Annotated in this window: 44 protein-coding genes and 2 pseudogenes (2 of these 46 running past the window's edge); 33 read left to right on the top strand and 13 right to left on the bottom strand. The window is 61.5% G+C overall.

What is annotated here, in order from left to right; all coding sequences use genetic code 11:
• Together JV551A3_RS17250 and JV551A3_RS17240 are read left to right on the top strand one after the other, a co-directional pair.
• On the top strand, positions 1 to 2,193 hold the 3' portion of the coding sequence (locus JV551A3_RS17250) for an efflux RND transporter permease subunit (RefSeq protein WP_133973343.1). The gene continues 1,125 nt to the left of window position 1, outside the view; the window shows 2,193 of its 3,318 coding nt (coding positions 1,126-3,318); its start codon lies off the left edge, out of view; the stop codon is at positions 2,191 to 2,193.
• A gap of 338 nt (positions 2,194 to 2,531) precedes the next feature.
• Positions 2,532 to 5,084, top strand: a complete 2,553-nt coding sequence (locus JV551A3_RS17240; protein ID WP_133973339.1) for a bifunctional diguanylate cyclase/phosphodiesterase — start codon at positions 2,532 to 2,534, stop codon at positions 5,082 to 5,084.
• An 18-nt stretch (positions 5,085 to 5,102) separates the two neighbouring features.
• Here JV551A3_RS17240 and JV551A3_RS17235 read toward each other — a convergent pair whose 3' ends face one another.
• Entirely contained in the window at positions 5,103 to 6,017 is a 915-nt protein-coding gene (locus JV551A3_RS17235; protein WP_133973337.1) for a LysR family transcriptional regulator, read from the bottom strand.
• A gap of 199 nt (positions 6,018 to 6,216) precedes the next feature.
• Here JV551A3_RS17235 and JV551A3_RS17230 point away from each other — a divergent pair, with 199 nt between their 5' ends.
• The 8 genes from JV551A3_RS17230 to JV551A3_RS17200 all read left to right on the top strand — a co-directional run bounded on the left by JV551A3_RS17230 (position 6,217) and on the right by JV551A3_RS17200 (position 14,286).
• A complete protein-coding gene (locus JV551A3_RS17230; protein WP_133973335.1) occupies positions 6,217 to 7,185 on the top strand; it encodes an ABC transporter substrate-binding protein in 969 nt (322 codons plus the stop codon).
• 75 nt (positions 7,186 to 7,260) lie between these two features.
• On the top strand, positions 7,261 to 8,112 hold the full coding sequence (locus tag JV551A3_RS17225; RefSeq protein WP_133973333.1) for an ABC transporter permease: 852 nt from the start codon (positions 7,261 to 7,263) through the stop codon (positions 8,110 to 8,112).
• Complete coding sequence (locus JV551A3_RS17220; protein WP_133973331.1) at positions 8,109 to 8,942, top strand: quaternary amine ABC transporter ATP-binding protein; 834 nt, start codon at positions 8,109 to 8,111, stop codon at positions 8,940 to 8,942. Before JV551A3_RS17225 ends, JV551A3_RS17220 begins: the two co-directional genes overlap by 4 nt.
• Positions 8,943 to 8,954: 12 nt before the next feature.
• Positions 8,955 to 10,478 (top strand): histidine ammonia-lyase, encoded by a 1,524-nt coding sequence (gene hutH / locus JV551A3_RS17215; RefSeq protein WP_133973329.1) that lies wholly within the window; start codon positions 8,955 to 8,957, stop codon positions 10,476 to 10,478.
• 161 nt (positions 10,479 to 10,639) lie between these two features.
• The gene (locus tag JV551A3_RS17210) at positions 10,640 to 12,160 is read left to right on the top strand and encodes an FAD-dependent monooxygenase (protein ID WP_133973327.1); all 1,521 of its coding nucleotides are present in this window, start codon (positions 10,640 to 10,642) and stop codon (positions 12,158 to 12,160) included.
• A gap of 198 nt (positions 12,161 to 12,358) precedes the next feature.
• Positions 12,359 to 12,517 carry a hypothetical protein gene (locus tag JV551A3_RS30700; protein ID WP_166674271.1) on the top strand — a complete coding sequence of 53 codons (159 nt, stop codon included), beginning with the start codon at positions 12,359 to 12,361 and terminating at the stop codon, positions 12,515 to 12,517.
• 16 nt (positions 12,518 to 12,533) lie between these two features.
• On the top strand, positions 12,534 to 12,758 hold the full coding sequence (locus JV551A3_RS17205) for a DUF2188 domain-containing protein (RefSeq protein ID WP_133973325.1): 225 nt from the start codon (positions 12,534 to 12,536) through the stop codon (positions 12,756 to 12,758).
• A 175-nt stretch (positions 12,759 to 12,933) separates the two neighbouring features.
• Positions 12,934 to 14,286 carry a cation:proton antiporter gene (locus JV551A3_RS17200; protein ID WP_133973532.1) on the top strand — a complete coding sequence of 451 codons (1,353 nt, stop codon included), beginning with the start codon at positions 12,934 to 12,936 and terminating at the stop codon, positions 14,284 to 14,286.
• 79 nt (positions 14,287 to 14,365) lie between these two features.
• Here JV551A3_RS17200 and JV551A3_RS17195 read toward each other — a convergent pair.
• The 4 genes and pseudogenes from JV551A3_RS17195 to JV551A3_RS17180 form a co-directional block, all read right to left on the bottom strand.
• A pseudogene (locus JV551A3_RS17195) lies at positions 14,366 to 14,560 on the bottom strand (con-10 family general stress protein); the annotation flags it as partial.
• 224 nt (positions 14,561 to 14,784) lie between these two features.
• Positions 14,785 to 16,110 (bottom strand): SDR family oxidoreductase, encoded by a 1,326-nt coding sequence (locus JV551A3_RS17190; RefSeq protein WP_133973323.1) that lies wholly within the window; start codon positions 16,108 to 16,110, stop codon positions 14,785 to 14,787.
• 260 nt (positions 16,111 to 16,370) lie between these two features.
• A complete protein-coding gene (locus JV551A3_RS17185; protein ID WP_133973321.1) occupies positions 16,371 to 16,754 on the bottom strand; it encodes a MerR family transcriptional regulator in 384 nt (127 codons plus the stop codon).
• Between the two features lie 164 nt (positions 16,755 to 16,918).
• Positions 16,919 to 17,497: an NAD(P)H-dependent oxidoreductase gene (locus tag JV551A3_RS17180; protein ID WP_133973319.1), complete on the bottom strand. Its 579-nt coding sequence runs from the start codon at positions 17,495 to 17,497 to the stop codon at positions 16,919 to 16,921.
• Positions 17,498 to 17,647: 150 nt separating this feature from the next.
• Between JV551A3_RS17180 and JV551A3_RS17175 the strand changes: the two genes are divergently transcribed.
• The 6 genes from JV551A3_RS17175 to JV551A3_RS17150 all read left to right on the top strand — a co-directional run bounded on the left by JV551A3_RS17175 (position 17,648) and on the right by JV551A3_RS17150 (position 23,766).
• Positions 17,648 to 18,154: a sigma-70 family RNA polymerase sigma factor gene (locus JV551A3_RS17175; RefSeq protein WP_133973317.1), complete on the top strand. Its 507-nt coding sequence runs from the start codon at positions 17,648 to 17,650 to the stop codon at positions 18,152 to 18,154.
• Positions 18,151 to 19,113 (top strand): FecR domain-containing protein, encoded by a 963-nt coding sequence (locus JV551A3_RS17170; RefSeq protein ID WP_133973315.1) that lies wholly within the window; start codon positions 18,151 to 18,153, stop codon positions 19,111 to 19,113. Before JV551A3_RS17175 ends, JV551A3_RS17170 begins: the two co-directional genes overlap by 4 nt.
• 80 nt (positions 19,114 to 19,193) lie before the next feature.
• Positions 19,194 to 21,611 carry a TonB-dependent siderophore receptor gene (locus tag JV551A3_RS17165; RefSeq protein WP_235874591.1) on the top strand — a complete coding sequence of 806 codons (2,418 nt, stop codon included), beginning with the start codon at positions 19,194 to 19,196 and terminating at the stop codon, positions 21,609 to 21,611.
• Positions 21,612 to 21,642: 31 nt separating this feature from the next.
• Positions 21,643 to 21,951 (top strand): hypothetical protein, encoded by a 309-nt coding sequence (locus JV551A3_RS17160; protein ID WP_133973313.1) that lies wholly within the window; start codon positions 21,643 to 21,645, stop codon positions 21,949 to 21,951.
• Positions 21,951 to 23,498, top strand: coding sequence for a PepSY-associated TM helix domain-containing protein (locus JV551A3_RS17155; protein WP_133973311.1), 1,548 nt, complete (start codon positions 21,951 to 21,953; stop codon positions 23,496 to 23,498). Before JV551A3_RS17160 ends, JV551A3_RS17155 begins: the two co-directional genes overlap by 1 nt.
• Positions 23,491 to 23,766, top strand: coding sequence for a hypothetical protein (locus tag JV551A3_RS17150; protein WP_133973309.1), 276 nt, complete (start codon positions 23,491 to 23,493; stop codon positions 23,764 to 23,766). Before JV551A3_RS17155 ends, JV551A3_RS17150 begins: the two co-directional genes overlap by 8 nt.
• A 221-nt stretch (positions 23,767 to 23,987) precedes the next feature.
• Here the strand turns inward: JV551A3_RS17150 and JV551A3_RS17145 are convergent, their stop codons facing one another.
• The 3 genes and pseudogenes from JV551A3_RS17145 to JV551A3_RS31425 form a co-directional block, all read right to left on the bottom strand.
• Positions 23,988 to 24,449 carry a type II toxin-antitoxin system YhaV family toxin gene (locus JV551A3_RS17145; RefSeq protein WP_133973307.1) on the bottom strand — a complete coding sequence of 154 codons (462 nt, stop codon included), beginning with the start codon at positions 24,447 to 24,449 and terminating at the stop codon, positions 23,988 to 23,990.
• The gene (locus JV551A3_RS17140; protein WP_133973305.1) at positions 24,449 to 24,766 is read right to left on the bottom strand and encodes a type II toxin-antitoxin system PrlF family antitoxin; all 318 of its coding nucleotides are present in this window, start codon (positions 24,764 to 24,766) and stop codon (positions 24,449 to 24,451) included. The genes JV551A3_RS17145 and JV551A3_RS17140 overlap by 1 nt, the downstream gene beginning before the upstream one ends.
• 142 nt (positions 24,767 to 24,908) lie before the next feature.
• A pseudogene (locus JV551A3_RS31425) lies at positions 24,909 to 25,013 on the bottom strand (IS5/IS1182 family transposase); the annotation flags it as partial.
• A gap of 108 nt (positions 25,014 to 25,121) precedes the next feature.
• Here JV551A3_RS31425 and JV551A3_RS17130 point away from each other — a divergent pair.
• Complete coding sequence (locus tag JV551A3_RS17130) at positions 25,122 to 26,594, top strand: DUF262 domain-containing protein (protein ID WP_133973301.1); 1,473 nt, start codon at positions 25,122 to 25,124, stop codon at positions 26,592 to 26,594.
• Positions 26,591 to 28,552 (top strand): DUF262 domain-containing protein, encoded by a 1,962-nt coding sequence (locus JV551A3_RS17125; RefSeq protein ID WP_133973299.1) that lies wholly within the window; start codon positions 26,591 to 26,593, stop codon positions 28,550 to 28,552. Before JV551A3_RS17130 ends, JV551A3_RS17125 begins: the two co-directional genes overlap by 4 nt.
• Positions 28,553 to 29,140: 588 nt before the next feature.
• Here JV551A3_RS17125 and JV551A3_RS17120 read toward each other — a convergent pair.
• Positions 29,141 to 31,735, bottom strand: a complete 2,595-nt coding sequence (locus JV551A3_RS17120) for an AAA family ATPase (protein WP_133973297.1) — start codon at positions 31,733 to 31,735, stop codon at positions 29,141 to 29,143.
• A gap of 524 nt (positions 31,736 to 32,259) precedes the next feature.
• Here JV551A3_RS17120 and JV551A3_RS17115 point away from each other — a divergent pair.
• Positions 32,260 to 33,381, top strand: a complete 1,122-nt coding sequence (locus JV551A3_RS17115) for a hypothetical protein (protein ID WP_133973295.1) — start codon at positions 32,260 to 32,262, stop codon at positions 33,379 to 33,381.
• 10 nt (positions 33,382 to 33,391) lie between these two features.
• Here the strand turns inward: JV551A3_RS17115 and JV551A3_RS17110 are convergent, their stop codons facing one another.
• Entirely contained in the window at positions 33,392 to 34,306 is a 915-nt protein-coding gene (locus tag JV551A3_RS17110) for a LysR family transcriptional regulator (RefSeq protein WP_133973293.1), read from the bottom strand.
• Between the two features lie 206 nt (positions 34,307 to 34,512).
• Between JV551A3_RS17110 and JV551A3_RS17105 the strand changes: the two genes are divergently transcribed.
• The 3 genes from JV551A3_RS17105 (at position 34,513) to JV551A3_RS17095 (ending at position 38,786) form a co-directional block, all read left to right on the top strand.
• Entirely contained in the window at positions 34,513 to 35,535 is a 1,023-nt protein-coding gene (locus tag JV551A3_RS17105) for a zinc-dependent alcohol dehydrogenase family protein (RefSeq protein ID WP_133973291.1), read from the top strand.
• 510 nt (positions 35,536 to 36,045) lie between these two features.
• Complete coding sequence (locus tag JV551A3_RS17100) at positions 36,046 to 37,431, top strand: hypothetical protein (RefSeq protein WP_133973289.1); 1,386 nt, start codon at positions 36,046 to 36,048, stop codon at positions 37,429 to 37,431.
• Positions 37,431 to 38,786, top strand: coding sequence for an aminotransferase class I/II-fold pyridoxal phosphate-dependent enzyme (locus JV551A3_RS17095; protein WP_133973287.1), 1,356 nt, complete (start codon positions 37,431 to 37,433; stop codon positions 38,784 to 38,786). Before JV551A3_RS17100 ends, JV551A3_RS17095 begins: the two co-directional genes overlap by 1 nt.
• A 365-nt stretch (positions 38,787 to 39,151) precedes the next feature.
• Here the strand turns inward: JV551A3_RS17095 and JV551A3_RS17090 are convergent, their stop codons facing one another.
• Both JV551A3_RS17090 and JV551A3_RS17085 read right to left on the bottom strand, forming a co-directional pair.
• On the bottom strand, positions 39,152 to 40,462 hold the full coding sequence (locus tag JV551A3_RS17090; protein WP_133973285.1) for an MFS transporter: 1,311 nt from the start codon (positions 40,460 to 40,462) through the stop codon (positions 39,152 to 39,154).
• Between the two features lie 65 nt (positions 40,463 to 40,527).
• The gene (locus tag JV551A3_RS17085) at positions 40,528 to 41,841 is read right to left on the bottom strand and encodes an L-fuconate dehydratase (RefSeq protein WP_133973283.1); all 1,314 of its coding nucleotides are present in this window, start codon (positions 41,839 to 41,841) and stop codon (positions 40,528 to 40,530) included.
• Between the two features lie 101 nt (positions 41,842 to 41,942).
• On the opposite strand from JV551A3_RS17085, the gene JV551A3_RS17080 reads away from it, so the two are divergent.
• The 8 genes from JV551A3_RS17080 to JV551A3_RS17045 all read left to right on the top strand — a co-directional run bounded on the left by JV551A3_RS17080 (position 41,943) and on the right by JV551A3_RS17045 (position 53,605).
• Positions 41,943 to 42,890 (top strand): LysR family transcriptional regulator, encoded by a 948-nt coding sequence (locus JV551A3_RS17080; RefSeq protein ID WP_133973281.1) that lies wholly within the window; start codon positions 41,943 to 41,945, stop codon positions 42,888 to 42,890.
• A 33-nt stretch (positions 42,891 to 42,923) separates the two neighbouring features.
• Complete coding sequence (locus JV551A3_RS17075; protein ID WP_133973279.1) at positions 42,924 to 43,877, top strand: LysR family transcriptional regulator; 954 nt, start codon at positions 42,924 to 42,926, stop codon at positions 43,875 to 43,877.
• 315 nt (positions 43,878 to 44,192) lie between these two features.
• A complete protein-coding gene (locus JV551A3_RS17070; protein WP_133973269.1) occupies positions 44,193 to 45,734 on the top strand; it encodes a UxaA family hydrolase in 1,542 nt (513 codons plus the stop codon).
• Between the two features lie 34 nt (positions 45,735 to 45,768).
• Positions 45,769 to 46,827, top strand: coding sequence for an Ldh family oxidoreductase (locus JV551A3_RS17065; protein WP_133973267.1), 1,059 nt, complete (start codon positions 45,769 to 45,771; stop codon positions 46,825 to 46,827).
• Between the two features lie 20 nt (positions 46,828 to 46,847).
• Positions 46,848 to 48,065 (top strand): fumarylacetoacetate hydrolase family protein, encoded by a 1,218-nt coding sequence (locus tag JV551A3_RS17060; RefSeq protein ID WP_133973265.1) that lies wholly within the window; start codon positions 46,848 to 46,850, stop codon positions 48,063 to 48,065.
• Positions 48,066 to 48,163: 98 nt separating this feature from the next.
• On the top strand, positions 48,164 to 49,471 hold the full coding sequence (locus JV551A3_RS17055) for an MFS transporter (RefSeq protein ID WP_166674270.1): 1,308 nt from the start codon (positions 48,164 to 48,166) through the stop codon (positions 49,469 to 49,471).
• Between the two features lie 226 nt (positions 49,472 to 49,697).
• Positions 49,698 to 51,347 (top strand): VRR-NUC domain-containing protein, encoded by a 1,650-nt coding sequence (locus JV551A3_RS17050; RefSeq protein ID WP_133973261.1) that lies wholly within the window; start codon positions 49,698 to 49,700, stop codon positions 51,345 to 51,347.
• A complete protein-coding gene (locus JV551A3_RS17045) occupies positions 51,344 to 53,605 on the top strand; it encodes an ATP-dependent DNA helicase (RefSeq protein WP_133973259.1) in 2,262 nt (753 codons plus the stop codon). The genes JV551A3_RS17050 and JV551A3_RS17045 overlap by 4 nt, the downstream gene beginning before the upstream one ends.
• 173 nt (positions 53,606 to 53,778) lie before the next feature.
• Here the strand turns inward: JV551A3_RS17045 and JV551A3_RS17040 are convergent, their stop codons facing one another.
• A complete protein-coding gene (locus tag JV551A3_RS17040; protein ID WP_133973257.1) occupies positions 53,779 to 54,960 on the bottom strand; it encodes an NnrS family protein in 1,182 nt (393 codons plus the stop codon).
• 214 nt (positions 54,961 to 55,174) lie between these two features.
• Here JV551A3_RS17040 and JV551A3_RS17035 point away from each other — a divergent pair, with 214 nt between their 5' ends.
• The 3 genes from JV551A3_RS17035 to JV551A3_RS17025 form a co-directional block, all read left to right on the top strand.
• Positions 55,175 to 56,089, top strand: a complete 915-nt coding sequence (locus JV551A3_RS17035; RefSeq protein ID WP_087500663.1) for a site-specific integrase — start codon at positions 55,175 to 55,177, stop codon at positions 56,087 to 56,089.
• Positions 56,090 to 56,799: 710 nt separating this feature from the next.
• Positions 56,800 to 57,633: an urease accessory protein UreD gene (locus JV551A3_RS17030; protein WP_133973253.1), complete on the top strand. Its 834-nt coding sequence runs from the start codon at positions 56,800 to 56,802 to the stop codon at positions 57,631 to 57,633.
• Between the two features lie 9 nt (positions 57,634 to 57,642).
• On the top strand, positions 57,643 to 57,671 hold the start of the coding sequence (locus JV551A3_RS17025; RefSeq protein WP_133973251.1) for an urease subunit gamma. 274 nt of this gene lie beyond the right edge of the window; only the first 29 of its 303 coding nucleotides appear in the window; it begins with the start codon at positions 57,643 to 57,645; the stop codon falls past the right edge of the window.

Raw genomic sequence — 57,671 nt, 5'->3', positions numbered from 1 at the left:
GATGTCATGGGCTTCTCGCTCAATGTGGTGACATTGCTGGCCTTGTCGTTGGTCATTGGGCTTTTGGTCGACGACGCCATCGTGGAGGTCGAGAACATTGCTCGTCATCTTGCGATGGGCAAGACGCCATTGCAGGCAGCCATGGATGCGGCCTCCGAAATTGGCCTCGCTGTGGTGGCCACGACGTTTGCCTTGATCGCCGTATTCCTGCCGACGGCGTTCATGGACGGCATAGCGGGTAAATTCTTCAAACAGTTCGGCTGGACCGCAGCGCTTGCGGTGTTCGCATCCTTGGTGGTGGCGCGGTTGCTCACACCGATGATGGCGGCCTACTTCATGAAATCAAGGGTGCAGCACCAGCCTGATCCTTTCTGGATGGCCGCCTACTTGAAGATCAGTCGCTGGACCTTGAATCATCGTTGGATGACGTTAGGCATAGCGATGGCCATTTTCATCGGCTCACTGTCACTCATTCCGCTGCTGCCTCAAGGGTTCTTTCCGCCGGATGACAGTTCCCAGACTCAGGTGACCCTGGAACTGGCGCCTGGCGCCACGCTTGAGCAGACGCAGGCCGTTGCTGAAGCCGCCCGTGCTAGCCTGGAAACGCTGGACAATGTAACGCGTATCTATACCACTATCGGGACTAGCGGAGTCGGCAGCGACGTGATGGCCGGTGGCGGGAAGGCTGAAGTTCGCACCGCAACGCTGACTCTATTGTTGGCGCCACGCAGCGAGCGGCCCAAGAAGCATGTGATAGAAGCCCGCATGCGAGAAATGATTGCCAAATTACCGGGTGTACGCAGCAAGGTAGGCTTCGGCGGTTCTGGCGAGAAATACCAGTTGGTGCTCACTGGAGACGATCCACAACTGTTGAATACTGCCGCTGATGCTGTGCTGCAGGATCTGCGACGGATTCCGGGCCTTGGCAATATCTCGTCAAGTAGCGGCCTCGTTCGAAATGAAATCACGCTGACCCCAGATTATGCAAAAGCCGCTGAGCTCGGGGTTTCTGGTGTAGCCATCGCGGACACGTTGCGTGTTGCGACAGTGGGTGATTTTGACGAATTGCTGTCGAAGTTGAATCTGGAACAGCGTCAGGTCCCCATCATCGTCAAGTTCTCACAAGACATTCGAAAGGATCTGACGCAATTGGAACAGCTTACCGTGCGTGGCGACAACGGCCCAGTGCAGCTCAACCAAGTTGTCCGGATTGAGCAAAGGGGTGGTCCAGCCGAGCTCACGAGACTTAACCGAGCGCGCAGTGTGTCTCTTGTCGTGGAGCTTTCGGGCATCGCCTTGGGTGATCTGACCAAACAGGTTGCGAAGTTGCCTTCCATCCGCAATCTGCCCAGAGGCGTACATCAAGTCGTCCAAGGCGACGAAGAAATGATGCAGGAGCTGTTTTTCGGGTTCGGTACAGCCATGTTGATCGGTGTTGTGGCGATCTATGTCGTGCTGGTACTGCTCTTCAAGGACTTCTTTCAGCCGATTACCATTCTGGTGGCGTTGCCATTGTCGCTGGGCGGCGCCTTCCTGGGGCTGCTATTAGCGGGTCAGGCGTTTTCGTTGTCGTCCTTGATTGGCCTAGTCATGTTGATGGGGATCGCCACCAAGAACTCGATCTTGCTCGTCGACTATGCCATCGAGGCTCGCCGAGGCCATCTGGAAGCCACGAAACCGATGTCGCGTATGGAGGCGTTACTGGACGCCTGCCACAAGCGCGCCCGACCGGTGATCATGACCTCATTGGCGATGGGGGTAGGCATGCTCCCTGTTGCGCTAGGCTTTGGCAGTGCCGACCCGAGCTTCCGCAGCCCCATGGCTGTGGCGGTCATCGGTGGGTTGATCACCTCAACAATCCTGAGCCTGTTGGTCATTCCTGCGGTATACACGCTTGTGGATGACCTTCAGCTATTCCTGCGCGAGCTCCCTCAGAAACTAGCAGGACTGAGCATCAGGAAGAGGGTCGGGTTCGCCATGCTGGGCGCTGTGTTGCTGTATTGGATTGCGTTCCCCATCGTCCCGTTCCTGGATGTTCCCAACAAGCTGATAGTGATGTCTGTGATGGCCGTGATTGGTGAAGTCCTGTTTGTCTTCACCATCGCATTGCTGGGTAAGGAATACTGGGGGCAGATGAAGACCTGGATCCGAAAAAAAGTTTTCCGGCGCTGTGACGATCGTGCATTACCTTGACCAAACCAACGTGCTATGGGTCGATAGCGGCCATTCGCGACTGGTTGCCATCGACCCGAAGCGGGCGCTTGAACATGACTGGTATCGTAAGCGCGATGCGCACTCTGTAGGAGCGGGTTTACCCGCGAAGCAGGCACCGCGGTGGATGGCACCGGCTGCGCCGGTGTTCGCGGGTAAACCCGCTCCCACAATAATTGCTGTTGGGCAAGACGACAGCTATGGGTCGTTGCCCGAATCACGCTCAAGGTTGCCTTCCGCACCCACCGGTCGTCAGCTCCATCGACCTCCAATCCTGCTGCCCGGTCAACTGGGAGACCCTAGGCCGCGATGGTGAACCAATGGACGTCTCTGCTGACAATGAAATGTCGACCCGTAGTCATGTGGTCGGGCAACTGATCGTGGTGTTTTCCCTGATTCTGCTGTTGGCCCTGTTGCTGGGGCTGTTCTCCCTCTACCGCCTCGCCGAGGCGCTGGACGCCCGACAAGTGGAGCAAAGCCGCTTCTATGCTGAGTCCGCCATGGCCCAGTTGCAGAAGAACGACAAGACGTTCCTGCTGACCCATGCCAACTGGCAGGCTGCCTATGATCACTTGGGCGGGCAGGTCGATACACAGTGGGCATACGACGAGGACAACGTCGGTGCCACGCTCTATACCTCCGACGGATATGACGGTGTATATGTGCTCGATGATGACGGGACTCGGTATGCAATCCTGGACGGTAAGCTCAGCCAACAGGGGCTGGAGCGTCATACCGCCAGTGCTGGCAAGATCCTTCAGGAGGCTCGTCAAGCAGCGCAGCACGAACAGGCGTCTTCAGGGTACCTCGTGTTTCGTGGCCAGCCGGCGGTGTACGTCGCAGCGCTGATCCGCCCGCAGACCCAGCCCGCCCAACCGCCGGGGCCAACCGCGGTGATGGTGTTCATTCGGGTTCTCTCGCCCGAGGTGCTCTTGCCGCTGGGCCAGTCGGCGGGGTTGTCCGGCCTGGCCGTGGTCGATTCGGCCGATCAGCGCCATGGGCGCGGTGCCCTGCCTCTCGAAGGCAGCGGCCATGCCTTGACGTGGGATTTACCGCAACCCGGCACCGAACTGATCCAGACGGTAATCGCACCCTTGGCTATTGCGGTACTGCTCATCGCACTGAGCATGGCATTGTTTGCACGCTATGCGATCCGGGCCAGCACCAGGATCGATCGCAGCCACCGTGCCCTGATGACGTCCAGGGCTGCCCTGCAATCGAGCGAAGAGCGCTTCAAGGCCGTGGCCGAAGCCGCGTCGGACTGGATCTGGGAAACGGATGTGCTGCTTCGCCTGACCTACCTTTCGGACCGCTTCACCGAGCTCACCGGGCACCCCGTCGAAGCGTGGCGACAGCGCTCGATCACCGAGTTGCTATCGTGTGATACCAACAACCTCCGGACCTGCCTGCACAGCCTGGCCGCGGCAGGTTCTTCCGGCACGCTGCGCTGCCAGTATCAGGACCATCTCGGCCAACAGCGCATCTGCAGGATCGCTTCTCGCGCGATCGTGGCCGAGGGCGTCTGTACCGGCTTTCGTGGCACTTGCAGCGACATCACCGACGAAGTGGCCGCCCATGCCCAGATCCAGCATCTCTCTTTGCATGACGCCCTGACCGGCCTGCCGAATCGCAACAAGCTGTTCCGTTTCCTTGAGCAATCAGCTCCTGGCGCCGAGCAACCCCAGGTGGCGCTGCTGATGCTGGATCTGGACAACTTCAAGCCGATCAACGACAGCCTTGGGCATCCGGCCGGCGACGCGGTGCTGCTGGAGGTAGCGATCCGCCTCGGCCAGGTGACCCGTGACAGTGATCTGGTCGCCCGTCTGGGAGGCGACGAGTTCATCGTCGTGCTCACCCGGCCAGGCGATCACGCAGACATGGACCGATTCTGCACGCGCGTGATCGAGGCGATCAAACGCCCCATTCAGGTCGAAGGGCATGTCGTGCAAGTGGGGGTAAGCCTGGGTGTAGTGCTGTCGGCCGACTACTCCGGTACGCCGAGCGACCTGATCCGGCACGCCGACGTAGCCCTGTACAGCGCCAAGCAGGCGGGCAAGAACACTTGGCGCTTCTTTTCGGCACAGATGAACGCGGCATTGATGGAGAAGCGTGTGCTGGAAAGCGAACTGCGCGAGGGCATACCGCGTGGCGAACTGGTGCTGCATTTTCAGCCGCGCTTCAAGGTCGATGGGGTCTCGATCGCATCGGCCGAGGCCCTGGTGCGCTGGAAGCACCCGCGCCTGGGCCTGCTCCGCCCGGATCGTTTTATCCCGCTGGCCGAAGAGTCCGACCTGATCGTGCTGCTTGGCAACTGGGTGCTGCACGAAGCCTGTATCAAGGCGCGGGGCTGGCCGCAGGCGGTGTTGGTCTCGGTCAACATGTCGCCGGCCCAGTTCAGCCGCAGCGATGTGGTCCGCGACGTCGGCGATGCATTGCGCGCCACCGGGCTGCCGGCCCATCGCCTGGAGCTGGAAATTACCGAGAATGTCATGCTCAACGATGTCGAAGGCGCGCTGCACACCATGCTTGCGCTGAAGGAGCTGGGCGTGCGCCTGAACATGGACGACTTCGGCACCGGTTACTCCTCGCTGGGCTACCTGCGTACCTACCCGTTCGACAGCATCAAGATCGACAAGCGCTTCGTGCAGCACCTGGGCAAGAGCGGCAGCGACCGTAGCGTGGTCCAGGCCATCATCAATCTTGGCAACGCAATGGGCATGACGGTTACTGCCGAAGGTGTCGAGACCGCCGAGCAACTGGCCTTGCTCAGCGATGACCAATGCCATGAAGTACAAGGCTTCCTGCTCAGCAAACCGCTGGAAAACGAAGCGTTGGTGGGAATGATGAAAGACCAGGTAGCGTTAGCGCGATGACGCCTCCCAGGGGCAGTTTCATTCGGATGCAAACGATGGGTGTTCCCTGAACCATGCCACCGCCAGCTCCTTGAACGCCTCAGCCGAAGGCGTCAGCGGATAGCGCTGATCATGCGCCAGTACGATGCTGTGCGTTGGCAGTTTCTCCTCGGTCGGCCGACAAACCAGCGCTTGGCCATCATAACTGCGGTCACCAAATGGCCGGGTATAGATCAGCGCCACGCCAAACCCGTTGGCGACGAGGCTACGCTGCAACTCGAAGGTGCGCACACGATGCACAGCGGCGGGTGAGAGATCGTAGAAACTGAACAGATCGAGCACATGCTGCCAGCTATGGACCTGATCGGTGACAACCAGGGTGTATTCCGATAGCGCTTTGAGGCTGACGCGCGACTCCTTGGCCAACGGGTGATCGGCCGCCAGCAGTACCTGAGCGGTCAGCTGGCATAGCTGAATGCATCGAGTGTTCGGCGGCAGGCCCAGATCATAGGTGATTGCCAGCTCTATCGCGCCTTCACCCAGCCGCTTCCCAACATAATCGAAGCTGCCTTCGCGCATATCGACCGTGACCCGAGGGCAGGACTCCTGCATCCGCCGCACGATTTGTGGCAGGCAATAGGGCGCCAGGTCTTCAAAACATCCGACCACCAGCTCTCCGACACACTCTCCTGCATCGGCATTGATCTCGGCAAAGGTCCGAGCCTCGTTCAGGACGCGACGGGCCTGGGCCATGACGGTACGACCGAACGGGGTCAACGAAATGCCGAGGCCACGTTGGCGCACGAAAATCGATTGGCCCAGCACCTCTTCCAATTCGCTGATGGCCGCCGATATGGAGGGCTGTGAAACATGAAGCTCCATGGCGGCAGTCGTCAGGTTACCGTGCTTGGCCGCTGCGAGCGCATAGCGCAGTTGCCGCAGTGTGAACTTCATAGGTTTTTCCGTTGTGATACATCAGGACATATTATTTTATCCTTTTTTGAGGTTGTGAAATATTTCTCCTGCGCAGTGGCCGCCGCTCACAGGCGCCACGCCGATGCCGATTGCAAGGCTCATCAGCCAGTTTGGCGACCCTCTCTGGGCCGGATGCCCTCGACTACTGCAATCCATGTTCTTGTTTGGGAGCATCACAATGAAAATTACAAAGGCTCTGCTGACCACGACACTATCTTTCGGGCTGCTGGCGGCCGCTGGCGCCAGCCAGGCGGCCGGTTGGTGCGAGTCTGGCAAACCGGTGAAATTCGCCGGGTTGAACTGGGAAAGCGGGATGCTGCTCACGGATGTGATGCAGTTCGTGCTGAAAAATGGTTATGGCTGTGATACCGACAGCCTGCCGGGCAACTCCATCTCCATGGAAAACGCCCTGAGCAGCAATGATATTCAGGTGTTTGCCGAAGAGTGGGTAGGGCGCAGCGAGGTCTGGAACAAGGCTGCGGCTGCCGGCAAGGTCGTTGGCGTCGGCGCCCCGGTCGTTGGCGCGGTCGAAGGCTGGTATGTGCCGCGTTATGTGATCGAAGGCGACGCCAAGCGCAAACTCGAAGCCAAGGCACCCAACCTCAAGACCATCGCCGATCTTGGGCAATACGCCCAGGTATTCAAGGACCCGGAAGAACCGGACAAGGGGCGCTTCTATAATTGCCCGGCCGGCTGGACCTGCGAGCTGGACAACAGCGAGATGCTCAAGCGCTACGGCCTGGAAAGCAGCTACACCAACTTCCGCCCGGGCACCGGCCCGGCACTGGATGCCGCCGTATTGTCGAGCTACAAGCGTGGCGAGCCGATCCTGTTCTACTACTGGTCGCCGACGCCGCTGATGGGCCTGGTCGACCTGGTCAAGCTGGACGAGAAGCCAGGCGTGGATAAAACCCTGACCATCAAAGTGGGCCTGTCGAAGGCCTTCCACGAGCAGGCGCCGGAACTGGTGGCGGTGCTGGAAAAGGTCAATCTGCCGATCGACCTGCTGAACCAGAACCTGGCGCGCATGAGCAAAGACCGTATCGAGTCGCCGGAACTGGCCAAGTTGTTCCTCAAGGAGCACCCCGAGGTCTGGCATGGCTGGGTCAGCGAAGACGCAGCCAAAAAGGTCGACGCGGCACTCTGAGCGTGTGGGCTGGTCCGGCTCCTGCCGGACAAGGCACGCGACAGTCCGTTTCATGCACTTGCTCGAGAGAATTCCATGTTTCCCAAGAACTTCACGTTTTCCATTGCCGACTGGGTCAATGGCTGGGTCGATGCGCTGGTAACCAACTACGGTGACGTGTTCCGGCACATCTCCGACACCCTGCTGTGGGCCATCGTCAACCTCGAAGGCCTGCTGCGCGCGATGCCCTGGTGGCTGATGCTGGCGATCGTCGCCGGCATTGCCTGGCATGCCACCCGTAAAGTCGCGACCACTGCTGTGATCGTCGGCTTGCTGTTCCTGGTCGGTGCGGTCGGCCTCTGGGACAAGCTGATGCAGACCCTGGCGCTGATGCTGGTAGCAACGCTGATATCGGTCCTGGTCGGCATTCCGCTGGGTGTGCTGTCGGCGCGCAACGATCGCCTGCGGGCGGTATTGATGCCGCTGCTCGACATCATGCAGACCATGCCCAGTTTCGTGTACCTGATACCGGTCCTGATGCTGTTCGGCCTGGGCAAGGTGCCGGCGATCTTCGCCACCGTCATCTATGCCGCGCCGCCGCTGATTCGCCTGACCGACCTGGGCATTCGTCAGGTGGATGGCGAGGTCATGGAGGCGATCAACGCTTTCGGTGCCAACCGCATGCAACAACTGTTCGGCGTGCAGCTGCCACTGGCGTTGCCGAGCATCATGGCCGGTATCAACCAGACCACCATGATGGCCCTGTCGATGGTAGTCATCGCCTCGATGATCGGTGCTCGTGGCCTGGGTGAAGACGTCCTGGTCGGCATCCAGACGTTGAATGTGGGCCGAGGCCTCGAAGCGGGCCTGGCCATCGTGATTCTGGCGGTCGTGATCGACCGTATTACCCAGGCCTACGGCCGACCACGGCATGGGGTGGGCAAATGAGCGCCAAACAGACGATGAACAAGATCGAAGTCAAGAATGTCTTCAAGATCTTCGGTGCTCGCGCCGAAGATGCCCTGAACCTGATCCGCCAGAAAAAAGCCAAGGATCAGGTCCTGGTCGAAACCGGCTGCGTGGTAGGGGTCAACGATCTCTCGTTGTCCATCGGCAGCGGCGAGATCTTCGTGATCATGGGGCTTTCGGGCTCGGGCAAGTCGACCCTGGTGCGCCACTTCAACCGCCTGATCGACCCGACCAGCGGCGAGATCCTGGTCGATGGCGAGGACATTCTGCAGTACGACATGCAAGCCCTGCGCGAATTCCGCCGGCACAAGATCAGCATGGTGTTCCAGAGCTTCGGCCTGTTGCCGCACCGCACTGTGCTGGACAACGTCGCCTACGGCCTGAAAGTCCGTGGCGAGCACAAAGCCAAGTGCACAGAGCGCGCCCTGCACTGGATCGACACCGTCGGCCTGAAGGGGTACGAAAAGTCGTACCCGCACCAGTTGTCGGGCGGCATGCGTCAGCGTGTCGGCCTGGCCCGCGCCCTGGCTGCCGACACCGACATCATCCTGATGGATGAAGCCTTCAGTGCGCTTGACCCGCTGATTCGCGCCGAAATGCAGGACCAGTTGCTGGAACTGCAGAAGACCCTGCACAAGACCATCGTCTTCATCACCCACGACCTGGACGAGGCGGTGCGTATCGGCAACAGGATTGCCATTCTCAAGGACGGTCGCCTGGTCCAGGTCGGCACGCCGAAAGAAATCCTCTACCAGCCTGCGGACGAATACGTCGATCGTTTCGTGCAGCGTCGCGTAGCTTCGCTTTAAGGAACCGCGTGTATGTCGTTTGCTGAAAGAATCATCATCGCCGAGGCGCCCGTGCGTTGGCAGGATGTGGTAGCTGTGGCCCGGCATGGCGCGAAGCTTGAGCTGGCCCCATCGGCCTGGGCGCGGATCGAGAACGCCCAGGCGATCGTCCAGCGCATCGTTGCCAGCGGTGACCGCGCCTATGGCGTCAACACCGGGCTTGGCGCCTTGTGCAATGTCTCGTTGCAGGACGAACAACTCAGCCAGCTGTCGCACAACACCTTGCTCAGCCATGCCTGTGGCGTGGGTACGGCGCTGTCGGACGAACAGACCCGGGCGATAATGTGCGCGGCGATCATCAATTTCTGCCAGGGCCGTTCAGGCCTGCAGCGCAAGGTGGTCGAGGCACTGCTGACCTTGCTCAACCAGCACATCACGCCGCAGGTGCCGAAACAGGGGTCGGTGGGGTATCTGACCCACATGGCGCATATCAGCATCAGCTTGCTGGGCGTCGGTCAGGTCAGCTATCGCGGCCAGATCATGCCGGCGCAGCAGGCATTGGCCGAGGTCGGCCTGGCGCCGGTCAAACTGGGTGCCAAGGATGGCCTGTGCCTGGTCAACGGTACCCCTTGCATGACTGGCCTGAGCTGCCTGTCTTTGGACGACGCCACTCGGTTGAGCCAATGGGCGGACGTCATCAGCGCCATGAGCTTCGAGGCACTGCGCGGTCAACTCGATGCCTTCGACCCTGAAATCATCGCGATGAAACCGCACCCCGGCATGCAGCGCGTGGGCAGTAACCTGCGTCGCCTGCTCGACGGCAGCGAAATCATTGCCAGCAGCCAAGGCATTCGCACCCAGGACGCCTTGAGCATTCGCTCGATTCCGCAGGTTCATGGCGCCGCGCGCGATCAGTTGGAACACGCTGCGCGGCAGATCGAAACCGAACTCAACTCCACCACTGACAACCCGATGCTGCTGGGTACGCCCGAGTCGTATCGGGTGGTTTCCCAGGCGAACCCGCACGGCCAGTCGGTGGCCATGGCGGCCGACTTGCTGGCTATTGCGGTGGCCGAGATCGGGGCGATTGCCGAGCGTCGTCTCGATCGCCTGATCAATCCGTTGGTCAGCGGTTTGCCGGCCTTTCTGGTCAGCCAGCCGGGGGTGAATTCGGGCATGATGATCGTTCAGTACGTGGCCGCTTCACTGTGTGCGGAAAACCGTCAGCTGGCACAACCGGCAGTCGTCGACAACTACGTCACCTCCGGCCTGCAGGAGGATCATCTGAGCATGGGCACCAATGCCGGACTGAAGTTGCACCGCGCCCTGGAGAACTGCACGCAGATCCTCGCCATCGAATACCTGTTGGCGGCCCAGGCATTCGAATTCCTCAAGGAGCAGCGCTTTGGCGCAGGTACCAGCGTTGCCTGGCGGTTGTTGCGCGAACGGGTCCCGGCGTATGCCCAGGATCGTTGGCTGGCCCCGGATATTGCCAGCAGCGCATCGATCCTGAAGGATCCGGGCCTGCTTGGCGCTGCATTCCCCGAACTGCAATGACCGATGCAAGGGCCCTCCACGGTTTCCAATCATGAGGGTCAAAACCTTGGCAATCGGGGGGGTAAATGCCCCCTTGATTGCGAACGACCAATAAAACGTTGACTTTGCGCGCTCCCAAGAACATTGATGAATCCAGAGTCATTGATGTTCGAGGTGAGATCATGGCGCAGACCGACGTTCTCATTGTCGGAGCCGGTCCGACCGGGCTGGTTCTTGCTCTTTGGCTCAACAGGCAAGGCGTCGCCGTAAGGATCGTCGACAAGAGCAGTGGGCCGGGCGAAGCTTCTCGCGCCATGGCTGTTCAAGCCCGCACGCTGGAGCTTTATCGCCAGCTCGGTCTGGCCGAGCCAGTGATAGAGGCCGGCTATAAAACCCCTGCCATGAACATGTGGGCACGCGGTCGGCACAGGGCGCGTATCCCCTTGGGCGACGCGGGCAGAGAGGTTTCAGCGTATCCTTTCGTGTTGGTCTATCCCCAGGACCGCCATGAGCGCCTGCTGGTGCAGCAGCTCCAGTCACTCGGCGTGGATGTGGAACGGCAGACCGAACTGCTGTCTTTCGAGGAGGGTGAAAGCCATGTCACAGCCCTCCTGAAACATGCTGATGGGCGAGAGGAATCCTTCACTGCGGCTTTTGTGGCCGGGTGCGATGGCGCTCGGTCGCTTGTTCGGCAAGCGATCGGCAGCGGTTTCGAGGGCGGCACCTACAAACAGCTTTTCTATGTTGCGGATGTCAGGGTAACTGGCGTCGAGCCGGCGGGTGAGGGGCACATCGCTTTTGACAAATCCGACTTCGTGCTGCTTTTGTGCTACGGCGAAAAGGACCAATACCGCCTGATTGGCACCGTGCGTGACGAGCGAGCCGAGCATCCTGAACATCTGACGTTCGAGGACGTTGGTCATGATGCCATCAACGGGTTGAACCTTAAGATTTGCGCCGTGAACTGGTTTTCCACCTACCGTGTTCACCATCGCGTTGCGGACCATTTCCGCCGTGGCCGGGCGTTTCTGCTCGGCGATGCTGCGCATGTGCATAGCCCGGCGGGAGGGCAGGGCATGAACACCGGTATTCTGGACGCGATCAACCTGGCATGGAAGTTGGCCGCGGTGTTGAAAGGGAAGGCGCCCGACACATTGCTTGACAGCTACCAGATCGAACGCCAGGCGTTTGCCCGCACGCTGGTGGAGACAACTGACAAACTGTTCACGTTCGTTACCGCTCAGGGCGGATTTGCCGACTTCGTACGTACTCGCATCGCGCCGCTCTTCGCGAGCGTTGCATACAAGAGCGAAAACGTCCGTGAGTACCTGTTCCGAGTGGTTTCGCAAACCACCCTCGATTACCGCGAAAGCCCGCTGAGCCAGGGCAAGGCCGGTGGCGTTGAGGGCGGTGATCGCCTGCCTTGGCTGCCCGTCGGCACCGAGGATAACTACGCTTCACTGGCAGCCATTCAGTGGCAAGTGCATGTTTACGGTGAAGCCAAGGCCGATTTGATCCGATGGTGCGGCAGGCAAAGCATTGCACTGCATGTTTTCGCTTGGGAGCATGCGTACGAGAAAGCCGGCGTTGCCAGAAATGCTGCTTACCTGTTGCGGCCTGACAACTATGTCGCGCTGGCTGATCCTGAAGGGGAGGTTAGTACCTTGAGCCGATATTTCGAGGCGCACGGAGTGATGCCATGAGCAGCGCCGACCAGCCTTGCGCAGGTTATGGTCGACATTGAGTCTGCCGCATTGTCACCTGCCAATCCGATGGAATTATTCCCGCCTTGCATGCTCAATAGCGCATGAACTATCGATGCCGGGATTGTTTGGGTACTGGCGAAGGCACGTGAACTACGTGAACTCTGGCATCCAGTCCACTTGTTCGGAGGAATTGCCATGCAGCCGCAAACTGAAGGCTCTGAGGAAAAGGGGCCAAGCGACGTACCGTTTATCAACGATCCGGAAAAGCCCACCTCGCCGCCCTTGAACGACGCTGATGCCACGGACGCTGCCGAGGCGGAGGAAGAGATTCAGGATGACGGCGAATCCATTTAGCCGTGAGGAGTGGACGATGGACAATTATCACCTCAGCCCGACATCGGATGGTTGGGAGTTGAAGAAAGCCGGTGCTGAACGAGCTTCCAAACGAGCGGCGACGAAGCAGGAACTAGTCAGTGCCCTTGCGGATTTCTTCGATGGCAAGACCGCATCGGTGAAGATCCACAAGGCGGATGGCACCCTCGAAGAGGAACGCACCTATCCACGTTCGGCTGACCCGCGCCGTAGCAAAGGTTGAAGATCGTGACTGCCCGTGACCTGGGCATCGAAGCCACGAATGCCCCTGCGTGCGCCGCACTCCAGGGGTTCGAATTTCGCCAGGATGGAGGGCTAACGCAGCCAATGCAGCGGAACGACCTGTTTCGCCGCAAAGTCCAAACGTAGTCGAAAACTCTTTCAAGGCTTGTGCGCCGATGACCTTCATCGTCTGGTTCGCCATGCTGGGCGCCGTCTTGCTGCTGCTCGCGCTCTCATCCTCCTACCTGCGATGGATTCCTGTGACTTCGTCCGTGGTGTGCCTTGCCCTGGGTATAGGCCTGGGCACATCGGGGTTGGGTTTTCTTCAGCTGGACTTGAGCAAGTCGAGTGGCTGGATGGAGCACCTCACCGAAGTCGCTGTATTGTTTTCGCTGTTCTTCAGCGGCTTGAAGTTGCGTCTGCCCTTGCATGACTGCAGATGGTGGGGCGCCTTCTACCTGGCGGGGCCGGTAATGTTGGTCTGCATCGGCGGGGTAACGCTGGTATTGCATTACGGCCTGGACCTGGGGTGGGGGATGTCGGTATTGATCGGGGCGATACTCGCGCCCACAGACCCTGTGCTTGCCACCCTGGTACAGGTGGTTGATGCCCGGGATGATGATCCGGTGCGTTTCAGCTTGTCTGGCGAGGCAGGGCTCAACGATGGCGTGGCGTTTCCCTTCGTCATCCTCGGGCTGTTCCTTCAGCAGGATACCGGCCAGGCATGGTTCAGTGAATGGTTGTTCAAGGACATGCTGTGGGCAGTGACCGCAGGCCTGTTGCTTGGTTACTGGATGGGGCGCGGCCTGGGCAAGCTCACACTCTTTTTGCGCCTGCGCAACGACGACAGTACCGTGTCGCCCAATGATTACCTGGCCCTTGCCCTGATCGCGGTGGCTTACGTGAGCGCCGAGTCGATTCAGGCCTATGGGTTTCTCGCGGTGTTCGCTGCTGGCCTGGGTTTACGTCAGGCGGAAGTTCAGACTTCCAACAGCCCCGAAGAGCCGGCTGCTGAACACCTGGTACAGCCTGTGGTAGGGCACCAGCACGTGGCTCCCGAAATGGCCGTCAAAGGTAATGTGCAAGGCCTCGATGACTCGCAGGTGGCAGCAGGCATCATGTTGGGGGACATGCTGGCTTTCGGCAGCTTGATCGAACGGGCAATGGAGGTGTTTCTGGTGACCATGCTCGGGGTTGTGCTCATCGAGCATTGGGACTGGCGGGCCTTGTTCGTCGCCGGAGCGCTTTTCCTGCTGATTCGTCCCTTGAGCATTCTCCTGTTCCCGGCTCGAGGAATGCTGGATATCCGCCAGCGTGGGCTTTTGGGATGGTTTGGCATTCGAGGCATCGGCAGCTTCTACTATCTGTTCTACGCCCTCAATCATGGGCTGCTTGCTACGTCAGCTACACAGAGCATCAACCTGGTCCTGTCGGTGGTGGCGCTGAGCATTCTGCTGCACGGATTGAGCGTTCAACCGCTGCTTGCCAGGTACGAAGCGTGGAAGGGGCGACTCACTGCTTCGTTGTAGCTTGAAAACGCCGCAGGACGTTTGGTCAATTACAGAAAAAGGCCAGGGTGCCATGCACCCTGGCCGAACTCATTTCAAGTTAGCGGTTTTCGCTACCACGGCCGCCGCCGTGGCTGTTCTCTCCGCCTTTGCGCCCAGCCTCGGAGGCGCGTTCACGGTCGTTGGCAAAGTTGCCCCCGGAGCTCTGGCCGCCTTTGCGACCTGCCTCCGACGCCTTTTCACGGTCGTTGGCGAAATTGCCTGGATTGTTCTGTGCGGAACCACCTTGGCGGCCACGATTGCTTTGGTTGTCAGCCATGATCTTTCACCTCATGTCGTCACACAGGAAAGTCTGTGTTCAACTCCGACTTCAAGCAGAGAGCGATTTGCTCCCCGGCTTTGCGCTTGGGCCGACGGGTTGCGCGAAAGAACCCGTGCGAGCATTTGTGGCGCCGCAGAGCTTTGTTCGCCAACTTTTGGAACTGATCCGCCTTGCGTCGAGTTTGACAGCACAATTGTTCAGCTCCTGCGGCGTGAATGGGTGATCGCAAAACCTACGATCATTCCAAGCGCCGCTGCGCCGATTAGTATTGGCGTCTTGTCTTTTGACTTCCTCCAGCCCCCGTCGATACTCCTCCTGCCACTCGGCGGCTCAAAGAGGTTGCCTGATGAGGTTTCGGCTTTCGGGCTACGGTTTATCCCCCGGCGCGTCAGCCACCCCGATAACAGAGGCAGGCCTGGTACCAGGTAGCTGGCCAGATGCGCGAGGCGAGCCGTGGCGCCGACCGTGGTGTGAGCTCGAGGTGATATTGCGCAGGCCACCATGGCCTTTGCCACAAGTTCGGGATCATATACAGGGCCTGGAGGCGTCAGCGCATGTCCTGTGTAGTTGCCGCCGTCTCGAAAGCCCGGTGTGTCCATGACTGCCGGATAGATATCGCACACGTGGATGTCGGGAAACTCCGTCAATTCCCCTCGCAGTGCCTCTGTCAGGCCACGCAAGCCGAACTTGCTCGCCGAGTACGCGGCTGCATAGGGTTGGGCCACCCAACTGCCCAGGGACAGCGTATTGATCAGGATGCCGCTGCCTTGGCGCTTGAAGAGAGGAAGGGCTACAAAAGCGCCGCGCAGGTAACCCATCAGGTCAGTCTGAATGACCTGCTCATGGGCCTCCAGTGGTGTTGCCTCGAAATTGCCGACCGCGCCAACGCCGGCGTTGTTGATCCAGATATCGATCCGTCCGTGGCCAAATTCTGCAGCCTGGGCGGCCAGCGCTTGCACCTGGTCGTTGCGGGTGACGTCGGTCGTGATCGCTATGGCATCCGTACCGCAGTCGGTGCATTCGTCCAGGACGTCGAACAGCGCTTCTTCATCCCGCGCAGCGAGCACCAGGCGAGCCCCCTTGCAGGCAAATGCGTGCGCGGTGGCACGGCCGATACCGCTGGAAGCGCCAGTTATCACCACGACTTTGCCGCGCAGCGGCCCTCTGCTTGGGTAGCCCTCGCGGTGCGATTCGCGCTCTGTGGCAGACTTGTTGTGCTCGTCGAGTGGCGCGAACGTTTCGCTGGCCTCGATCCTGGAGATTTCAAGGGCGGTACCATCGACCAAGGTCAACGTCAGCCCTTCAACCGTGCCTGCCTCCCGGTTCGGAAACACCGGTTCGCCTTCGGCATCCACGCTGTCGTAGATGAAACGCGTACCTTCGATCCAGCCAACGGCGGTCAAAAGCTCAGGGCCCAGGTAATACTTGCCGTCTTGAAAGAAGCCTGGGAACTGATGCGCCCGCTCGATGTTTTCCACGCGATAGCGTTCACCTGCTTTCATGCCTGTCGCTTGATCGATCATATTGCGAACCCCTGTAGGTGGATTGCCTTCAGCCGCATGTTTGCGTGCCAGGTATGCAGGGGAAGCCAGGGCGGACAGCAAAGTTCAGACCAACAAGTCAGGCGGTACTGAATGCTGATTCGCTGCGTCCTTGAATACAGGCTGAAAAATTGCCTCGATTGTGCCGCAGCCAGCAGTGCAAGTTGGCGAGCAGCCGGGGGGGAGCCCATGCCAGGCTGAATCGCCGGGGGCCATGGCCGTTAAGGGGCGGCGGTGCGGATTCAGCGGGCTTTTTCCAGGTGTTCGAACTGGCATTGCATCTGAGCATCTTTGAGGCTCAGCTCAAACTCAACCAAGCCGTCATGCACTTGCTGCAAGGCCTGGATCTGCCCCATCAATTCCTGCTTTTTGTTATCGATGGCCTGCATGGCCAGATCCCAGGGCAGCTCCTGGCCACGATGATCCTGCAGAATGGCCTGCATTTCCTTGAGCTTGAAACCGAGTTGCTGAGCGCATTTGATGAAGGTCAGCAGCTCTACGCTTTGCTGGTTGTAGATGCGGTACTTGCCTTCGCGTTGCGGGGGAGGCAACAGGCCGATTTCTTCGTAATGTCGAATGCTCTTGACGGTGGTGCCCGCCAGCTGGGCGGCTTTGCCGATGTACATGAAAATCCCTTTTTTGACGCATCAGAAGCAAGAAGATGTCGCGCGCTTTTACAAGCGCGCAAATCTTTGCACAAGCGTCAAGGGGTGGGAAGCCAGGTTGGACAAGGTGTCACAGCAGGGAGGCTCGGCTGGGCAGCGCAGGTGCGCGGCCCGACCGGGGCCGGTCAGCGGCTGGCGACTGCCTGGACTTGTTTGAGCCAGGCTTCACGCTGTTCCGGCTTGGAGCCCAGTACCGGACCGAAGGTCAGGGTTTTCAGGGGTTTTATGCCGCAGAACTCCAGGGTGGTCTTGCGCATTTGGTGCAGGCCCGGCATGCGATACACCCACCGGTAGTACCACGGCGGCGTGTCCATGGTCACCAGAAGGTGAGCCGTGCGGCCCTTGAGCAGCTTATCCGGGAAGGGCGAGCCCTTGCGGTACTTGAAGGCAAAACCGGGCAGAAACACGCGGTCGAAGAACCCCTTGAGCAACGCCGGGATGCCGCCCCACCAGATCGGGTACACCAATGTCAGGTGTTCGGCCCAGGTAATGTCGTTCTGTGCGTCGATCAAATCGGGCTCAAGCGACTGGATCTGGTTATAGCCATCGTGCAAGACCGGATCGAAGTCCAGGGTGCCCAGGCGCAGCAGGCGCACCTCGTGGCCTGCTTGCTTGGCAGCCTCGACATAACGTTCGGACACAGCGCCGCAAAAGCTGTCGTTCGAAGGGTGGCCGAGGATTACGAGCATGCGTTTGCTCTTCATGACAAACTCCAGGTAATGAAGTGCCAAGGGTAAAGTCTGCCCCTTACGGTAGGGTCAAGCCTTGCCGGGTCACTTTGAAGACCTTGGAGGTTGTGTAAAGCCCGAACCGAAGATAATAATGAGAAGAAATATCATTAGTGCGGTGTCGTCGTGGCAGATTACCAACCCGTCAAAGATGCGTTCTCCGAGCTCTACGGCACCAACCATCGTTGGCTGAGGACTTGGCTCTATCGTCGCCTGCAATGCCCGCACGATGCTGCAGACTTGGCCCAGGACACCTTTCTGCGGGTCATGAAAGCGCCGCAGCCGGTCGCCATCGAGGAGCCGCGTGCTTTTCTCGCCACCGTCGCACGGCGCCTGCTGAGCAACCTGTTTCGTCGTCGAGCGCTGGAAAGGGCGTACCTGGAAGAGCTGGCCAACTTCATGGAGGCCTGTGCCCCCTCCGAAGAAGAACTCGCGCTGGTGCACGAAGCGCTGGTTCAGATAGACCAGATGCTGCACGGCCTGCCGCTGCGGGTGCGCCATGTCTTCATTCTCAGTCGCCTGGATGGCCTGCCTCAGCCGCAGATCGCCCGGCAACTGGGCATTTCCCTCGCCACCGTGGAGCGCGACCTGCGCCGCGCCTTCCTGCATTGCCTGAGCGGCGCCGGCACATGAGCAGCCAAACCCCTGAGCTGCTGCTGCACGAGGCCATCGACTGGATGCTGCGCCTGGAGCACCTGCCGGCCAGCGACCCCGCGCATCAGGCGTTCGCGCAATGGCACCAGCACTGCGCCGAGCATCGGGCCGCGTGGCAACGGGTGAACGGTGTGCTCGAGACTGCGCTGGCTGATCTGCAGGGGCTGCCAGGGCAAGTACAGGTGGCCAGCCGTGCCTTGCGCGCGATGCCCAACCCTTCGCGGCGAAACCTGCTGGGCAAGGGCCTGGCACTCTTGCTGCTGGGCGCCGGTGGCGTCGGTGTACTCAACCGCCTGGCCCCGGTGGCCGACCTGCTGGCCGACGCCCACACCGCCACCGGCGAGCGCAAGACCCTGATGCTTACCGATGGCAGCCGTCTGAGCCTCAACGCCCGCAGTGCGGCCGATATCCGCTTCGACGCTCGGCAGCGTCGGGTAGTGCTGCGCGCGGGTGACCTGCAGGTGCAGGTAGCGCCTGATCGCGCACGGCCGCTGATTGTCGCCACCGCTCATGGCGAGGTACGCGCGCTGGGCACCCGCTTCATGGTGCGCCAGGAGTCTGAGCGCTGCCTGGTTTCGGTCCAGCAGCACAGCGTACTGCTGACCACTGCCGACGGCAGCGCCCGGCGAGTGGAGGCGGGCCAGGCCTTTGCCTTCGACCGCCGGGGCAGTGTGGCAGTGGCACCGTCGATGCGTACTCGCGATGACTGGGTACAGGGGCGTATCGAAGCCCGGGACGAACCCTTGGGCGAGCTGGTGGAAGCCCTGCGCCCATATTACGGCGGCCTGCTGCGCATCAGCCCGCAAGCTGCTCAGGTCCGGGTATTCGGTACCTTTCTTGTGGACGACATGACGCGCACCTTGGCTTCGCTGAGGGAGACGCTGCCGATCCGGGTCGACACCCTGGGCTTCTGGCTGACCCGGATCGACGTGAAGTAAATTTTTTTTCAGTGCGATGAGGGGGTTCCCGATTTCGGGTGTCCTGGCTATGAACGATCACCCAGACGAGCCGACGCCCCATGTCCCATCCTTCGCTCCGCCCTCATGCCCTGGCTGCCGCCATTGCCCTTGCAGGCCTGTCCTGGCAAGCCGTCGCCCAGAACGAACAGGTCAGTCATAGCTTCGACCTGCCCGCCGCGCCATTGGGCAGCACCCTGACTCGCATCGCCCGGGAAACCGGCAACGTGCTCTCGATATCGCCCGCACTCATCGAGGGCAAGACTGCCCAGCCGGTACGCGGGCAGATGACCACGCAGCAGGCAATGGAGCTGGCACTGCAGGGGAGTGGACTGCGCCTGGAGGTCACATCGAGCGGTAGCTGGAACCTGTTGCCCGTGGCGCAGGACGGCGCGCAGCTGGAGCTGCCAGCGATGTCGATCGTCGGCATGCAGACCAGCGCGCCGACTTTTTCGGTGGGTACCAAGGTTCCCCTGCACCTGCGGGAGGTGCCGCAGACGATCAACGTGATCGGCCAGGAGCGGATCCAGAAGCAGAACCTCTATACCCTAGAGGATGCGCTGGGTGAGGTCGGCGGCGTGACTGTGCAACGCATCGATGCCAGCCGCCTGAGCTTCTTCTCGCGTGGCTTCGAGATAACTTCGCTGCAGCTGGACGGCACGCCGACCACCATGGATAACCGGATCTTCCTGTCTCCGGACCTGACCATGTACGACCGCGTCGAGGTGCTCAAGGGGCCATCCGGCAGCCTGACCGGCGCCGGTGGGGCGGGCGGCAGCATCAACCTGATACGCAAGCGCCCGCTGGCCGACGCGGCGGTATCGGCCGAAGTCAGCGCCGGCTCCTGGGACAACTACCGTGGCATGGTCGACGTCACCGGCCCGCTGACCGAGGCCGGCAACGTCCGTGGCCGCCTGGTGCTCAGCCAGCACAACCAGGCCTTCCCCTACGATGGCAGCGGCAAGCGAGAGTCGAACCAGGCCTACGGCATCGTCGATATCGACCTGACCCCAGATACTGTCTGGACCATCGGTGCCAGCAACCAGAATACCGACATTCGCGGCGCCCAGCGCTCGCTGCCGGCGTTCCGCTACACCAACGCCGCGGGCGAAGCGGCCATGTCGCTGCCGGACGTCTCGCGCAAGAACTTCTACGGCGCCAACTGGAACCGCGACTACTTCTGGAGCACTTCGGTATTCACCGAGCTTGAGCATCAGCTTGGTGGCGGCTGGAAGACCAAACTCGCGGTGCGCCATGCCGACAACAACTACGATCTGACCCAGGCCTATGCCCGCAATGGCGGTGGTATCGACCCGGCCGATAACCTGGTGTCGATGAACTCGATCATGTTCGACTACCGCGAGAAGCAGGACGAAGTGGACCTGTACGCCGACGGCCCGTTCAGCCTGTTCGGCCGGGAGCACAAGCTGCTGGTGGGCACCAACTACTCCCGTTCGGAGTTCTCCTCCAACGGCGGCTACTACTCCAGCTTCCTTGGTGATGTGGACCTGTACGATCCGCAGGCGGACTTCCCGTTCCCGGCATTCCCCGATTCCGATCGCCTGCCCACCAACGTTGCCAACACCCGCTCCAAGGCGGTCTACGGCAACATGCGCCTGAGCCTGAGCGACCCATTGACCCTGGTACTTGGCGGCCGTGTCACCTGGCTTGACATGCACCGCAGCCAGCACCAGCCGGAAGCCGGCTCGCCGTCGGAAAAGGCCAGCCAGAGCGAGTCGCAGAAGTTCACCCCGTTCTACGGGTTGATCTACGAGCTGAACGACAATTACTCGCTGTATGCCAACTACGCCGAGGTGTTCAACCCGCAGCCGGTCAGCAACCTGGATATCAACAACAGCATCATCGATCCGATCGAGGGCAAGCAGCATGAGCTCGGCATCAAGGGCGAATTCCTCGACGGCGCGGTGAACGCCTCGCTGGCGGCCTTCCAGATCGAGGAAGAGAACCGCGCCATCCCCGACATGAACGACCCGAACTCGCGGGCCGTGGTAGCCGGCGGCAAGGCACGCACCCGTGGCTACGAGATGGAAGTGAGCGGGCAGGTGACGCCTGACTGGTTCCTCACTGCCAACTTCGCCCACACCTACAAGCGCTACGACAGCCCTAACGAGCAGTTGCAAACCTATTTGCCGAAGAACATGTTGCGGGTCTGGACCCTTTACAAGTTGCCCGGTGAGCTTGAAAAGTGGAGCGTGCAGGGCGGCGTGAGCGTTGTCAGCGAAACCTACAACAAACTGTACGTCCCCAGCATCGACATGGACGGCACCAAACTACAACAGAGTGGCTACGCGCTGTACGACGCGGGTGTCGGCTACCAGCTCGACGAGCATCTGTCGGCGGACCTGCTTGCCACCAACCTGACCAACAAGAAGTACTACCAGCGCATCAACACCTTCCAGGACGGGAACATCTTCGGTGACCCCCGTGCGGTCTCCTTGACCCTGCGCGCCAGGTTCTGAAGAACCGCCGTGAAGGGATGAGGAGAGCAGGGTGAAACGACCGGCGTCGTACAAGAAAATCGCTCGAGACCGAGAGCGCGCGTTGTGGCTGTTACTGGCCCTGCTGCTGAGCTACCTGTACATCTGGCCATTCAGCGCCATGGCCGCGCTGGCCCTGGCGTGGCTTGGGCAAGCGCCAAGCGAGGCAGTGCTGAGCAGTTCGATTGGCGCCTTCGTGCTCTACCCGCCACTGGTGCTCTGGTTGCTGTGTGCCCGCCGGGCCGTGCGCAACGCTCTTTGCCTGGCCTGCGTGTCGCTGGCGCTACTGGCCCTGGCGCATGTGCTGGTGGGGGCGGGGTGATGTTCGACAATCTCCGCCAGGCCATGCTGTGGGCGCATAGGGTGCTGGGCCTGGGGTTTTCCGCGTTGTTGTTCATCGCGTTTTTCATGGGTAGCCTTGCGTTGTACGACCGCGAACTGGACCGCTGGATGCTGCCGGCGCTGCGTGTGCCGCCGACGGCCGCGCCGCTGTCGCTGGACCGGCAGGTGTTGCCACGGGTGGCCGGCTTGAGCGAGGGCAAGGCGCTGTTGCAGTGGTATGTGGAGTTACCCGATGCTCGCCGCCCACTGCTGCGTTTTCAGGCCTGGAGCGTCGAGCGCGAAGGCTTCAGTAGGTTCCTGCTGCCTGGCAACGACGGTGAAGTGTCTGCTGCCGGTAGCCGTGGCGGTGACTTTTTCTACCGCCTTCATTACACCCTGAACATCAATGCCTGGAACCTCGGTGCCCGGCTGCTGGGCCTGGCAGCGATGGTCGGATTGATCGCCCTGATCGCAGGGGTGTGCATCCACACGCGTTTGTTTCAGGATTTGTTCACCCTGCGCGCATACAAGGCGCCGCGGCGCTTGCTCGACCTGCACAACCTGACCGGCGTGTTCGCCTTGCCGTTCCACGCGCTGATTCTGCTGAGCGGCCTGCTGATCCTGTTCCCGCTGTACCTGCCGGCTGCCATCGATGCGCTGTATCCAGGCCAGGCCGAGCAGTTCGCGGTGCAGGCCAACGCCGCCTTCAGCCGGCCGGCGGCGGGAACGCCGGGGCGATTGGCTTCCATCGACGGTATGCTGGTCGAGGCCCGCCAGCACTGGGGTGGCGGTGCGCCAGCGTTCGTCAGGGTCTGGCATCCGGGGGACGCCAATGCCTATGTAGAGGTCAGTCGCAGCGTGGCCGACCGCCTGAGCCTGGACGGCCAGACCCTGTACTTCGAGGGCGCCAGCGGACGGCTGCTACATGCGTCGCGGCTGCCGCCCGCAGCTGCGACCCTTGATGTGCTGGCCGGGTTGCATGTAGCGCACTTCCATCAGCCCGGCTTACGCGCCCTGTACTTTTTCGCAGGCATCAGCGGTTGCGTGATGCTCGCCAGCGGCCTGCTGTACTGGCTGGCCAAGCGCCGCCTGCAGCAGGCGGCCCGGGACCGGGGCGGGATGGCGATGACCCTGTTGTGCAGCGTACTGATCACCGGCTTGCCCCTTGCCACCTTGGCCATGCTGGTGGCAAACCGCTGCTTGCCGTTGACCCTGAGCGGGCGTGCCGATTGGGAGGTGCGGGTTTTCTTCGCCGCCTGGTTGCTGGCGGGGCTGCACGCGCTGTGGGTGATTGGCCGTTGCGCGCAGGCCCGCGCGCCTTGGGCGGCGCAGTGCCTGGCGATCAGCGTGCTGGCGTTGCTGGCCGTGCTGTCGAACGCCTGGAGCACCGGCGATCATCCGTGGCGGGCGCTCAGCCAGGGTTTGTGGGCGGTGGCCGGTGTGGATCTGGCACTGCTAGCCAGCGCCTTGCTGGCCGGCAGCCTGGGCTGGCGCCTGCAACGCAGCGCTGCGGCTGGGCACAGGTTGGCGGAGGTCAAGGATGCCTGAGTGGCTGGCGAGCGGGCTTGTGTTGGGGCTGCAGACGCTGGGCCTGGTGTTGCTGGCGCTGAGCCAGGCCGGCCATTGGCAGCGGGTGATGCAACCGCGAGTGTTTCCCGGTGTACGCGCTCTGCGGTTGTCCGCACTGCTGGTATCGAGCGTGGCTTGGCTGGTGGGGCATGCCGGCCTGGGGCTGGCCATGGGGACGTTGTTCTGGGGTTTGGCCTTGGCGCCCTGTGGGATCGGCGTAAGTCTGATGTTGTGCCGGAGAGACTAACAGAAGTGAACAGTTGAACAGCCTGCCCGAAGGCCTCTAAAGACTGTCAGGATCGTCGAAGAACATTTGGACATCCATATAAATCAAAAAGTTATGAATGGGGAGTTGATTTTGTACCCCCCAGATGTACCCTTTTTTTACAGCAGCTACGAGTGGATACAGTGGACGCACCGAGGGGAGGGCCGGTGTCAAACGTGCAATCCGTCACCCAGTCGCGCAGCTTATGCTTTGGGGTCATCCCAGTCGCTACGCGTTGCAGTAATCAGCGCATCCCAGTCATCAGGAGGGTTGCCGCGGCCCAGCATCTTCTCGAATACGGCGTAGGGATCGGATTTGCTGCCTGCGGAGCGTAGAGTGTTTTCGTCGTTGACCCATGCATAGACGATGACCTTTGACCTTGAGTCGTAGCGAAAGAACAGCCGAAAGCGCCTACCGATTTTTGCCCGCCGCCAATGTCGGTAGGCGGTGCCCAGCGTGTTGCCTTGGCGGAACTCATCACGGCCCGGATCGGTAGGCACAGCCTCCATGATGAGATGGCTCAATGCCCGAAACAGCTTCACGTTAGCGTTGCTTTCAAAACCTTGCGGGTCGTTCTGCTCGGCCCGGGCGGCGGCTTCTTGCAATTTGCGTAGCTGTAAAGTCACACCTTCATGGAACAACAGTGTCCAGCCATGTCGCAGCATCAGATCGCGACCTCACCATCGATATCTTCGTCCAGGTTTGAGCAGTGGTTTGCGTTGGCGAGCATGGTTTGCGCCAAGTCTTCCGGCAGAGTGGTGAGGTTGCGGCCGCCTCGGATATCAGCCTCCAGCAAACCCAGGAACGCACCGATGGCAGGGTCTTCGTGGATGGTTTCTACGCGGCTGACCACGATTTCACCCCCGCGTACGTCGAATGCGATCTTGCCACCTGCGTCAATGCCCAGTAGCTGGCGAACGGATTTGGGCAGTGTGACCTGCCCCTTCGAGGTCAACGTGGCGATTTCGTGGATGGCAGGCATGAGGGTTCTCCCGGATAGGTTGAGTGAATGGTAAGGAATAATCCTTACGTGGTCAATCTCGGTTCATACGCTGATCAAGCAAAAGCAGAACGAAGGCTCAGAAGCTTGCCAGGATAAGCTACTCCACTCTCCGGGACACGATCCGAAACCGCTCATAAACCCTAGACCAAGGGCCGTATCGCTCAGGCATATCTCGCCAAACCGCGCATGAACTCTGTTCCCACCAGCTGCAGAGCAGGACCGCGCGGCTGCTCTGATAGCGCTTTTGAATTAAATGGCCATGTGCCATTATCGCGACTTTTAATCGTTCTCTTCGGGGACGCTGGCCGCCGGAATCCAGTACAAGGACTGTCCTATGAATCAAGCCGTGAGTGAACGGTCGCTTGCCCCGCAATTGCCATTGGACGTGGAGGGTATCGCTGTCGCCTCCACGAGCCTCGACAACCTGTTCAACGGCAAGCGGATCCCCTCCAGCGACGGTGGGGTCATCTTCGGCCGGCTGCATCTTCCGGAGTATCAGCGGCCCTACCGCTGGAGCGAGGAGCAACTGGGGCGGCTGCTCGACGACTTGCGCAGCTTCTTTAGCAGCGATGCGCCGGCCCATGATTTCTACTTGGGCAGCATCATCTTGCATCAGGAGGGGGGCGACGGGCGCAAGCGTGGTCTGCTCAACATCATCGACGGACAGCAGCGAATCACCAGCCTGGCCTTGTTGCATTACCTGCAGCACGGTGAGAAGGGCGCGCCCGAGCTGAAGTTCAACGCACCGGAGAGCCATCGACGCATCCAGCTGAATCTTCGCTGGCTGGAGCAGCAACGGCTACCGCGGATCGACTTCACCCGTATCAACGTGACCCTGGTCGTCACTCGGCGTGAAGACGATGCCTACCGTTTCTTCGAAACCCAGAACACCTCGGGCGTGCGCCTGGGCGGCGCCGACATCGTCAAGGCCCATCACCTGCGCAGTATTGCCGCCGCGGAGCAAGACGATTTCGCCCGGACCTGGGAGGGGCTCGGCGACCTCAAACCGTTGGTCGCGGCTTTCATGAAGTCCCGGCACTGGCAACGTTTGCGCTGGCGCAACGTCGCCAGCGATCGCGATCCGCTGCAGGAGCGCAAGCAGATCGTCACGGAGCTTGCCGAGCGCACTCTCTCCGACACCGGCGACGTCGCTTATCGGTCTCTGCAACTGCACCGCGATGCCTGGGGCAAGGAAACACAGATCGTCCAGCCGGGTTATGCCATGCGCCAGCCGCTGGGCACCGGGGTCAATACCATGCGTGTCGTTAGCTACTTCCAGGGCTTGCGCAAGACCTTGCTTGAAGTCGACAAGACGGCCAAGAAGCCCACGTTCTCCTACTACTACAAGCTCTTGGCCCATGACGCGTGCGGCAGCGTGTTTCTCAGTCGTGCTTTTGATTGCGCGTTGCTGATGTACGCCAGCCAGTTCGGCACTTCCCGTCTGCTTGAGGCCAGCCTGTGGATGTTCCGGATGATCTTCTCCTATCGCCTGATCAAGGAGGTCAGCGTCCGGGAAGATGGCGTGCAGGCGCACCTCAAGGACAACCCGTTGCTGGACTGGATCGCCAGTGCCCACACCCACCAAGAACTGTTGAATTACTTGCGTGACTACACCTACACGGCCAGCGCTGAACACCTGGACAAGAACAGCATCAAGAAGCGCTTCGTGGAGTCGGTAGGCTTGACGCTGAACCTGCATCTATCCTGGCCTGATCCGCAGCGGGTGGCCGGTGAATATGATGCGGAGTTGCGCAGTGCCATCGAACGCATCAGCCGCGATGACCTCGCCTACCAAGGAGGCAAATGATGAACGCCCAGGTCCAGTCCCATGTCCAGTCCGCCGCCACGCTGTGCGCGCAAGGCATTTCGTTGACCATTCCCTGCTACCAGCGCCCGTACGTGTGGCCCGGCGATGCCGTGGAGGAACTGCTCGAGCAGATCATCCAGGCCAGCGAACCGGACGCGGACGGCCAGCCGGTGCAGGCCCATTACTTCATCGGGACGGTGCTGAGCAGCGTGGTGCCACCCAACGCCAATCCTGCCGCGAGCATGACCTACGAACTCATCGATGGTCAGCAGCGAATGACCACCCTTATGATCCTGGCGCTTGCGTTCTGCGCGTTGAAAACCGACTCGCCGCTGCGGTCGCTGGTGGTGCTGGGCAATGTTCCGCGCCTCACCTTCAATATCCGCGACGAAGTCCAGGCCCGGTTGAGTGCCTGGGTCGGCTTGACCGAGGAAAAGCAGCTGGACAAGGAGGATGCTGCCAATCCTTATCTGATTCATCTGAGCGCCGCGCGCAAGGTCGCCAGCGATCGCCTCAAACTGTTGCGCGCCACGGGAGGTGAGCAGGCCTTGGAGCGGGTGGGCTATTACCTGTTCAACCAGGTAACGTGGGTCAACAACGTCATGCCGGCTGGCATGAACCTGAACAAGCTGTTCGCCACGCTCAACACAAGCGGCGTACAGCTTGAGCAGACGGATATCCTCAAGGCCCGCTTGATGTCGCGGATCAAACATCACCGCACTACGTATGAAGGGATCTGGCAGGCCTGCGAGAACATGGGCAACTACTTCGAAAGGAACCTGCGTGATGTCTTCGCCGATGTTCGCTGGAACATGGTGGGCATCAATGACCTGCTGAGCCATTCCTTCGATCTCTTCTCCCTCGATCGTCCTGCTGCCGGTATCACCAGAGGCCGGTCTATCGGCGAAATCTCGTCGATGAGAATCCAGGGCGAGCAGGTGGACGAAACCGAGAACAAGGATGAGGCTCGCTATCAATCGATCGTCAGTTTTGGCCTGTTGCTGATGCACGCCTACCGAATCTACCGCCATGCCCAAGGGGCTAAAGACATCGGTTTCCGTGTGAACGACGGTAACCTCAACGCCTGCTTCTCGCGCTTTGTTGAAACTGCCAGCGCAGCGCAAGCCAAGGCATTCATGGAATGCCTGTGGAGCGTGCGCTTCCAGTTCGACCGTTGGGTGGTCAAGTGGGTGCGCCTGGGCGAGGACGATGAGCGGACTTTGCGCCTGAGTTCGCTCAGTCCACGCAAGCGCATCATTTCGGAATGGCGCGCGCATCTCGAGACGTCCGACCTGAGCCAGTTGCAAAGCGTGCGCTACCTCACCGGCGAGCGCAGCGCTCAGTACTGGCTGACCCCCTTCTTGGGCAAGCTGATCGAAACGCCCGGTATGGGCGAGCAGCAGGTATTGAAGTTGCTGGAAAGCATCGACAACCAGCTTTCCCTCACGGAAATGACTCAGAAGGAGGCGAGTTATCAACTGCTCTCCAGCGACACTGCCGAACCCTTGCCAATCAAGGACAAGATCGCCTATCTGAAGGAACACCACGGCACGAGCTTCGAGCACTACTGGTTCCAGAAGTTGGAATACATTCTTTGGCGGGAGCGGCGCTCGTTCGATTGGTTGCATTCGGGGCGACTGCACGCTTACCGGATCACATCGAAGAACTCGATCGAGCATGTGCACCCTCAGAACGAAGAGTTTGGCAGCACACTGGACGACCAGCTACTGCACGGCTTTGGCAATCTGGTACTGCTCAGCCCGGGAGAGAACTCGTCGTACAGCAACCTGGCGGTGATCAGGAAGCAGGCGGCCTTCCGCGCCAAACCGAAGTACGACTCCTTGAAACTGGCCCACATGTTCCATGTACTGGGCAATGGAGACGACTGGGGTCACACTCAGATCAATGACCATGTTGACGCGATGCTGGCGCTTATAGAAGCGCACTACCGCGGCTGAGCCCGAAGGAGCGGATGCTGGTAACGATAAAGTTCTTGAGGGTTGCAAATGGATGCACCGCAACGGCCTTTGGTGGAGCTCAGTCACAGACTCTCAGGGTCGCCAAAAAACATTTGGACTGGGCTCTAGGGCGGCATTTTTAGCTTGAAAAAATCTTAATATGCCCCAGTCTTGCCCCCACTCGCGCGCCGTACACGAGCGATTGCGGATGGCGATTTCTGACAATACCGAGGTATACAGGGTGGTCTTCAGTGTAATCTACGCCTGGATGGCCGGAAGCAGGGCCGCGTCTGTCATAACCGATTGTCACGAATGATCGCAGAGATCAATGAGCGTGTTGAGCTGCTCGGGGTAATCTCCGCAGGCGACTATCCGTCACGGTGCGCTTCATAGTCGAACTCGTAGCCGTGTTACTTCGTTGAGACGACCGCCATTCGGGAAATCATCGCTGGTAGCTTGATAGGAATTGGTATGGTGTTTGGAATTTTTGCCGTCTAGTACTTTTTAGTACCCCCGCCTTATGCGGTCATGCTAGAGCCTGGCCAGATCTAGGCCGCACGCCCAGTTCTGGCAAGACTATGAGCGCTTTTACTTACGCGCCGAAAACTCAGCTATCCAGTTTTGCAACGCCGTAACATCAGTCTCGAACACCGCCAGCTCAAGCGCGTTGCTCGGCAGTTCTTCTGATTGAGCATGCTCGAATACGGAGTAGCGGGTCATCAGATCATCAATGAACGAGCAGTCATCAGTGGTTACCTTGGCAATCTTATGTAGCTTGCCTTGGGTATTGATCGCGCGGCGGAAGCGCCCGACGACATCTGCCAGCAGAATGAATTCGATTGTTTTCTCCACGATGATTCTGAAATCGCTGCAAGCACTCTTCGCGAGTACCTCATAGCTATCGACTTCGGCGTTTTCCTGGTGCTTTTTCAGGCGCTTGATCGTGTGGTCGATCAGACCCTTCAGTGCGTTAGCTGGTTTTGCGTCGCGGGCACTTTGAGTAGCCACGATACCTGCGGTTTTGTCCATCCTACGAAGCGAGGTGAGCGTTGGCTTTACAGCAGGCATGCCGGGAGTCTTGGACAATTTGTCTGTAACGGAATCCACCAGGGAAACCAGCGAAAGTCGGTGGGTAAAAATGATGACCTGTCTTGTATGCGATAGCTGTACCAGGCGCTCCACGACTTTCTCTTCGAAATCTTGGTCGAGTGATGAGATCGGGTCGTCGAAAATGAAAGGGGCCAGCTGATTGGAACCTGTTGTATCAGCCAGGAACGCAGCGAGTGCAGCTATTCGTGTCTCACCCTCGCTCAGGATGTACTCTGGACCATGAGTGCAATGAGCGCCTACCAGATTCAAGCCGAAGGTTATTTTTCCCTTGCCCCCGGATTTGCTTTGTGGTGATACGGGAATGCGATGACCTCCCAAGAGCTTCAGCTCGTTCACAAACCGAGTCTGATAGCCTGCATCCAGCTCGGTCTTGGCAAGCTCATTCTTTTTAGTTGTCAGGGAATTCGTCGCTGCCGAGCGTGATGCTTTGTCTAGGGATGCCACTGCGGTGAGGCGGGCCTTCTCGGCGACGATTGAAGACTTGTTCTGCGAAAGCCATTGTTTCGCCTGAAGCGTCAGCACTCGCTGATGCATAACTTGACGGTGCTCATCTTTCTGCAGTGCGACCAGACTTGCTTCTTCAGTAGCCAAGGTGGAGGATTTCTTCTTCACCGCATCGTTGATGTTCGACCAATCAAAAGGTTGCTGGCCGACGAGGGGAGTACCGAGTGCAAGCCGTTCCAACCGTGTCTTCAGCGAGCTGAGCCAAGATTCGGCTTCCGCCTTCTCGAAGCCCAGAGTGGACATATGGACGAGCCAATCCGCTTGAGAAGGAAGGGCAGGGATACGACGCTTACGATCGGTTAGCGCTGTTTCAGCTTTCTTTGCGGCTGTCTCCAGGCCGTCGGTGACAAACTTTTCAAATCCGGCCAGCCGTGCCTTTGCCGCATTGTCGAGGTCTTGGTGGCAAAGCACGCATCGTGACTCAGGTGACACATTTGGGAAAGCCGACTCAGGATAAGCAGCGGCGGTGGAATACGCGCGAGCGTGCTCCCACATCTGCTGCCAGGTTGCTGAGCCGACACCCTCTAGCTCTGCTTTCCCGAAAATAGCTGTCGCAGCCTCTTCACTGACTTTTCGTGCTTTCACGGCTTTGTCGTTCAAGTCGACTAGCTCAAGCACAGCTGCATCATTCGATCCAAGTTGGAGGGTCGACATCGTCGTATCGATGCTTATCAGCGCGGTTTTTTCTTTGCCTATGGCCTGAAGTCGACCAGAAATATCCTTCTCGGCGAGGAGTGCTTCTTTCTCGATTCGCTCACGATCAAGCTCCTCGGTGTAAAGGCACTCTTTGTCTATGCTCGACGCTGTAGTCGTGCTTTTGAGTGTCTGCAACCATTTCGCTTCGGTAGTGGAAGATAGGGAGCCAGGCACGGCAGGGAGGGCTCCCTTCAGATGTTCCTTCTCCCTGGTTAGCTCCACGTTTACTGCGTCTGCGGTGGTAATGAGCGCCGACACAAATTTCATGCGGCTTGGCTCGTAGCAAGCTTCAGTCCGACCCATGTACTGCTGAGCGGCCTTACTGTCGAAGACTTGGGCCTGCCTCAATGCTTTATGAGGGCCGCTTGGGATGTCCCAATGGACATCGACAGAGTTCCCGTCCACTGAGACTTTGAAGTGAGCACGGCATTCAGTGGGGTTAGGATCGAAGACATTGCTACGAATCTCGTCCTTGGAGCGAGATCCGCAAACCTGCTTCAGCAGCCGTGCAAACCCGCTCTTACCGGTGCCGTTCTGACCGTAGATGACGGCGAGGTTCGAGTTGCCGAATGGAAGGTTGGCTCCGGCCTTAATGGCGTTCAGGCCATGTACGTCGAGAATTTCATCAATCCTAACCGGAGGTCTGGTTGCGGCCTGGGACAATGTGCCAGGTACTATGCTCAAAAATCCTGGGTCAGTTTGGCCTTTGGCCTCAAGCTGGCAGAGCCGAGAAAGCTCCTTAATTTCCCCCTCGCTCAGCTGGCGCTTCGCATCGATCATCATGCGTGCAGCAGTCTGCAGCCACTTAGGGCGACCATTTAGCCAAGACTCAAAGTCATCCATCACTACCGGCTCTTGTTCAATCCTCGACATTCTTCTTATCTCACGGCTAAATCTGTGAGCATAGGTGCAGGATGGCATTTGGCCAGTATTTGGCAGCAAAATGTAACTTGGAGAAATGGGCCTCAGATAAGAGAAATGCGTGAGGAGGGGAGCCATTATAAAGCTACTTCAGGGAGAGGTGGGATGGAAAAGCAAGCGTCCGGCCAACCCGACTTGCATGATTAAGCTGCCAGCCCTGGGCGTTACTCACAAGTCCAAACGCTGATAGCCGTTGCCGCCCTCCAACCACTGTCAGTTATCGAGGGTCAGACGAGCGATTGCCTAAGTTGCATCCTAGACGAAATTTTAATGACTGCATTGACGTGGGCAAGAATGTGTGGTAACTGTACATATATACAGTATTTTTAGGATCTTGGCTTTGGGTTAACCACAGATGGTTTGGTTCGCAGTTGCGGTGTAAACGCCTGACGTAACGATCGGCCAAGCAATATTCAGTTCAAGCTCGAGCTTATGGGCACTATCACCGCTATTAAATATATCAAGGCAGATAAGATATGACTGAATTCCGAAACGTCACGCGCCTCTTTTCGATGGAAGGCGCTACACATTTATATTCCAGCGACCCGGCGATGCTCACTCCGGCTGACATTTACACCGCCAGAGAGAATCCGGCGGTTTTAGCTGAGCTTCAGAACTGCAATCTGTATCTGATAACCCGGCGTTTTCGCATTTTTATCAATCCAGAAAAATTCAGCTTCGAAGGCGATACGATCATCGGGGAATTTCTGGTGCGACGCCTAACGGGAATAGCCTCAATCCCCTTCAAATATAAGATCAGCCAGGGCGCCGAGCCGAACGATTCCCGAATATTAGATGTTGTGGTCAATGCAAACGGAGCATCGATGCTGGTGATGACGCCAGTTGGTACTCGTCATATCTCAGTCAATGTGGTCGTTGCTAATGCCGAAAGCACTTTGATTGCTGAAGACACGGATATGGATGTCCTCTACGTTGGCCAAGGCATAGGCAGAAAGCGTTCCAGGACAGCCTTGGACCGGTTGCAGTCGCATACGACGTTCCAGAGAATTCTCGCTGAAACATCCACGTATTTCCCTGAGTGGGAGGTATTGGTGTTGTTGTATAGATTTGAACATGGGAGAACCATTATCAGCAATGGTGGTGATTTTAATGTAGAGCCTCAAGCATCTGACGAGCAGGATTCAACACACTTTAACGAGCTGAGAAAGGTGAGCCTCAAACGCCATCAAGTTGTTTCTTTGGCCGAGGCAGCGCTGATTAATTACTTTAAGCCGCGATATAATCAGCTTCTTAAATCCACCAGCTTTGCGGCAACAAAAAAAATAAAAGTTCTGGAGCAATTGATGAGGGCCGGGATCACAGGTTTGATTGTTGAAATTTGTACAGTGAATCTACGTTCGCGTATTGGGACTTTCGATGCGACACCAAAAGAGCTTGACGAGATCATGCCTGAAGATTGGGCTGACGGCCGAAATCTAGAAGTTCAAGATCGGCCTGAATGGCTAGAGTATCTGATGCGAATGCTTCATACGCATCATGCTCAATATGCGTTGACCACACCTAATGAACGTGAATCGTTCCTTCACGGTACGGTGTTTAACGGGCAGACAGAGCGCTTCAATCCTTGGGGGGCATGAAGTCGGAGCCCTAAAGACTGTCCGGATCCCCGAAGAACATCTGTATCCGCGACCGCAACCAACGCTCCGCCGGGTCATTGTCCTGCGCCCCGCGCCAGGCCATGTGCAGCTCGAAACTGCGCACCTCCAGCGGCAGGTCCTCGGCCCGCAACCCACCCGCTGCGGTCAGCGCATCCGCTGTGTAGTCCGGCACCGTAGCGACAATATCGGTGCCCGCCAGCAAGCTCCCCAGCCCGTTGAACTGCGGCACCGCCAGCACCACGTGGCGCTTGCGGCCAATTTCCTCCAGGGCCTCGTCGATGAACCCCGATAGGTCCCCGGCAAACGACACCAGCGCATGCGGGCGGGCGCAGAAGTCGTCCATGGTGATGGCGCCGGGCACGCTGTCGGCGCGCAGCAGTTTCGGCATGCTGCGGCGCAGCACCTTGCGCTTGGCGTTGGCTGGCAGTTCGCTGGTATAGCTGACCCCCACCGAGATTTCGCCCGAGGCCAGCAGTGTCGGCATCAGCAGGTAATTGACCCGGCGCACCACCAGCACGATACCTGGCGCTTCGGCGCGAATGCGTTTGAGCAACTGCGGCAGCAGGGCAAACTCGGCGTCGTCCGACAGGCCGATGCGGAACACCGCATTGCTGGTGGCCGGGTCGAATTCGGCAGCGCGGCTGACCGCGGTGGAAATCGAGTCCAGCGCCGGGGACAGCAGGGCGAAGATTTCATGGGCCCGGGCCGAGGGCTCCATGCTGCGGCCGGTGCGCACGAAAAGCGGGTCGTCGAACAGGTTGCGCAGGCGCGACAGGGCGGCACTGATGGCGGGCTGGCCAAGGAACAGTTTCTCCGCGGCACGGGTCACGCTGCGCTCATGCATCAGCGTTTCGAACACGATCAGCAGGTTGAGGTCTACACGACGCAGGTCGTTTCGATTCATCGTTGCGCTTCGCCTAAAGTGGGGCAGAGGTGAATCTTAAGGCCAAAGGCTGGTACCCTGCACGGGTTTAGGGGGACCAATCGCAGGGAAAGTCAGGTGCCCAATCGATGACAGGCATGTCGACTATTAATGACCACTGATGGTCTAACCGGCAAAGCCCGGATAAAGTCCGTGGTAATTAGAGGTTCACAAAGGCGAGGTATGCGATGTCCCGCATGATCCGTTTCCACAAGTTCGGCGCTGCCGATGTGCTCCGTTGCGAGGAGCAGGCCGAACCGTCACCTGCTGCCGACGAGGTACAGATCCGCGTCGAGGCGGTTGGCGTCAGCTGGTATGACGTGCTCTGGCGCCAGAACCTGGCACCGTCCCAGGCACGCCTGCCTGCGGGGATCGGCCACGAGATGGCGGGGGTAGTGACCGCGGTCGGTGAAGGGGTCGAGGATATTGCGGTGGGCGACCGGGTTGCCAGCTTCCCGGCCACCAGTGCCAACGACCACCCGGTGTATGGCGATGTCATCGTGCTGCCGCGTTCGGCCATTACCCGCTATCCGGATGTGCTCACCCCGATCGAGGCCAGCGTGCACTACACGCCGCTGCTGATCGCCTATTTCGCCTACGTCGACCTGGCCCGGGCGAAAGCCGGGCAAACCGCGCTGGTCACCGATGCCAGCCACTGCGCGGGCCCTGCCTTCGTGCAGTTGGGCAAGGCACTGGGGCTGAAGGTATTCGCTGCCACCAAGGAGGCGGAACAGCGTGAGTACCTGCTGGGCCTGGGCGCCGACAAGGTGATCGTCACCGAAGAGCAGGACTTGTTGCTGCAGGTTGGCAAGTACACCGATGGCCGTGGCGTGGACATGGTTCTCGATGGCATGGGCGGGCCGCAGATGTCGCTGCTGGGCGATGTGCTGGCACCGCGTGGCAGCCTGGTGCTGTATGGCCTGCAAGGTGGCAACCAGACGCCGTTCCCGGCCTGCGCAGCGTTCCAGAAGAACATCCAGTTCTATGTGCATTGCATCGGCAACTTCACCGGCAAGCCGGAGCTGGGCATCAGCCAGGATCAGGTGGCGTTGCAGCGCGCCTTGCGCGATATCAACCAGTTCACTGCCGACCACTTGCTGACACCACAGATCATCAAGGTGTACCCGTTCGAGCAGGTGGTCGAGGCGCATCGCTACATGGACCAGTGCCCGTGCGGCGGGCGTGTGGTACTGGACATGGCGCAAAACTGAAATCGGTCGGCATTATCAGAAGCCCGGGCAGAGTCCCGGGTTTTTTGTGCCCGGTACAGACTGATTGACGTTTAAAAAAAGAATGTTCCTACAATAAAAAACGACGCGGACTATGTTTAAACAGTTGCTCGGTTTCTCGTCGAAATATTCCGCCAAGCTTTTTGTCTTGAACTGTTATTACCTGGCAGTCAATGTGTTTTCTCACTTTCGCTGAATGGTTTTTTTACCCTGATCTGTATCTTCTATTCGCCTTGCATCCCTTGATAATGGCTCAATGATGTTTAGCGCAAGGAGCGTGGAATGAGCATGGCTGTGCCCAGGCCAGGGCGGTGTATGGCAGCGGCGGGGCGTCGCGACGATGCGTTTTTCTCGATGGCATGGCGACAGACTGGTTACGTCATTACTTCCAATTAGCTGTAGGAAATTTCTTCGGGAAAAGTTCAGGGCATGTTGATGTTCAGGTCCTCTGATCAACGTGCGCTGGCTGCATGAAGTTGATGAGGTGATTTCGTGACTGCTATTCACGACCAGGCAATGCACTATATCTACCAGCAGGTACTCGAGCGCTTGCTCAGTCATATGTCACAAGCGCAGCGTGCTTCCTTGCAGTTGCTGATACAACGGCTGCTGGTTGCTGCAGGCGGGCCCGAATACATCGGCACCTACCGCTTGCTGGTGCTGCAGGGCAACGATCGCCGCAGCGCCCGGCTGTTGGCCATGCTGCGTGCCGCACAACTCAGTATCGCCCTGCGTGCGCCGGTTACTTTCCAGCTTCGGGTGCTTGTGGTGAGCCTGCCCGTGGCTGACAGTGCCACGCTTGAATGCCATGAGCGCAGCTTCAATGCGCTGTTCTTGCAGGATGACCCGCGGGTGCAACTGCAGATGATCAAGGGGCGTGAAGTGGTGCCGTTCAGCCGGCATGCCCCTGCCGCGCCCGAGAGCTGGCTGTTGGCCAAGGACGCCATGCTGATGTTCGGCCACCTGGTCGACGCCAGGCCCGAAGCACTGTTGGGGTGTCGCCTGCATTTGGAGCTGGCGGCCGCTGTGGGCTTTGCGCTGCAGGCCTATTCACCAGCGGATGTATTGATCACCGCCATCCCCGCGCGCCAGCGCCGCCGGTACCTCGCCTGGGCACGGCGCAGCTTGCGCCTGGCAGGGGAGCATGGTCCGCATGTGGTGCATCAGTGCCTGGCGACGCTGGCGCAGGGGCTGAGTCGCCTGCTCGGCAACATCGGGCGCTCATCGGGCGTCCAGGCCGAACAGACTTCCGGGGCCACGCCGCAGATTACGCCAGTGCGAGTAATTGCCATCGACGACCTGTTGCCGCCGTTGCTCGAAGAGCAGCAGCTCGACCTCATGCTCGGTTGTCGCTTCGAGGCCGCCCAGGAGGCCTGGCCATTGGCCGCGTTCGTCGAGCCGTTGGCCCCGGCGCAGTTGCAGGAACTGCACGCACGCAGTCTCGAGCCGCAGGCCAATCGCCCGGCATTGCGGCTGGCCGGCCAGCCGGGTGCCAACAAGCGGCGCGATGCGCATCAGTTGCAGTTCGGCAAGGCATACGGCATCAACCAGATCCAACAGGTGTGCCTGCTGTTCAGCCCGTTTGCCAGGCAGGGGAAGAACCTGGAGCGTTTTCTGCAGTGCTGGCATGCCGACATGCTGGTGGCGCTGCCATACCTGCATCGGGCCTTGCAGGGTAAACCCTGCCCTGATGCGGTGAAAAACTGGCTGGTGAACACCAGCGGCCTGCCGCTGGGGCAACTCAGGCTGATCTACGGCGGGGGCCTGCCGCTGGCCTCCTGGCGCCTGATGAGCCATCTGGCCCGTCGCGATATACAGCTGAGGTTGCTGCCACAGCGGGCGGTAGCGCGGCGGCGTGGTCATGCGGGGCCGCCTTGATGGGGCAATCGGGCGCCGGCGAGTTCGCCTATCGCAAGGTATATCGCTACCTGGAAGCCCTGATCGACCAGGCCCCACGCAGTGGCCCGTGCCGTTTACCGTCGTTGCGCGTGTTGGCCCGGCGGTTGCGGGTGTCATTGGCCACCGTGCAGAGTGCCTACAGCCTGTTGGAAGAAGAGGGCCGTGTGCAGTGCCTGCCCAGGTCGGGCTATTACGTACAAGGCGTTGCCAAAAGGGATGCTGCGGCCATGCCTCGGCAGACGCCCTTGCCAGCACAGCCGATGCTGGAGCGAACCCTGTTCACCCACGAGCGGCGCCTGGCACGTCAGCGCACGCACAGTGTTGCCCCGTGGGACTCGCACGGCAGCGCCCGCCTGCGCAATGCCGTCGCCGAACGCTATACCCGTTCCTCCAACCAGTACTGGCGTGCCGAAGATGTGCAGCTGGCCCCGGATGTGCAGGCGTTGCTGGGGACCTTGCTGGCGGCGCTGGCCCTGCAAGGCGGGACCGTGGTGGTGCACTCGCCCTGTTGCTGGCAGGTGCTGCGCGCGTTGGCCCGTGCCAACATGCGAGTGCTGGAGGTACCACTGGATGCCCGCGGCAATCCGGACCTGCGCACCCTGGCCCGGCTGCTGGCCAGCGAGCCGGTGTGCATGCTGGTCATGCCCTCGTGCCTTGGCATGCCGCAGGGGCGGCTGTTTTCACCGCACTACCAGCAGCAGCTTGGTCAACTGCTTGGCCAGCACCCTGTATGGTTGCTGGAAAACGACCTGGACAGTGACCACTGTTACAGCGGCCCGCCGAATACACGCCTGCGTGATTGGATCGACCCCCGCTGGCTATTGGTGATGGGGGCGTTCGATGCTGCTGTGGGGAGCGAGGCGCCCTATGCCTACCTGCTGGGCCATGACGCCGGGCTGGCCAGGGCTTTCGCGGAGCGCGCGTTTCGGCTTGCACCGCTTCGCCTGCAAGCGCTGGCGCACATGCTGGGCAAAGGCGAGATCGAGGCGCAACTGGTACGACTGCGCACGGATCTGCAAAAGCGCATGCAATGCCTGGCGCGTGAGTTGCAACTGCAGTTCGGCCAGCGGGTGGCATTGGAAACGCTGGAGGGTGGCCGGACACTATGGGTGCGCTTTCGCCAGCCGCTGCCTTGGGAGGGTATTGCAGCAGCGCTGGCTGGTTCAGCATTGCATGCTCTGCCGGGCGAGCAGTTCAGCCTGCAGGGCCGCTACCAGCAGTGCCTGGCGATGGCATGGCTGGGTGATCACCCACGGGAGCTGCAACAGGCAGTGGAGCGCCTGGCCCAAGTGCTTGAGCTGCGCTGTGGCAGGCCAGCCGGCGTTACCCCTTGAGCTGCCGGGGTTGCGTTGCAACCCATCGCCGGCAAGCCGGCTCCCACACCGACCGTGTTGGTCTCGAGCCATGCGCTGTCGCCTGGAGTACTGAGCCTGCAAGCGTTCCGCCTATCCTGTGGGAGCAACTGTCTTGGATATCTCTTCAAGCCAGCACTGGCCCTTGTAGGAGCGGCCTTGTGTCGCGATGGGGCGCGAAGCGGCCCCAGGTTTTCAGCTTCGCAGCAAAGATTGCCGGGGCCGCTGCGCGCCCCATCGCGACACAAGGCCGCTCCTACAGCTATTTGCACATGGCTTGAGGCTGGTGTGGTCTAGGTGAAAGCCGGCTTGCCGGCGATGAGGCCTTGGCAGGCAAACGCCTTCTGTCAGCGATTCGCTTGCTCCTGCCCTTGCCGCAAGCGGGTACTGACCAGCGCTGCAACCACCAGCAACGCGGCGATGATCCACAAGCCATTGCGGGTACTGCCGGTGGTCTGCTCGATCAGGCCCATCACCGACGGGCCGACGAAACCACCAAACAGGCCGCAGGTGGTGACAAAGGCCAGCCCTGCCGCAAGGGCGCTGCCACTCAGGCGGCTGGAGGGGAAGACAAAGATGATCGACTGCACCACGAACAGCATCAGGGCAGTCAGCGAAAACCCGATCAGGCCGATGAACGAATTGGCGAGCGACGCCAGCAGCAGCCCGGCCGCCATGGTCAGCAGGCCGCCGAACAGCAGGGTGCGGCAACGGCGCGGTGAGGTGGCCAGGCGCGGGAAGGTAGCAGCGCCGATGGCGGCGGCAATCCACGGTACAGCGGTCAGCAGGCCGACCTGGAAGGGCGACAGCGCGCCGTAGGTGCCGATGATGCCCGGCAGGAAGAAAATCACCGTGTAGATGGTGATCTGGTGCACGAAGTACACCACGATCGCCAGCCAGATCTGCCGGTCGCGGAACATCTGCGCCAACTTGCTCTGCTGCGGTGCGGCGGCCCGTTCGGCAGCCAGGCGGCGCTCGATGTCCGCGGCTTCGGCGGCCGACAGCCAGGGCGCCGAGGCTGGGCCATCGGGCAGTTTTTTCCATACCACATAGGCCAGGGCTACTGCCGGCAGGCCTTCTAGCACGAACAACCATTGCCAGCCGTGCCAGCCCAGCACACCGTCCATTTCCAGCAGGGCGCCCCCCAGCGGGCCGCTGAGGATATTGGCCAGGCACACGCCCAGCAGGAAGTAACCCGTGGCGCGGGCACGCTGTTCACGGTCGAACCAGTAGGTCAGGTACAGCATCACGCCGGGGAACAGGCCCGCTTCGGCGACGCCGAGCAACAGACGCATGACGTAGAACGAGGTTTCGCCCTGGACGAAGGCCATGCCCGCCGAGAGCAGGCCCCAGGTGATCATGATGCGGGTGATCCAGAAGCGTGCGCCCACCCGATGCATGATCAGGTTGCTGGGTACTTCGGCCAGGGCGTAGGTGAGGAAAAACAGGCCGGCGCCCAGGCCGTAGGCCGCTGCCGACAGGCCGAGGTCGATGCCCATGCTGGCCTTGGCCAGGGCAATGTTGGTCCGGTCAAGGAAGCTCATCACGTAGACAACGATGAGCAGTGGCATCAATTTGCGCAGCAGCAGGCCGTTCAGGCGCTGTTCGGTGGTGGCGGCAGGGGCGGGCGCCGCTGCAGTACCGGTGAGGATTGTCATTGTTTTTTCCCCGTGAAAAGTGCTGATGGCGTGCCGCGCAGAGGCGGCACACCCAGGTAGGTGGGTCAGGAACGGTTGATGTCGAGCCACACCGCGCCGTTGGGGTACTGGTAGCGTTCCAGGGTCTCGGCATGCATTTCGATGCTGTAGCCAGGGCGTTGTGGTGGCATGTAGCGCCCGCGGCGGATCACCACCGGGTCGATGAAATGCTCGTGCAGGTGGTCGACGTACTCCAGCACCCGGTTGTGCAACGAGGCCGACACGGCGATGTAGTCGAACAGGGCAATGTTCTGCACGTATTCACACAGGCCGACACCGCCACCGTGCGGGCACACCGGTACGTCGTACTTGGCCGCCATCAGCAGTACGATCAGCACTTCGTTCAGGCCACCCAGGCGGGCCGCGTCCAGTTGGCAGAAGTCCAGCGCGCCGGCCTGGAACATCTGCTTGAACATCACCCGGTTGTGGCAATGTTCACCGGTAGCCACGCCAATCGGCGCAATGCGCTGGCGGATAGTGGCGTGACCGAGGATGTCGTCCGGGTTGGTCGGCTCCTCGATCCACAGTGGTTCGAAGGCGGCCAGGCGGCGCATGTTGGCGACGGATTCCTCCACGCCCCATACCTGGTTGGCATCCATCATCAGGGTGCGCTCCCAGCCAATTTCGTCGCGCAGGATGCTGGCGCGGCGAATGTCTTCCTCCAGGTCCGCACCGATCTTCTGCTTGATGTGGGTCCAGCCATCCTCCACGGCCTGGCGGGCCAGCTTGCGCATCTTCTCTTCGCTGTAGCCCAGCCAGCCCGGCGCGGTGGTGTAGCCGGGGTAGCCTTCGCGCAGCATCTGCGCTTCGCGCTCGGCCTTGCCTGAGGCCTTGCGGCGCAGCAGGGCGATGGCTTCTTCGGGGGTGAGCACATCGGTGACGTAGCTGAAATCCAGGCAGCGCACCAACTGCTCGGGTGTCATGTCGGCCAGCAGCTTCCACACCGGCTTGCCTTCGTGCTTGGCCCACAGGTCCCACACGGCATTGATGATCGCGGCGGTGGCCAGGTGGATCACGCCCTTTTCCGGGCCCAGCCAGCGCAACTGGCTGTCGCTGACGGTGAAACGGTGCCAGAAACCACCCATGTCCGCCGTGATTTCCTCCAGGCTGAGGCCGACGATCAGCGGCGCAAGCGATTGCACCGCCGCTGCGCAAATCTCGTTGCCACGACCGATGGTGAAGGTCAGGCCGTGGCCTTCGAGAGCCTCGGCGTCGGTGTGCAGCACCACGTAGGCTGCCGAATAATCGGGGGCGCTGTTCATGGCGTCGGAGCCGTCCAGCGACAGCGAAGTGGGGAAACGAATGTCGCGAACGCTCAGGTGGGTAATACGTATGCTCATGGTTGGCTCTTGATCTGTTCAAGCACTGGGAGACCTGACTGTAGGTTGTCGAGCGATACAGGCATAATCGCCAATTCTTAACCAGCGATATCGGATTCGATATGTCTCGCTTGCCACCCGAGAGCGCCCAGGCGCCTGCCAGCCTCGGCGCATTGAAGATCTCCAGCCGGCAGATCACGCTGCTCAACGCCTTGGGCGAGTTCGCCAACCTGCGCCGTGCTGCCGCGGCGATGCACACCACGCAACCGGCAGCGAGCCTGTTGCTGCAACAGCTTGAGGAGCGCCTTGGCGTACGCTTGTTCGAGCGTTTGCCACGGGGCATGCAAGCGACGCTGTATGGCGAAGTGATGATTCGCTATGCGCAGAACGCGCTTCACGAGTTCGAGCACGCCCAGGCGCAGATTGCCGAGCTGGCGCGCGGGGCCCGGGGCCTGGTACGGGTGGGCAGCGTCATGGGCCCGGTGCCGGGCGTGCTGACCAAGGCGGTACTGGCCTACAAGCGCGACCACCCCAAAGTGCGCATTTCCCTGGAGGTCGGCACCAGCGACACCTTGCTGCCGGCCTTGCTGCGTGGCGACTTCGACATGGTGGTTGGGCGGCTGCCAGACCAGAGCGACAGCCAGGACCTGAACATCGAACTGTTCGAAGGCGGTGAGCAGATGCGTGTTATCGCCCGCGCCGGCCATCCGCTGGCCAATGCCGCCGGGCTGCAACTGGCTGACCTGGTGGCGTTGACCTGGATCCTGCACCCCATCGGCAGCCCGATGCGCCGCCGCGTCGAAAGCGCCTTGCAAGCCGGTGGCATGGTGCAGTCGCTGGATATCGTCGAAACCGCCTCGATTCTGGCTACCACTGCCATGCTCGAAGCCTCCGAGATGATTGCGGTGGTGCCCGATGACGTGGCCAAGCATTATGCCCGCTATGGCATGGTCGCCATCCTGCCGGTGGAGCTGCCGCTGGCCATGGCCAACCTCGGCGTGCTGACCCTGCGCTCGCGGCCCAACTCGGTTGCCCTGGACACCTTGCTGCACTACCTGCGGGCGCAATAGCCCTGCCTTTTAATTTGCCTGAGGCCTGCGTCAATGCCGCCGGACATGACCCATTCCAGCTTTTGCAACTGGATCCGCTACAAGCACCTGGTGTTGATCGACACCTTGGCGCGCACCCGCAACATGCACGCCACCGCCACGCGCATGAACCTGAGCCAGCCGGCTCTGAGCAAAATGTTGCGTGATCTTGAGGAGCAGTTCGGCTTCGCCCTGTTCGAGCGCCTGCCGCGGAGCATGCCACCCACCGAGCTGGGCGAATATGTGGTGCGCTATGCCCAAGGCGCGCTGGCCGAGTCGCAACAGTTCGTTGACCAGGTAAACCGCTTGCGCAACGGCGGGCACGGTTTTATCCGCGTCGGAGGCATCTTTGCCGCCACCGCGCTGGTGCTGCCGCAGGCCATCGCCGCGATCAAGGCACGCAGCCCGTTGCTGTCGATCGAAGTGGTGGAGCATTCCAGCGATCACTTGTTGACCATGCTGGAGCAGAACAAGCTCGACATCATGATTGGCCGCTTCACTGAAGAACGCTTCAGCCAGCTGTTCGACTTCCAGCCCCTGGAGCCAGAACCGTTCAGCCTGGTGGTCAACAGCGAACACCCGCTCAACCAGCTGGAAAGCACGCCGCTGGCGGCGCTGGGCGACTGGCCGTGGGTGCTGTACCCGGTGGGCACGCCGATCCGCAACCGCCTGGAGCAGGCGTTTCGGGTTGCCGGCATCGCCACACCTGCTGACAGCGTCGAAACCATCTCCATGCCGATGTTCCTGCAATTGCTGCAGGCGGCGCCCATGATCGCCATGTTGCCGCGCTCGATGGTTGCCGCGCAGCTGGCCAGCGGCCAACTGAAAGAACTGCGCAGCCCCTTGCACCTGGCGGCGCTGGAATACGGCGTGGTTACCCGCAAGGACGAGCCACTGAGCCCTTCGGCCCGTGCGTTTGTCGAAATTTTGCTGGAAGGCGCTCGCCGTCGCCAGGAGGAGCATAGATAAAGCCGATACGCGGTCAACTGTAGGAGCGGCCTTGTGTCGCGAAAGGGCTGCGAAGCAGCCCCAGGGTTTCAGCTCAAAAGCACGGATTGCTGGGGCTGCTTTGCAGCCCTTTCGCGACACAAGGCCGCTCCTACACGGATCCTCGCATCTGCCAACAGTGGTCTTCAAGGCGATTGATAAATACGCGCCGAGACCCGCCTATGATAACCCAAGGTTATCGTTCGATCGGATCATCTCATTGGGAATGTTGCCCAAGGCTTCTTACAGTGGTCGCAGCCATAACAAGAAGCCAGCCGCACCGCCCTGAGAGGTCCCATGCAACTGATAGCCAAGTCCGGTGACCTTGCCGTCATCCGCCTCAACCCGCTGGACAACGTGCTCATCGCTCGCCAGGCCCTGCCGCCAGGCCTGCGCCTGGACGCCGAGGCGATTACCGTGCGCCAGCAGATCCCCTCAGGCCACAAGCTCGCTACCGAACGTATCGAGCAAGGCCAGCCTCTGCGCCGCTACGGGCAGATTATCGGTTTTGCCTCGCAGGCCATCGACGCCGGCGAGCATGTGCATGTGCACAATGTGCAGATGGGCGATTTCGCCCGTGACTACGCCTTCGGTGTCGACACCCGCAACCAGCCCGGCAGCGAGGCGCAGTTCGAAGGCATAGTGCGCGCCGATGGCCGGGTCGCCACCCGCAACTACATCGGCATCCTCACCTCGGTGAACTGCTCGGCGACCGTGGCCCGGGCCGTGGCTGACCATTTTCGTCGCGATATCCACCCTGAAGTGCTGGCCGATTACCCGAACATCGACGGCGTGGTGGCACTGACCCACGGCGCCGGCTGTGCGGTGGACCCCAGCGGTGAAGCCCTGGGCCTGTTGCGTCGTACCCTCGCCGGGTACGCCGTACACCCCAATTTCGCTGCCGTGCTGATCATTGGCCTGGGCTGCGAAACCAACCAGATCGAAAGCCTGCTGGAAACCCAGGGCCTGCAGGCCAGCGCCCAGCTGCGCGCCTTCACCATCCAGGGTATCGGCGGCACCTGCAAAACCATCGCCGCCGGCATCGAGCAGGTCAAGGCACTGCTGGCCGAGGCCAACCAGGTGCAGCGCCAGCCGGTCAGCGCGCGGCACCTGGTGGTAGGCCTGCAATGTGGCGGTTCCGATGGCTATTCCGGCATTACCGCCAACCCGGCGTTGGGCAATGCCGTCGACCGCCTGGTGGCCGCCGGTGGCACCGCGATTCTCTCCGAAACCCCGGAAATCTACGGTGCCGAGCACCTGCTGACCCGCCGTGCGGTCAGCCGCGAGGTCGGCGAAAAACTGGTGGCCCGCATCCGCTGGTGGGAAGACTACTGCCAGCGCATGAACGCCGAACTGAACAACAACCCCTCGGCCGGCAACAAGGCCGGAGGCCTGACCACCATCCTCGAGAAGTCCCTCGGTGCAGTGGCCAAGGCCGGCTCCAGCAACCTGGTCGATGTGTACCAGTATGCGGAAGCGGTGCGCGCCCAGGGCCTGGTGTTCATGGATACTCCCGGCTACGACCCGGTTTCGGCCACCGGCCAGGTGGCTGGCGGGGCCAACCTGATCGCCTTCACCACCGGCCGTGGCTCGGCCTATGGCTGCGCCCCGGCGCCATCGATCAAGCTGGCCACCAACAACCGGGTGTTCGAGCACCAGGAAGAAGACATGGACGTCAATTGCGGCGGCATCGCCGATGGCTCCACCAGCATCGAGGAGCGCGGCGCGTTCATCTTCGAACAGATGCTGCGCATCGCTTCCGGTGAGCGCAGCAAGAGCGAACTGCACGGCTACGGGCAGAACGAATTCGTGCCCTGGCAGATCGGTGCCGTGACCTGATCGCCAGCCCTGTCCCATTTACGAGGCAATCGCAATGACTCAAGCCACACATTACGACGTGCAAGCGCTCACTACCTTCGTCGAGCGGCTGTTCGAAAAGGCCGGTGCCGATACCGAAGTCGCCCAGGTAGTGACCCGGGTGCTCCTCGAAGGCGAGTTGCTGGGCCATCGCACCCATGGCCTGAATTTGGTCAGCCGCTACATCGACGGCATGCTCGGCGGCCAGGTCAAGGCCCGCGCGCAGGTACTGGAGCAGGTATCGGACAGTGGCATTTCCAGCCTGTTCGATGGCCATTACGTGTTGGGGCCGTACTGCGTCAGCCGTGCCCTGGACTGCGCGGCAAAGGGCGCCACTTCGCAGGGTATCGGCATCGCCGTGGTACGCCGCGCCGCGCATATCGGCTGCCTGGCAGCCTACCTCAAGCCTTACACCGACCAGGGCCTGGTGGCCATGCTGTATTCCTCGGACCCTTCGGTAGGGCTGGTCTGCGCCCATGGCGGTGTCGATCCGGTGTACACCCCCAACCCGATCGCCGCGGGTATCCCGACCCAAGGCGAGCCGATTCTGCTGGACGTCAGCATGTCCACCGTCACCCTCGGCCTGGTCGGCCAGTGTCGCGACGCCGGTAGCCGCCTGCCGCACTCGGTGCTGGTAAGCAATGACGGGCAACTGAGCGACGACCCCCGCGATTTCTTCACCAGCCCGCAAGGCAGCATCCTGCCCTTGGGTGGCCAGGCCTTTGGCCACAAAGGTTTCGCCCTGGCACTGCTGGTCGAAGCCTTGACCTCGGGGCTGGCCGGCCATGGCCGCAAGGATGCACCAGACCAGTGGGGGGCCTCGGCCACCGCCGTGGTCATCGACCCGCGATTCTTCGGCGGCCTGCAAGCGTTCACCGACGAAACCAGCTTCCTCGGCCGACTGATACTGGCCAGCCGGCCGCTGGACCCCGAGCGCCCGGTGCGCCTGCCCGGGCAGGCTGGCCTTGCCCTACGCCGCCAGGCCCTGGAGCAGGGCGCAAGCCTTTCGTCACAGCTGGTGGCCGACCTTGACCGCCTGGCCGGGCAGCTGCAACTGCCGGCACTTTCCCAATGAATGACAGTAAGGGTACACAGATGACTGATCGAGCGAACGGCAAGCGACCGCTGCCTCTGAACCACGATGCCAGCGCGTTCGACAGCGGCAGTTGGGTAGGGCGGGTGTGGCTGCCGGAGCAGGGCCCTGCGGTGGTGCTGGTGAAGGCCGGCGCCGTGCACGATATCAGCGCCCATGTAGCCACCGTCTCGGCCCTGCTGGAAGTGGCCGACCCGGTGGCCTACCTGCGCAGCCTGCCGCTGGCCGAGCCGCTGATCGGGCTGCCAGCCTTGCTGGGCAACAGCGACCCGGCCCGGCGCGACCTGCACCAGCCATGGCTGCTGGCTCCCATCGACCTGCAGGCGGTGAAGGCCGCTGGGGTGACCTTCGCCACCAGCCTGCTGGAGCGCGTGGTGGAAGAGCAGGCCAAGGGCGACCCGGCCAAGGCCGATGCCATCCGTGACACCCTGGCCAGCCGCATCGGTGCCGACCTGTCACAGATCGTGCCGGGCTCGGCCCAGGCCGAAGCGCTGCGCAAGGTGCTGGTGGAGCAGGGCCTGTGGTCGCAATACCTGGAAGTGGGGATTGGCCCGGATGCCGAGGTGTTCACCAAGGCCCAGCCGTTGTCGGCGGTCGGCCACGGCGCCGACATCGGCATTCACCCCAAGTCGAGCTGGAACAACCCGGAGCCTGAAGTGGTGCTGGCGGTGTCGAGCGATGGTTGCATCAAGGGCGCGATGCTTGGCAACGACGTCAACCTGCGCGACTTCGAAGGCCGTAGCGCCTTGCTGCTGTCCAAAGCCAAGGACAACAATGCCTCCACCGCGCTCGGCCCGATGCTGCGCCTGTTCGACGAAAGCTTCGGCCTGGACGACGTGCGCGCCGCCGAGGTGGAGTTGCAAGTGGTGGGCGAAGACGGCTTCATCCTCGCCGGCAGCAGTTCCATGCGCCAGATCAGCCGCGACCCGCAGGACCTGGTGCAGCAAACCCTCAACGAGAACCATCAGTACCCCGACGGCCTGGTGCTGTTCCTCGGTACCTTGTTCGCCCCCAAGCAGGACCGCGACCAACCGGGCAACGGCTTCACCCACAAGCCGGGCGATGTCGTGAGCATCAGCAACCCGCAACTGGGTACCCTGTGCAACCGCGTGACCACCAGCGACCTGGCGCCGCAGTGGCACTTTGGCCTGCGTGCACTGATCGACAGCCTCGGCCAGCGCGGCCTGCTGGACGTTGCAACCACCGCGCGCCTGCCTTGAGCGGCGCGCTGCGTCAGGGAGGGCGCAGCTTGAACGAAGGATCGCCAAGGCGCTGACAGCGCGGCAACAATAATAATAAAGGTCATCACATGAACCCTATGAAGAAGTACCAACGCATCACCGTCGTGTTCCTGCTACTGATCGGCATCGTCAACTATTTGGACCGTAGTGCACTGTCGATCGCCAACACCTCGATCCAGAAAGACATGATGATCAGCCCGTCGCAGATGGGCATCCTGTTGTCGGCGTTTTCCATTGCCTATGCCTTCGCCCAGCTGCCGATGGGCATGATCATCGACCGCCTGGGCAGCAAGATCGCCCTCGGTGCCTCGCTGCTGGGCTGGTCGGTAGCCCAGGCAGCGTTCGGCATGGTCAACAGCTTTGCCGGCTTCATGGGCCTGCGGGTACTGCTGGGGATTGGCGAGGCGCCGATGTTTCCGTCGGCGGCTAAGGCCCTGTCGGAGTGGTTCGATGCCAACGAACGCGGTACCCCGACCGGCGTGGTCTGGTCCTCGACCTGCCTCGGCCCGTGCCTGGCGCCACCCTTGCTGACGCTGTTCATGGTCAACTTCGGTTGGCGCGGCATGTTCATCATCACCGGTGTGATCGGTGTGGTGCTGGCGCTGTGCTGGCTGACCTTCTACAAAAGCAAGGCACGCTACCTGGCGGAGCTTGTTGCCGAAGGCAAGCCGCTGCCGAGTGGGCAGCAGGCGCCGGCAGCCGCTGCACAAGCGCCGAAGGCCTCGTACTTCGCCGGCTGGCTCGACCTGTTCAAGCACCGTAGTACCTGGGGCGCGGTGCTGGGCTTCATGGGCGTGATCTACATGCTCTGGCTGCACCTGACCTGGCTGCCTGGGTACTTCGAGCGCGAGCATGGCCTGGACCTGTACAAGACCGCTTGGGTGGTGTCGCTGGCCTATGGCTTTGGTGCCGCGGGCACGATCGTCGCCGGGCGCTTCTGCGATTTGCTGGTCAAGCGCGGCATGAGCGTGCTGGCCAGCCGCAAGTTCAGCGTCATCACCGGCCTGGTGCTGGCGGCGCTGTTCACCCTGCCGCTGTCGTTCGTCACCGGCCTGACCGGTTGCGTCATCCTGCTGTGCCTGGCGCTGTTCAGCATCAACATGGCCAGTGCCACTGCCTGGATGATCGTCAACACCATCGTCGACAGCCAGCGCGTGGCTTCGTTTGGCTCGATCCAGAACTTCGGCGGCTACATCGCCGGCTCGGTGGCGCCGATCGTCACCGGCTTCAGCATCCAGTATTCGGGATCGTTCACCACGGCGTTCATGATCAGCGCGGTGGTGGCGCTGTGTTCGGCGGTGGCCTACTTCCTGCTGCTGCAGGCGCCGATTGGCAGTGCCAAGGTCAAGGCGGCGGGGATGGTTGCCGCGGCGGAACAGGTGTGAATTCTGGGGGGCGCTTTGCGCCCCAATCGCGACGCAAGGCCGCTCCCACAGGTATCGCGCGGGTTTCAGCAGCACTGCAATACCTGTGGGAGCGGCCTTGCGTCGCGATTGGGCTGCAAAGCAGCCCCCAAGCCGATAGCTTATCGTTGAGCTGACCCACGGCACTTGCCATGCATGCTGATCTGTATGTATAACCAGTATCCATTCCAGCTGCCTGACCCATCCCGTGATCGCCCATTCCGTCGACGACCCGTTCTATTACCTGCACAATTTCCGCCAGGTGCTGCTATGGGTCGAACAGCGCTACGAAGACCTGCTCGACGATCAGGAGCTCGCTTTCATCCGCACCTTCGGCCAACTGGACGCCCCGGCGCAGGCCCTGATGGTGCGCATGGTCATGCGCAAGGGCGAGCTGTTTCGCAGCGACCGCCTCGATTATGCCGAAATCGGCGATACCGGGCAGGCCCTGCAGCCGTTGCTGGCCCTCGGCTGGGTACGGGAACCCGCGCATCTGGCGCTGGAACAATTGTTCGCCCTGCTGCGCAAGGACGAACTTGCCCGTTGTTTTGCCCCGCAGCTGAGCCGGCCCCGCGCCGCCAAGCATGATCTGCTTGCACAACTGCAGCCCTTGGCCCTGCAAGCCCGGTCATTGGCCGAGTGGTTCCCGGACAGCGGCATGCGCATCCTCCAATGGTGTCTGCAACCTTTGTGCGACCGCATGCGCCTGCTGTTCTTCGGCAACCTGTACCAGTCCTGGTCGGACTTCGTCCTCGCCGACCTCGGCCTGTTGCGCTACGAACAGGTGCCGTTCAGCACCGATTCGCGTGCCCTGCAGCAACGTGCCGAAGTCGACCTGGCCATGGCCTTGCACCAGTGCGCCGAGCGCCTGGAGCAGGGCGACGACCCGCAGTCGATCCTGGCAGCCATGCAGGGCCTGCGCAGCGACAACCCGTGGCTGGCCCGGCGCCATGCGCGCCTGCAATTCGCCCTGGGCCAGCAATGCGAACGCCTGGGCGACTGGGCGCAGGCCATGGCCGTATACAGGCAGTGCAGCCATGCCCAGGCGCGCATCCGCCAGGTGCGGGTGCTGGAGCGCAGCGAGCAGTGGCCCCAGGCCCATGCGCTGGCGCTGCAACTGGCCGCGGCACCGGCCAATGCCCTGGAAGTGCAGGCGCTGGAACGTATGTTGCCGCGCCTGGCGCGCAAACTCGGTGGCCCGCCACAGCGGCGCCAGCGTGTCGCGCCCCTGGAACTGATCGAGCTGGAGCTGCCCCGGAAACTGGCAGCGCTGGGTGTGGAGGAGGCGGTGCGCCAGTACCTGGCCGAAGCCGGTGGACATGTGCATTACGTGGAGAACACGCTGTTCAACAGCCTGTTCGGCCTGCTGTGCTGGGAGGCGATCTTCGCCCCGGTCCCTGGCGCGTTCTTCAACCCGTTCCAGGCCGCCCCACAGGACCTGCACGACGGCGACTTCCAGCAACGCCGCAGTGCTCTGTTCGAGCGTTGCCTGGGGCGGCTCGAAGATGGCAGCCATCACCGGGCGATTCTCGACTGCTACGCCGCCAAGCAAGGCCTGCAGTCTCCGTTCGTGTTCTGGTCCATGCTCAGTGAGCAATTGCTTGAGCAAGCCCTGGCCTGCCTGCCGGCGGCCCATTTGAAACAGTGCTTCCTGCGCCTGCTGCAGGATATTCGCAACAACCGCGCCGGCATGCCCGACCTGATCCAGTTCTGGCCCGAGCAGGGGCGCTACCGCATGGTCGAGGTCAAGGGCCCCGGCGACCGCCTGCAGGACAACCAGTTGCGCTGGCTGGAGTTTTGCCGGGCCCACGGCTTGCCTGTCGCGGTGTGCCATGTGCGCTGGAGCGAAACGCCGTGAGCTACAGCGTGGCGGTACGTGCCTTGTGCGAATTCAGCGCCAAGGTCGGTGACCTGGACCTGCGCTTCACCCCATCACCCACCGCCCAGGAAGGGATTGAGGGGCATCGGCGGGTGGTGGCGCGACGCGGTGCGGGCTATGAGTCGGAAATTGCCCTCGAAGGCCAGTTCCAAACCCTGAAGGTACGTGGCCGCGCCGACGGTTACGACCCCGCCTGCAACCGCCTGGAAGAGATCAAGACCCACCGTGGCGACCTATCGCGCCAGCCGGCCAACCATCGCCAGCTGCACTGGGCGCAGGCCAAGGTCTACGGCTGGTTGATGTGCCAGACACGGCAACTGCCGGCCATCGAGGTGGCGCTGGTTTATCTTGACGTGGACAGCGATGGCCAGACGCTGATCAATGAACACTGCACGGCTGCCGAACTGCAGGCCTTCTTCGAAACCCAGTGCCAACGCTTTCTGGCTTGGGCACAAGGGCAGGAGCAGCGCCTGGCCGAGCGTAACCACGGCCTGCATGCCCTGGGCTTCCCTTATCCGGTGTTCCGCCAAGGCCAGCGACAACTGGCAGAAACCCTGTACAAGGCGGTGAGCACCGGCCGTTGCCTGATGGCGCAGGCCAGTACCGGAATTGGCAAGACCCTTGGTACCTTGTTCCCCCTGCTCAAGGCCATGGCGCCGCAGCAACTGGACAAGCTGTTCTTTCTCACGGCCAAGACCCCGGGCCGGGCGCTGGCCCTGGATGCCATGCGCCAGATCACCGATGCCACGCCGCAGCCGGCCTTGCGCACGCTGGAGCTGATCGCCCGCGACAAAGCCTGCGAGCACCCCGACAAGGCCTGCCATGGCGAATCCTGCCCCTTGGCCGCAGGCTTCTACGATCGCCTGCCCGCCGCGCGTGCGGCGGCGGCAGAGTTGCCCCTGCTCGACCGAGCCCAGCTGCGCGAAGTAGCCCTGGCGCACCAGGTGTGCCCTTATTATCTGGGCCAGGAAATGGCGCGCTGGGTAGATGTGCTGGTGGCGGACTACAACTACTACTTCGATGCCCATGCCTTGTTGTTCGGCCTGACCCAGGCCAACCAGTGGCGGGTCGCGGTGCTGGTGGACGAGGCGCACAACCTGGTCGAGCGCGGCCGCGGCATGTACAGCGCCAGCCTCGACCAAGGCCAGTTGCTGGCCCTGCGCCAGAGCAAACCGCGCGGGCTGACCGGTGCGCTGGACCGGCTGAACCGGCAGTGGAACGCCCTCTACAAGGAGCAGCGCGCGCCGTACCAGGCCAGCGAGTCGCTGCCAGACGCTTTGCTGCGTGCCTTGCAGCAATGCATCGGGCTGATCCAGGAACAGATGAACCAGGCGCCTGCGCAAGTGGACCCGCAGGTGCTGCAGTTCTTCTACCAAGCGTTGCAGTTCAGCCGGGTTGCCGAGCTGTTCGACGAGCATTTCCTGTTCGACATCAGCCAACGCCAGGGCCCGCGCAAGCGGCGGCTGGCCACCTTGTGCCTGCGCAATGTCACCCCGGCGCGGCTGTTGGGCCCGCGCATGCAGGCGGCGCGCAGCGTGACGCTGTTTTCCGCCACGCTGAGCCCCCGGCATTTTTACAGTGACCTGCTGGGCATGCCGGCGGATACCGCCTGGCTGGAAGTGGCCGCGCCGTTTCGTGCAGAACAGCTGGAAGTGCGTATCGCCAGCCAGGTATCCACCCGTTACCAGCAACGCCAGGCTTCGCTGGCGCCGATCGTAGAGCTGATTGCCCGCCAGTATGAGCGCATGCCGGGCAACTACCTGGCGTTCTTCAGCAGTTTCGAATACCTGCAACAGGTGGCCGCGCTGCTGGCCGAACGGCATGCACAGATACCCATGTGGGCCCAGGAACCGGGCATGGACGAAGCAGCTCGTCAGGGCTTTCTCGACCGTTTTGTGGCGGATGGCCGCGGGGTGGGCTTTGCGGTGCTGGGCGGTGCGTTCGGGGAGGGGGTGGACTTGCCGGGTACGCGGCTGATCGGCGCGTTTGTCGCCACCCTCGGGCTACCCCAGGTCAACCCGGTCAACGAGCAGTTCAAGCAGCGTCTGGGGCGGCAGTTTGGTGCGGGGTTCGATTACGCCTATCTTTACCCGGGCGTGCGCAAGGTCATCCAGGCGGCAGGCCGGGTCATCCGGGGCGACCAGGACCGTGGCGTACTGGTTCTGATCGACGAGCGCTTCGCCGAACCCCGGGTGCAGCAGATGTTCCCAGGGTGGTGGCCGACGCCGGAAGGTTAGCGCGGCCCCGGCAACTTATGCATTTGCGCTGAGAACTTGGGGCTGCTTCGCAGCCCATCGCCGGCAAGCCGGCTCCCACAGGTACTGCACAATGCTTGAGGTCGATGCAGTCGAGGTTGGGAGCTGGCTTGTCGGCGATGCGCCGCAAAGCGACCCCAATCTGGGCATCAAGGCTAGCCCGGCATACCGTCAGCCCGTGGCCGCAGCAGGATGGGCAGGTAGTGACGCAGGAACAGCAGTAGCGCCAGGCTCCAGCACACGACCGAAAGGCTCACCCCGAGCGGTGTGAACAACGGCAGCACCACCCTTGCCAGCGCCGCCAGTTGGATCAAGGCAAAGGCCCAGGCAATGCTGGTCGGCACGTGCAGCGGCCTGCCGGTGTGGCCCAGGCTGACCCGTGCCATCATCGCCAGGATCAAGCCGCTCATGGCACCCACGGTCAAGGCATGAGTCACCAGGCTCGGGCTCACTGCCACCCCGGCATGCCACAACGCCATGCCCAGGCAGGCAATGGCAATCCAGGCATAGGCCAGGTGCAGCGACCACAGCAGGGGCACCCGCCACAAACCACGGTCATGCCACAAGGCCAGGCGGGCCGTATGCAGGGTGAACAAGGCGCCGAACAGTACCGCAAGGCCGATACGCGGCGTATCGGCCGCGCCGGAGGCAAAGGCCAGCGGTACCGCCACGCTCAGCAGCAGGCATGCCCGGTCCAGCCAGGGGCGGGCAGGGGCCGGGGCCATGTTGCCCAGGCCGCGCCGGGTGAAGAACGGGATCACCCGCCCGCCGAGCACGGTCATCATCGCGGCCACCAGCCACAACCCGGCAAACACCCCGCGGCGCTGCCACAGTTCGTCCTGGCGCAGCCAACCGACCAAGGTCAGCCACTGGCAGGCGGCGATCAGCAGCACCAGGCCGACGATCGGGTAGTTGTTACGCAAGCGCCGCTGCACGATCGGCCGTGCCAGGGCCAGTGCCACCAGTGGCAGGAAGCTGCCCTCGACAACTACCAGCAAGCTGCCCGGTAACGGCAGGAACCAACTCGCCCGGCCCAACAGCCAAAGCAGGAACAAGCCCTGCAGCGCGCGCCCGCTCAAACCCGGGATACCGCTCCAGTTCTGCACTGCAGTTAGCAGGAAGCCCGCGATGATGGCTACAGCGAAACCATAGAGCATCTCGTGGCGGTGCCAGGCGAGCATGCCGCCGGGGGGCGTGGGCGCCAGTGCCCCGGCCAGCACGCCGGCCCACAACAGCAAGGCAAGTAGCGCGAACAAACTGCCCCCCAGGAAGAATGGGCGGAAACCCAGGCCCCAGACGGCCTGTCGTGGACGTGAATCGATCGGCTGCACAAGCATGGGCGGACCTTCGTTCGTTCAGTAGGCTCAATTGGGGTAAGATCATGATCCGTGCCAACTTCAAACCCCTTGCATATCAAGGTGATGGCACCTCTTCGGGTCAGAATGACATGCGTATCCTGCTGTTTTTTTGACCTGCTTGTATGTCGTATTGACTTGCTTCAGGGTTTGGCCCGTTCACCGCTGGCCAACGCTTCGCTACAGGATTCACGTTTTGTCCGACCTCTCGAAAAATCCACTGCTGCAGTACATGGCCCGCCTGGCCCCATCCAGCCAGCAAACCATGCGCTACATCCTTCAGGACGCTGCCGACCGGCTGGGTTTTGTCGACTGCAATATCGTCGATGTGCCCTGGCATCGGCTGGAGCCCGGCCATGTGATCGCCCTGGTGGCGGCGCTGCGTGCCGACGGTTATGCCCCCAACAGCTCGTCGCTGTACGTCAACGCCATCCGCGGTGTGATGAACGAAGCCTGGCGCCAGGGCCTGATCGATCACGAGCAGTTGCTGCGCATTCGCGAGGTCAAGCCGGACACTGGCAGCCGGCTTCCGCCGGGGCGCAACCTGCGTCGCAGCCTGATTCGCGAGCTGATGGATGTGTGTGCGGCCGATCCACGGCCGCAGGGTGTGCGTGACGCGGCGATCATCGCCTTGCTTTACGGTACCGGCATGCGCAAGTCGGAATCGGTGGACATCGACCTGGACCAGGTCGACTTCGAGGCGCGCAGCCTGCAGGTGCTAGGCAAGGGCAACCGCCAGCTGATCAAGTACGCCCCGCCATGGGCGTTCGAGAAGTTGCAGGCCTGGCTGGACCTGCGCCGCCAGGACTTGCCGGCAGGGGCCGAGGACGACCCGTTCCTGTTCAACCGCATCCGCCGCGGCAGTCATATCACTCGGGCGCGTATCACCAAGCATGCCATTTACTACATCGCCCGCCAGCGTGGTGCGCAGGTGGGCGTGAAGATCATGCCGCATGACTTCCGTCGGGCGTTCATCACCCGGGTTATCGAAGAGCACGACCTGTCCATTGCGCAGAAGCTGGCGCATCACGCGAACATCCAGACCACAGCAATCTATGACCGGCGCGACGACAACGAGCGCCGGCGTGCGGTGGACCGCTTCGATTACTGAGTTTCCTCACTTGTAGGGCTGCTGCGTAGCCCATCGCCGGCAAGCCAGCTCCCACCCCGACCGCGCTGCCCTCAAGACTTGCGCAGTACCTGTGGGAGCGGGCAAGCCCGCGAAACAGGCGACGCGGTGGATGGCACGGGCTTCGCCCGTGTTCGCGGGCGCGCCCGCTCCCACAGGGGTCGCGCCAGCTTTTAGAAATTGAGCAAGACAGTTGCTCCCACCCCGACCGCGCTGACGTCAAGCCATGCGCAGTACCTGTGGGAGCGAGCAAGCCCGCGAAACAGGCGACGCGGTGGATGGCACGGGCTTCGCCCGTGTTCGCGGGCGCGCCCGCTCCCACAGGGATCGCGCCAGCTTTTAGAAATTGAGCAAGACAGTTGCTCCCACCCCGACCGGGCTGCCCTCAAGACTTGCGCGATCCCTGTGGGAGCTGGCTTGCCGGCGATGGGCCGCATAGCGGCCCCAGCATTCTCTCGGTCCAGCACCTAAACAGGGCTTGAGTGCGCCCCCGCTTTGTGCGCCATCTCCCTGTATGCCCTATGCCAGAGCGGCTGTGGCAAAAGTTTCATCTGCGTTCACCTGCGGAGTTGGCCCGCAACCTGCTATATCCAGCCTGCGAATTTGATCGAGTGGTCAGGCCGCGCGCGCCGTAGCCGTGCGTGCCTGACCCTCTAAACGGCCAGCAGGCCACGGATTTCAGGGGCCGCAGGATGTCGCTCGCGGAGCAGATCGAACAACAACACGACGAGGCAGGCTGGAGCGCTCACCTGCAGTTGCGCTTCGTCAGGCGCGACGAGGTGACCCGCCTTGGTGCGTGGCGGCATTTCGGACCTCTTTTGGTGCAGCGGCCGTTCTATCCGGAAGGTGCCCCGTGCCATGTCTACGTGCTGCACCCACCCGGCGGCATCGTCGCCGGCGACCGCCTGGAGCTGGACATCAAGCTGGAACCGGGCAGCCACGCGCTGCTGACCATGCCCGGCGCCAGCAAGTTCTACCGCAGCATCGGCCCGACCGCGCGGCTGGCTCAGCGCTTTCATCTGGGCGCCGACAGCACCCTGGAGTGGCTGCCGCAGGACAGCATCTTCTTCTCCGGCGCCCGCGCCAGCCTCGACAGCCGTTTCACCCTCGAACCGGGCGCGCGCCTGCTGGCCTGGGAAACCCTTTGCCTGGGGCGTCCGGTGATGGGCGAACGTTTCGACTACGGTGCCGTCGATAGCCGCCTGCATATCGAGCTGCCCGACGAAGTGGGCCTGCACGAGCGCCTGCGCATCGAAGGCGGGCGCCTGGACAAGCTTGGCGGGCACCCGCTGCTGGCCACTTTCTGCGCCGCACCAGCCGATCAGGCCGTGCTGGAGCTGGTGCGCCCGCTGTTCGACGAGATGGCCAACCCGGCCGGCGCGACCCTGCTCGGGTCGTTGCTGGTGATCCGCGTGCTCGACCATGACAACCAACACCTGCAACGCACCCTGCAACGCCTGTGGCATGTGCTGCGCCCGGCCGTCCTCGGCCTGCCGGCCTGCCCGCCGCGTATCTGGGCCACCTGAGAGAGCGCCATGGAGCTGACCCCGAGAGAGAAAGACAA

Origin of the sequence: Pseudomonas inefficax, assembly GCF_900277125.1 — a bacterium.
GTDB lineage: Bacteria > Pseudomonadota > Gammaproteobacteria > Pseudomonadales > Pseudomonadaceae > Aquipseudomonas > Aquipseudomonas inefficax.
This window is presented reverse-complemented; position numbering and strand designations above follow the sequence as displayed.

Excerpts from the sequence above, each read along its gene's own strand:
- JV551A3_RS17240 (WP_133973339.1), top strand. The coding sequence starts at position 2,532 with ATGGACGTCTCTGCTGACAATGAAATGTCGACCCGTAGTCATGTGGTC.
- JV551A3_RS17235 (WP_133973337.1), bottom strand. The coding sequence starts at position 6,017 with ATGAAGTTCACACTGCGGCAACTGCGCTATGCGCTCGCAGCGGCCAAG.
- JV551A3_RS17230 (WP_133973335.1), top strand. The coding sequence starts at position 6,217 with ATGAAAATTACAAAGGCTCTGCTGACCACGACACTATCTTTCGGGCTG.
- JV551A3_RS17225 (WP_133973333.1), top strand. The coding sequence starts at position 7,261 with ATGTTTCCCAAGAACTTCACGTTTTCCATTGCCGACTGGGTCAATGGC.
- JV551A3_RS17220 (WP_133973331.1), top strand. The coding sequence starts at position 8,109 with ATGAGCGCCAAACAGACGATGAACAAGATCGAAGTCAAGAATGTCTTC.
- hutH (WP_133973329.1), top strand. The coding sequence starts at position 8,955 with ATGTCGTTTGCTGAAAGAATCATCATCGCCGAGGCGCCCGTGCGTTGG.
- JV551A3_RS17210 (WP_133973327.1), top strand. The coding sequence starts at position 10,640 with ATGGCGCAGACCGACGTTCTCATTGTCGGAGCCGGTCCGACCGGGCTG.
- JV551A3_RS30700 (WP_166674271.1), top strand. The coding sequence starts at position 12,359 with ATGCAGCCGCAAACTGAAGGCTCTGAGGAAAAGGGGCCAAGCGACGTA.
- JV551A3_RS17205 (WP_133973325.1), top strand. The coding sequence starts at position 12,534 with ATGGACAATTATCACCTCAGCCCGACATCGGATGGTTGGGAGTTGAAG.
- JV551A3_RS17200 (WP_133973532.1), top strand. The coding sequence starts at position 12,934 with ATGACCTTCATCGTCTGGTTCGCCATGCTGGGCGCCGTCTTGCTGCTG.
- JV551A3_RS17190 (WP_133973323.1), bottom strand. The coding sequence starts at position 16,110 with ATGATCGATCAAGCGACAGGCATGAAAGCAGGTGAACGCTATCGCGTG.
- JV551A3_RS17185 (WP_133973321.1), bottom strand. The coding sequence starts at position 16,754 with ATGTACATCGGCAAAGCCGCCCAGCTGGCGGGCACCACCGTCAAGAGC.
- JV551A3_RS17180 (WP_133973319.1), bottom strand. The coding sequence starts at position 17,497 with ATGAAGAGCAAACGCATGCTCGTAATCCTCGGCCACCCTTCGAACGAC.
- JV551A3_RS17170 (WP_133973315.1), top strand. The coding sequence starts at position 18,151 with ATGAGCAGCCAAACCCCTGAGCTGCTGCTGCACGAGGCCATCGACTGG.
- JV551A3_RS17165 (WP_235874591.1), top strand. The coding sequence starts at position 19,194 with ATGTCCCATCCTTCGCTCCGCCCTCATGCCCTGGCTGCCGCCATTGCC.
- JV551A3_RS17155 (WP_133973311.1), top strand. The coding sequence starts at position 21,951 with ATGTTCGACAATCTCCGCCAGGCCATGCTGTGGGCGCATAGGGTGCTG.
- JV551A3_RS17150 (WP_133973309.1), top strand. The coding sequence starts at position 23,491 with ATGCCTGAGTGGCTGGCGAGCGGGCTTGTGTTGGGGCTGCAGACGCTG.
- JV551A3_RS17145 (WP_133973307.1), bottom strand. The coding sequence starts at position 24,449 with ATGCTGCGACATGGCTGGACACTGTTGTTCCATGAAGGTGTGACTTTA.
- JV551A3_RS17140 (WP_133973305.1), bottom strand. The coding sequence starts at position 24,766 with ATGCCTGCCATCCACGAAATCGCCACGTTGACCTCGAAGGGGCAGGTC.
- JV551A3_RS17130 (WP_133973301.1), top strand. The coding sequence starts at position 25,122 with ATGAATCAAGCCGTGAGTGAACGGTCGCTTGCCCCGCAATTGCCATTG.
- JV551A3_RS17125 (WP_133973299.1), top strand. The coding sequence starts at position 26,591 with ATGATGAACGCCCAGGTCCAGTCCCATGTCCAGTCCGCCGCCACGCTG.
- JV551A3_RS17120 (WP_133973297.1), bottom strand. The coding sequence starts at position 31,735 with ATGTCGAGGATTGAACAAGAGCCGGTAGTGATGGATGACTTTGAGTCT.
- JV551A3_RS17115 (WP_133973295.1), top strand. The coding sequence starts at position 32,260 with ATGACTGAATTCCGAAACGTCACGCGCCTCTTTTCGATGGAAGGCGCT.
- JV551A3_RS17110 (WP_133973293.1), bottom strand. The coding sequence starts at position 34,306 with ATGAATCGAAACGACCTGCGTCGTGTAGACCTCAACCTGCTGATCGTG.
- JV551A3_RS17105 (WP_133973291.1), top strand. The coding sequence starts at position 34,513 with ATGTCCCGCATGATCCGTTTCCACAAGTTCGGCGCTGCCGATGTGCTC.
- JV551A3_RS17095 (WP_133973287.1), top strand. The coding sequence starts at position 37,431 with ATGGGGCAATCGGGCGCCGGCGAGTTCGCCTATCGCAAGGTATATCGC.
- JV551A3_RS17090 (WP_133973285.1), bottom strand. The coding sequence starts at position 40,462 with ATGACAATCCTCACCGGTACTGCAGCGGCGCCCGCCCCTGCCGCCACC.
- JV551A3_RS17085 (WP_133973283.1), bottom strand. The coding sequence starts at position 41,841 with ATGAGCATACGTATTACCCACCTGAGCGTTCGCGACATTCGTTTCCCC.
- JV551A3_RS17080 (WP_133973281.1), top strand. The coding sequence starts at position 41,943 with ATGTCTCGCTTGCCACCCGAGAGCGCCCAGGCGCCTGCCAGCCTCGGC.
- JV551A3_RS17075 (WP_133973279.1), top strand. The coding sequence starts at position 42,924 with ATGCCGCCGGACATGACCCATTCCAGCTTTTGCAACTGGATCCGCTAC.
- JV551A3_RS17070 (WP_133973269.1), top strand. The coding sequence starts at position 44,193 with ATGCAACTGATAGCCAAGTCCGGTGACCTTGCCGTCATCCGCCTCAAC.
- JV551A3_RS17065 (WP_133973267.1), top strand. The coding sequence starts at position 45,769 with ATGACTCAAGCCACACATTACGACGTGCAAGCGCTCACTACCTTCGTC.
- JV551A3_RS17060 (WP_133973265.1), top strand. The coding sequence starts at position 46,848 with ATGACTGATCGAGCGAACGGCAAGCGACCGCTGCCTCTGAACCACGAT.
- JV551A3_RS17055 (WP_166674270.1), top strand. The coding sequence starts at position 48,164 with ATGAAGAAGTACCAACGCATCACCGTCGTGTTCCTGCTACTGATCGGC.
- JV551A3_RS17040 (WP_133973257.1), bottom strand. The coding sequence starts at position 54,960 with ATGCTTGTGCAGCCGATCGATTCACGTCCACGACAGGCCGTCTGGGGC.
- JV551A3_RS17030 (WP_133973253.1), top strand. The coding sequence starts at position 56,800 with ATGTCGCTCGCGGAGCAGATCGAACAACAACACGACGAGGCAGGCTGG.